Source organism: Gordonia sp. NPDC058843 (genome assembly GCF_042743165.1).
In the GTDB taxonomy this organism is placed as follows: Bacteria; Actinomycetota; Actinomycetes; order Mycobacteriales; family Mycobacteriaceae; genus Gordonia.
This window is the reverse complement of the sequence record NZ_JBHYNC010000008.1, coordinates 1-55,788: the sequence shown is the minus strand read 5'-3', so window position 1 is coordinate 55,788 and position 55,788 is coordinate 1. Positions and strand designations below refer to the sequence as shown.

Here is a 55,788-nt window from a genome sequence, read left to right as displayed (position 1 = left end):
TGCTCGAGGGTGAGCGCCATGCGCACCTCGCGGAGCTTGCGCGCGGGCGTGGTCTCGACCGCTGCCTGCCGGTCGGCCTCGGTCCGGGCCAGCACGAGGAGTTGATAGTTCTTGATGTACTGCTGGTCGAGCGTCGACGCACCCTGCTGGACCTCGCCCGACGACGAGTTCTTCAGCGCGGCACGGATGGTGCCCTTCCAGTCGACGCCGTCGTGCTCGAGGAACCGCCGGTCCTCGACCGAGATGATCGCCCGAATCATGTCGGGCGAGATGTCGTTGTAGCCGACCTGGTAGCGGTACTGGTCGAACAGCACCGCGATCGGCTTGCCGTCGACGTCGGTCATCGTGGTGACCTCCGGCAACGTGCCGCTGAGTAGTTCGGAGGACACGTTCTCGACAGCGGCCGCCGCTCGGTTGGAGACGACGCCGATTCCGCTGGCGACGGGGTAGAGCAGGCCGGCGACGAGAACTCCGGCCAGCAGGCTCGCCCACGCCAGCGACCACAGTTTCTTCGACATCACCCCGACAGGATACGTGCGTTCGTCTTCGGCATCGTCCTGCCTCGCCCGCGGGCGGCGTGGACAGGGAAACCTGCGGGTGATCGGGTGTCCCCATTTCTGGTGCCCCGCCGACCCGGACGCGCGCGACCGTCGCCGCCTCCGAACGGATGAGTTTGCACGGTTGTCCCACTTTGTTGCTTCCAGGGGTTGCGCCCCAAAGCACAGATCCCTAGATTGAGTGCAGAATGTGACTCACATAACAGTCCGCTGCAAATGTGGTTTGAGCAGCGGGTTGAGGCGTTCTCGCAGCTACGCAGATACGACAGGTAGGGGTGGCGGATGGCGACAGCGGTAGTTTCCAACGAAGAAGAGCGCTTGGCGTGGGTTGCTCAGGCGCGGTGCCGAGGGGGAGACCCCGATGACCTGTTCGTGCGGGGTGCGGCCCAGCGCAAGGCCGCAACGATCTGCCGTCACTGTCCGGTCCAGCTCGAATGCGGTGCCGATGCCCTCGACAACCGCGTCGAATTCGGTGTCTGGGGCGGGCTGACCGAACGGCAGCGGCGCGCCCTCCTCCGCCAGCATCCCGAGGTCACGTCCTGGTCGGCGTTCTTCGCCGCACAGGTTCGGCGCCACCGCGACGCGGTCTGAGCCCACGCGAATCCAACGAGCCGTGTCGAGTGAGGTTTCGACACGGCTCGTCGCATGCTCGACCAAGAGGCTGACGGCTCGTCACATGCTCGATGAGCGGGGGAGCGTAGCGGTCAGCCCCGGCCGGTGATCTGCTCGGCCACCGCGCGGAGCGCGGTCACGTCCGCCACCTCGAACGGCAGCGCCGGCACCCCGACGATCGGCACGCGCGGGTGCGATGCGGTGAACCGTTGCAGCAGATGCAGTTCGCGCTTGCCGGTGGCGGCCCGGTCGGCGTGGATCCGAAGGACGCCGCGAGCGAGGTCGTCGGTGACCGACTCGAGGGCGACCAGAGCGGCCTCTTCGTGGATCGACGTCAGGTTCGGGTGAGTTCGGTTGAGGATCAGGCCGGCCAGCGGCATCGACTCCTCCGACAGGCGATCGACGAAGAACGCGGCTTCCCGCAGGGCGTCGGCCTCGGCCGCGGCCACGACGGCGAACTGGGTACCCGGCTGCTTCAGCAGTGCGTAGGTCTTGGCGGCGCGGTCCTGGAACCCGCCGAACATCGAATCCAGTGATTGGACGAAGGTCGCGACGTCGCGGAGCATCTCGCCGCCGATGATCGTCGAGACGCCGCGCATGGCCAGGCTCATCGCGCCGGTCACCATGCGGCCGACCCCACGGCCACCGCCGACGAGCACCTTCATCAGACGACCGGAGAGGAACGAACCCAACCGTTGCGGCGCGTCGAGGAAGTCGAGTGCGTTCCGCGACGGCGGGGTGTCGACGACGATCAGATCCCAGTGATCCTGCTCGAGCAGCTTGCCGAGCTTCTCCATCGCCATGTACTCCTGCGTCCCGGAGAACGACGAGGCCACGGTCTGATAGAAGGAGTTCTCCATGATCGCCTCGGCGCGCTCAGGTGTGGAGTACTCGAGCACCATCTCGTCGAAGGTGCGTCGCATGTCGAGCATCATGGCGTCGAGCGTGCCCTTGCCGTCGATCGCGACCGGTTGCGGATCGTTGGTGAGTTCGGACATCCCGAGCGACTGGGCCAGGCGTTTGGCCGGATCGATCGTCAGCACGGCAACGGTCCGGCCCTGCTCCGCGGCATACATGGCCATCGCGGCGGCGGTGGTCGTCTTGCCGACTCCGCCTGCGCCACAACAGATGACGACACGGGTCGACGGGTCGGTCAGCACCGAGCCCATCTTGAGGTCGAGTGGCATCACGCACCCGCTTTCTGGAGGAGGTCGGCCAGCTCGTAGATGGAACCCAGGTCCACACCGTCGCCGAGCGACGGTAGTTCGAGTGTCGGCAACTCCACCTCGTCGAGCTGCGCCTTGGCGATCTGCTGGGCCTGCAACCGGGTCGCGTGCTCGATGGTCTCGGTGAGCAGGCCGGCCAGATCCCCCTCGGCCAGTGTGAGTCCGGCGGCGGTCAGGCCGTCCTCCACTCGACCCGCGTCGACCCATCCCTCGGCGATCTCGTCGATCGCGTCGGCGGGTAGGTGGGGCTCGCTCACGCGGTTGATGACGAGGCTGCCGAGGTTGAGGCCCTTCCCGCGCAACTCGTCGATCGCCTCGATGGTCTCCTGGATGGGCATCGCCTCCAGGAGCGTCACGAGGTGGATGATCGTCTCCTCCGAATGCAGGAGACGGACCACGCCCTCGCTCTGATTGCGGATCGGACCCGTCTTGGCGAGGTCGGCCATGGCCTGCGTGACGTCGAGGAAGTTCCCGATCCGGCCGGTCGGCGGTGCGTCCACGACCACCGCGTCGTACACGCGGTTGCCCTGCTTGTCCGTGTGGATGATGCGCTCTTTGATCTTGCCGGTGAGCAGCACGTCACGGAGGCCGGGGGCGACGGTCGTGACGAAGTCGATGGCGCCGATCCGCTTCATCGCGCGGCCGGCGAAGCCGAGGTTGTAGAACATGTCGAGGTACTCGAGCAGGGCGTGCTCGATGTCGATCGCCAGCGCGGACACCTCGCCGCCGCCCTCGGCGGTCGCGATGCGGGTGTCGGTCGGCGGCAATGGCGGGAGGTCGAAGACCTGCGCGATGCCCTGGCGTCCCTCGGTCTCGACGAGGAGGACCTTCTTGCCGTCGGCGGCGAGCGCGAGTGCCAGCGCCGCGGCGACGGTGGTCTTCCCGGTGCCGCCCTTCCCCGACACGAAGTGCAGGCGGGCGCGCGCGGCGGCCTCCGGCCACTCGTTCTCGCGCGCGACGGACGAACTGTCTGTCACAGCACTGCCGGAAGCGTTGTCTGTCACGCCGGAATCGAGCGACTCACCCGACCCGGATCGTGAGCCCTGTTCATTGGCCACCGCAACACCTTATCCATTGACCGTCGCCAGATAGGGTGAGTCCATGAGTGAAGTGACCGCGTGGGAATACGTGACCGTGCCTCTGTTGACGCACGCCACCAAGCAGATCCTCGATCAGTGGGGCGCCGACGGTTGGGAACTGGTGTCGGTTCTGCCCGGTCCGACGGGCGAACAGCACGTCGCGTACCTGAAGCGACCCAAGGGCTGACCATGGCGACGACGTGGTCAGATCGTCTCGCCGAGCTGGGCATCGAGCTCCCGTCCGTGGTGCCGCCGGTGGCGAGTTACACCCCGGCCGTGCGCACCGGCAGCCTTGTCTACACCTCCGGTCAGTTGCCCGTGGTCGGCGGCGAACTGTCGGTGCGCGGCAAGGTACACGACGGCGCCGAAGGCGTCGTTCGGCCGGAGGAGGCGACCGCGGCCGCCCGGGTGTGCGCACTCAACGCCCTCGCCGCGATCGACGCGCTGGTCGGTATCGACGCGATCGTTCGTGTGGTCAAGGTCGTCGGATTCGTGGCGTCCGCGCCGGGTTTCACCGGGCAGCCGAAGGTGATCAACGGTGCGTCGGACGTCCTCGGTGAAATCTTCGGTGAGGCCGGCGTGCACGCGCGCTCCGCGGTCGGTGTGGCCGAACTCCCGCTCGGTGCGCCGGTCGAGGTGGAACTGATCGTCGAAGTGGCCTGACGTCCGCTTTGGACGTCGCACTCCTCGTCGCAGCGGCCGCCGCGGCCGGTTGGGTCGACGCCGTGGTCGGGGGCGGTGGGCTCGTCCTGATCCCAGCGATGCTGATCGCCCAGCCGGGGCTGCCCATCGCGACGGCTCTGGGCACCAACAAGCTGGCCGCGGTCTTTGGGACCGCGTCGGCGGCGTGGCGCTACGTGCGCCACGTCCGGATCGATCTGCGCCGCCTCATCCCGGTCTTCGTTGCGGCTCTGGTCTTCTCGGCACTCGGTGCGATGGTGGCAGTTGTCCTGCCCACCGAGATCTTCACCCCGATCGTGCTGGTGATGCTGGTCGGTGTCGGACTGTTCGTCGCGCTCAATCCCGGCTTCGGGAGTGATACGTCGACGGGTCCACGCTCGCGCGTCTCGACGATCGCGGGTCTCGTGCTCGCCGGTGTCGTCGTGGCGTTCTACGACGGGGTGATGGGTCCCGGGACCGGGACGTTCCTAATCATCAGCCTGACCGCGCTGGTCGGGACGAGCTTTCTGGAGAGCTCGGCGATGGCCAAGGTCATCAACACCGGCACCAATCTCGGCGCCCTCACGGTGTTCGGCCTGCAGGGAAATGTGCTGTGGCTGTTGGGGCTCGGCCTTGCGGTCGCCAATATCGCCGGCGCCCAGATCGGCTCGCACATGGCGATCGGTCGCGGGAGTTCGTTTGTGCGGTGGGTACTGCTGGCCGTCGTCGTCGTGATGGTGGGCAAGCTCGGGTACGACCTGATCGCCGGGTGAGGACGACTGCGCACGGCCGAACACCGGTGTGAACCGGCTCGGCCGGACTATGCTCTTCACGTCGAACCCGCGGCGGGCGGGCCCGCGACGCGACTGTCGTAGAGGCGGTGCACCATCAGCGATTCGACATCTTCCGAGACCGCGGTTCCGTTGTCGGGTAAGCAGCGCGTCCTGGCCCTGCTGCTCGCGATGGCGATGTTCGTCCTCGTCGTGGACACCTCGTTCATGAATGTGTCGATCTCGGCTGTGGTCCGCGATCTGGACACCACTGTCAGTGGGGTGCAGTCGGCGATCGCCCTCGAGGCGTTGGTGTCCGCCGCGTTCATCTTGATCGGCGGCAAGGTCGGGGATCTGATCGGCCGGCGGCGGGCCTACGTGATCGGGTTGCTGGCGTACGCCGTCGGCGCGTCCGCCATGGCAGTCGCCCAAGGTCTCACGACGATCATCGTCTTCTGGGCGATCGTGGGCGGGGTGGGGGCGTCGCTCCTGCTGCCGGCCATGCAATCGCTGGTACACGGCAACTTCCAGGGTGACGACCAGAAGCGGGTGTACGCCCTCGTGGGCGCCGCGGCGGCGATTGCGGCCGCGGTCGGACCGCTCCTCGGTGGTTTCATCACCACGTACCTGTCATGGCGGCTGGCCTTCGTCGGCGAGGTCGTGATCATCGCAATCGTGCTGTGCGGTATGGGTTTGGTGCGCGACGTCGCGTACACGGGACCGCGCGGAGTGGACCCGATCGGCGCGCTGCTCTCCGTGCTGGGGATGGGCGGGATCGTCCTGGGGATTCTCGTCTGGCAGGAGGGCGGTGAGGCCGTCGGCATCCTGCTGGTCGTCGGCGCGGGGGGTCTGGGCGGACTGGCCTGGTGGTTGATCCGCAGGCGCCGCAACGGGCGGCCCACGCTCCTCGACCCGGATCTGTTCCGCTCGAAGCCCTTCCGTCTGGGAGTGACTCAGCAGCTGCTCCAGCAGATCGCGCTCGGCGGCATCATGATCTCGCTGCCGATCTACCTTCAGATGGTCCTCGAGTACAACGCCATGGAAGCCGGCCTGTCGCTGGCGCCCCTGTCGCTCAGCATGTTCGCGGTCGCGCTGGTGGCCGGCCGACGGGCCCACACCCGGCCCCCGTCGACGATCGTGCTCGGCGGTTTCGGGTTGCTCACGCTGGGGGTTGCCGTGCTCCTGCCGATCGTGCCGCGAGCCGACTTCGGCTGGGGGTTGATAGTGCCGCTCATCGTGGCCGGCGCCGGGCTCGGACTGCTCGTCTCGCAGCTGAACGACTACACCCTGGGGCCGGTGAGCGACGAGCGGGTGAGCGAGGCCGCCGGAACGAACTCCGCGGCCGGGTCATTCGGATTGTCCTTCGGACTCGCGAGTGCCGGTGCGATTCTCCTCGCCTCACTCGCCTTCGGGTTCGTCCGCGAGACAGAGTCCAGCGACGTCCTGGCGCCCTCGGAACAGCAACGTGTCGCGCAAGTGCTCGACGACGATGCGCAGGTGATGAGCAACACCCAGCTGACCGAGTTGCTGGCCGGTCAGCCCGCCGATGTACGCGACGAGATCATCGCGATCAACACCGAGGTCCGGCCGGTGGCGCTACAGGTGGCGCTGTTGGTCCCGCTGGCCGCGGGCGTGCTCGGCACGGTCAACTCGCTCCGGATGAGGAGCGGGCCGGGGCGCCGGCAATCATGAGCTCGCATCTCGCCCTGCAGCGCCGAACCATCGGCCTGCTCTGCATGGCCCAGATCCTCGGCGGCTTGTCGATGGGCGGGGCACTGGCGCTCGGTGCGATTCTCGGTGAGGAACTGTCGGGGACGGAATCACTGGCCGGGATGCCGACCACCGTGCTCACGCTCGGGGCCGCCGCCGCGGGTCTCCCGCTGGCGTCGCTGGCAGCCGGGCGCGGCCGTCGTCCAGCGCTGACAACTGGTCTTCTGATCGCCGGTGTCGGGGCCCTGGTCGTTGCCGGGGCCGTCGACCGCGGATGGTTCGCGTTGATGCTCATCGGTATGGCCGGGGTGGGGTCGGGCACCGCGGTGAGCCTGCAGGCACGTTTTGCGGCCACGGATCTGTCCTCGGCGGGCACGCGGGGTCGCGACCTGTCGCTCGTCGTGTGGACGACGATGGTCGGCGCGGTGATCGGGCCCGCGGTGGTCCCGCTCGGTGCGACGGTCGCGAGGTGGTTCGCGATGGCCGATCTGGCGGGGCCGTTCCTCGTCGGTGCCGCGGGGTGCTTCGGCGCGGCGGCCGTGCTGTTCGTCGGGCTGCGCCCCGATCCGCTCGTGGTGGCGATCGGCGAAGCGGGCGGGTCGCGCGCCAAGGTGTCTCTGGCGGAGGGGTTGTCGGCGATCGTGCATTCTCCGCCGGCCCGCGCGGCGATGGCCGCGGTGGTGTCGGCGCACGCGATCATGGTCGGCGTGATGGCGCTGACGCCCGTCCACATGCATCACGGGGGCGCCTCGGTGACCCTGGTCGGCCTGTCCATCAGCGCCCACATTGCCGGCATGTACGCCTTCGCGCCGGTGATGGGACTGCTCGCCGATCGAACCGGGCGGATCCCGGTGATCCTCGGCGGTCAGGCAGTACTCGCCGTCAGTTGCGTCGTCGGTTTCGTGTTCGTCGACTCGCAGACGGGCCTCGTGGTGGCATTGGTGCTGCTCGGTGTCGGGTGGTCGGCGTCGACGGTGGCGGCCTCCACACTCCTCACCGACAGTGTGGACACCGCGCGACGCGCTCCGGCACAGGGTGTTTCGGATACATCGATGAGTCTGGCGGGTGCGGCCGCGGGTGCGCTCGCCGGGCTGGTCGTCGGGGCCTTCGGCTATCCGACGCTGGTTCTGGGCGCCGCCGTGATCGCTGTGCTGACCGCGGTGTATGTGGTACTCGACGGTGTCCGCGACCGGCGTCGAAACGCGTTGGCCTAGTGTTCGACACACTGTCAGACGAGTAGAAGGGTCGTCGGATGCCGGCACCGCAACTCCTCGGACGCACCGGGACCGTGACGATGTCGATCCCCGGAGGCGAGGGCCTCGGCGAGATCGACCTGCCGTTCGGCGGTGGGACCGAGCGATTCCTCGCGCGTGCCACCGGACCGATCGTTCTCGACTCCGCTGTACTCGTCATCGCCGAGTGGCCGGGTCGGATCGTCGACGTCGAGCCGTGGGAGCCGGTCCCCGGGTCCACACATGGTGCGCCGAACCGCACCATGTGAACAACCGATCGCCGTGAGTCGCCGGATGCGGCAAGATCTGAGTCCGACATGACCACCCCGCTCGCTTCGCTCCCGGCGCCGCGACACGACCACCCCGCTCGCCGCGCACCCGGCGCCGCCAACACCAGGCCCGCTCGCTTCGCTCCCGGCGCTGCGACACCCGGCCCGCTCGCGTCGCTCCCGGCGCCGACGATCTCGAGGAGAACCCATGCTCGGCTACTACGTTCCCGAACCCGACGAGGCGATGTTGATCTCCGGCGCCAAGTCCGACACCGACGACGCGCCGTTCGTCGTGGTGGTCGGTCACGGCAAATGGGTCATGCCCTTCTTCCGCAAGGTCCGTTTCCTGTCGATGGCACTGCACGAGGCGACCATTCGCGAGGTCTGCGTGACCACCCAGGGCATCCAACTCAACGTGCGGGCGGTCATCGCCCACAAGGTCGGCAACGACGTGGTGTCGATCGTCAATGCCGGGCAGCGCTTCATCTCCGAGCAGGAGAACGAGATGAATCAGCTGACCGGACAGGTCTTCTCGGGCCATCTGCGGTCCATTGTGGGCTCGATGACGGTCGAGCAGATCATCCGTGAACGCGACACCCTGGCACGTCAGGTGCTCGACGCATCCAAGCGCGAGATGGGATCGATCGGTCTCGTGGTCGACTCGTTCCAGATCCAGTCGATCGACGACATGGACTCCGGGTACATCAACGCGCTGGCCGCTCCGAACATCGCCAAGGTGCAGCGGGAGGCGGCCGTCGAACGTGCTCGCGCCGACCAGGAATCGGCGAAGGCGCAGCAGGAGTCGCTGCGCAACCAGGCCGACTACGAGCGGGAGACGGCCATCAAGCGGGCCGCGATCAAGGCCGAGACCGACAAGGCCAATGCCGAAGCCGCGCAGGCCGGTCCACTCGCGCAGGCCAGGGTCAACCAGGAGGTCATCCGCGAACAGTCCCTGCTCGCCCAGGCTCAGGCCGAACTCCGTGAACAGGAACTGATCTCGGAGGTCGTGAAGCCGGCGGAGGCAGAGGCGCTGCGACGGCAGATCATCGCCGAGGCCGAGGCCAAAGCTGTCGAGATCCAGTCCGCGGCCGCCGCACAACACAACCGGATCGCCCTCGACCAGCAGCTCATCGAAGCCCTGCCCACGCTTGTCGCGGAGGTCGCCAAGGGCCTGAGCACCGCGAACCTCACCGTGTACAACGGCGCCGAGGGTGTCAACGAGATCATGACGGGTGTGATCACCCAGGGCGCCGCGCTGCTGCGCAGTCTGCAGGACCAGGTGGCACCGGCGGTAGTCGACGACACGTCCGATGAGTACTCCGTGAACGGCGCCCCCGTCAGCGGGAACTGAGGACCGAAGACCTTCTCCGATCACGGTCGGATGGTCGGGCTCCGCCCGGGCATTCGCATCGAGTCGATAAGGTCGGAGACCATGAGCTCATCGAACGACGCCGCACCCACGCACCCGGCTTACGGGGTGCTGCGAGAAGTGACTCCCTTCGCGTCGGTTCTGCTGTGCGACAACTCCGGGATGATGGAACTCGACGGCACGAACACCTACGTGCTGCGTGCCCCCGGTAGCCACGAATGCGTGGTCGTCGACCCGGGACCGCCGAAGTACAAACACCACGCCCGGCGCCTCGCCGAATTGCCCGGGGTCTCACTGGTCTTGGTGACGCACCGGCACTTCGACCACACCGGCGGAGTGTCGCGCCTGCACAAGCGCACCGGCGCCCCGGTGCGCGCTCGTCTGGCGAAGCACTGTCGACAGGGGGCGCCGCTCCGGGATCGCGAGGTGATCGAGGCGGCGGGTCTGCGGATCACGGTGCTGTACACCCCGGGACACACCGGGGACTCCGTCAGCTTCCTCGTCGAACACGACGGACAACGCGCTGTCCTGACCGGTGACACGATCCTCGGGAGTGGGACGACCGTGCTCGATCCCACCGACGGCGGATTACGCGACTACCTGAACTCGCTGAACCGTCTCATCGTCGAAGGCGAGGGGTCGTCGTTGCTGCCCGCGCACGGCCCGGACCATCCCGATCTGGGACCGGTGGCGCGGTACTACAAAGCGCATCGGGAGGAGCGGCTCGATCAGATCGTCGCCGCCCTCGACACGATGGGTGTGTCGGCCCGTGACGCGAAGCCGATGAAGGTGGTGCGCAGGGTGTACTCCGACGTCGACAAGAAGCTGTGGCCCGCCGCGCGGATGTCGGTGAAGGCCCAGTTGGAGTATCTGCGCGAGGCCTGACCACGACGAAGGCCGCCGGCTCTCGAAGCCGACGGCCTTCGTCGTGTCTGAGTGTCTAGCCCCTGAGGAGCGGGCGCGGTGACCATTCCCTGCTCCCTGAGGAGCGGGCGCGGTGACCTTTCCCTGCTCCCTGAGGAGCGGGCGCGGTGACCTTTCCCTGCTCCCTGAGGAGCGGGCGCGGTGACCTTTCCCTGCTCCCTGAGGAGCGAGCGCGGTGACCTTTCCCTGCTCCCTGAGGAGCGAGCGCAGCGAGCGTCTCGAAGGGTCAGCGCGCGCGACGCGCGAGACGCTCGGAGTCGGCGATGAGGACGCTCTTGCCCTCGAGGCGCAGCCATCCGCGCTGTGCGAAGTCGGCGAGGGCCTTGTTCACCGTCTCGCGCGAAGCTCCGACCAGCTGTGCGATCTCTTCCTGGGTCAGGTCGTGGGTGACGCGCAGGGCGCCGCCCTCCTGGGTCCCGAAGCGCTGGGCGAGCTGCAGGAGCTGCTTGGCGACACGACCGGGGACGTCGGTGAAGATCAGGTCGGCGAGGTTGTTGTTGGTGCGGCGCAGGCGACGTGCCAGAACGCGCAGCAGCTGCTCGGCGATCTCCGGACGGTCCTTGATCCATGCCTTCAGCGCGTCGCGGTCCATCGACACCGCGCGGACCTCGGTGACGGTCGTCGCGGACGAGGTACGGGGGCCGGGGTCGAAGATGGAGAGCTCGCCGAACATGTCGGACGGTCCCATGATCGTCAGCAGGTTCTCTCGTCCGTCGGGGGAACGGCGACCGACCTTCACCTTGCCGGACATGATGATGTAGAGCCGATCCCCGGGCTCGCCTTCGTGGAAGATCACGTGTCCGCGAGGGAAGTCGACGGGCTGAAGCTGCTTGGTCAGCGCCGCGACGGCGGAGGGCTCGACGCCCTGGAATATGCCCGCCCGCGCCAGTACTTCTTCCACCTAGGGAACCTTTCTCGAATCTTTGCTACAGCCACGTGTGAGATCGCGCCCTTGGCTACGCTACCCCGCGCCCAAGCATATGTGTTGGATGGGTCACTGGAGGCTCATTGCGTGTGTGTCCGGTCGTCGAGGTGTCGACGCGGAGACGATGACGGGTCGGCAGCGACCGGTCAGCTGGCCCGCTGCGGCGATTCGGCGTGGCCGGTCACGGCCGATTCGTGACGGGTGACGCGGCGGTCACGGAGTTCGTCGAGCGCCGCCGGCATTCCCTCGCGGGCGAGGGTCTGGACGTTCTGGGCGTCGGCCGAGTCGAGGAAGTCCTCGACCTCGTCGCGGGAGACCGCCGAGCGGTCGATCCGGGACTGGACCTTGTCCATGCCCATGGCGAAAAGCATGAGTACAGCCGGGAACAGCAGCGCCGCGAGACCGTGCATGGGACAAGTAAACACAATCGACCCCCCGGAATCCTCATCAGGAGGGCCGCCGTCACTGACTTGTTACCTGACCGTAGGTTGCGTGTGAGCAGCTGGCCGTCGCCGCACCCAGACCTTCACTCAGGGCGAACACTCCCGCCTGACCTGCGAGAATGCCGCCCTCGAGGAGGGTGCTGGTGTCGGCGCGGGGTGTTCGATGACCAGTCGGATCGGGCATCGCCGTGCGCATCGCTAACCTGAATCAGGTGAGCGCACGCAAGACTGCGACCGCGGGCCCGGCCGCGGTACGCAAGCAGGAGACCCATCTCGGATTGGTCCGGCGCGCGCGACGGATGAATCGGACCCTGAAGGTCGCGTTCCCGCACGTGTACTGCGAACTCGATTTCACCGATCCACTCGAGCTCTCGGTGGCGACGATCCTGTCGGCCCAGTGCACCGATGTCCGCGTGAACCAGACCACCCCGGCCCTGTTCGCCAAGTACCGGACGGCCGCGGACTACGCGGGTGCGGACCGGACCGAACTCGAGGAGATGATCCGTCCGACGGGCTTCTACCGCAACAAGGCGAATTCGCTCATCGGGCTCGGGCAGGCACTGGTCGAGCGGTTCGACGGGGAGGTGCCGGACAATCTCAAGGATCTGGTGTCGCTGCCCGGATTCGGACGCAAGACAGCGAACGTGGTGCTGGGCAATGCCTTCGGTGTGCCCGGCATCACCGTCGACACCCACTTCGGCCGCCTGGTCCGACGCTGGCAGTGGACCGAGGAGACGGACCCGGTGAAAGTCGAGCACGCGATCGGTGAACTCATCGAACGCCGCGAGTGGACGGATCTGTCGCACCGGGTCATCTTCCACGGCCGCCGGGTGTGCCATGCGCGCAAGCCGGCCTGCGGGGTGTGCATCCTCGCGAAGGACTGTCCGTCGGTGGGGACCGGGCCGATGGACAAGGTCGAGGCCGCGGCCCTGGTGAAGGGGCCGGAGACCGAGCATCTCCTCGAGTTGGCAGGATTCGCTGCTCCGTGAACGAGACACCGAACACCGTGAACGACACACCGAACACCGAGTCATCCCCGCGCGATTCGCGCTTCCCACCCGCCGCGCGGTGGACTGTCGTCTTCGTGATCGTGATGATCGCGCTGATCGTGGCGATCTGGCCGCGCGGCGACGACCCGGAGCCGATGTCGAGTGCGCCGCCATCGGCGAGTGGACTCCGGCCCATCGACGCGCCGGTGGACGAGGCGCGTGTGGCGGAGGCGCGAAGCGCCGCTGCGCTGCCCGATTGCCCGGTCACAGGTCTGGCGGAGTCGCCCGATTCCGTCCTCGCGGGCATCGTCGAGCCTTGTTTGAGTACGGGTGCGCCCTACGACCTCGGCGCGGCGACGGCGGGTCGGCCGCTCGTGATCAACGTGTGGGCGCAGTGGTGTGGTCCGTGTAAGACCGAGCTGCCCTACTTCCAGGAGTTCGCCGCTCGCGCAGGCGACCGGGTCACCGTGCTGGCCTTGCACGCCAAGGAGGGCGGAAGCAATCCGTTCTTCCCGCTGACGCTGCTCACCGAGATCGGAGTCAGTTTGCCGTCCGTGCTCGACCTCGACGGGAAGGTGGCCGCGGCCATCAACGCGCCCCGGGTCTTCCCGTCGACTGTCTTCCTACGACCCGACGGCACGGTCGCCGAGGTGTATCCCGGCGTTTTCGACAGTCCGGACGAGATCGCCGACTCGGTGTCGGAGCATCTGGGCGTCCGGATATGAGCGGGCGACCGCGTGCGGCTGTGGGGCCGCTGGTCCCGCGCGCGGAGATCCCGCCGTGGCTCAGGGCGCTGACCGACGACGTCACCGCTGTCACCAGGAGCGTCGACAATCGCGGGGGAGATCGCTCACGCTTGGCGTCGATGCTTCCGACGAAGTCGCGGTCGGCGGCGGTGTTGATCCTGTTCTCCGGCTCATGGGAGTCGGCCGATGACCATCCCGGCGGTCTGCCCGCCGACGCCGAGGTCCTGCTGACCGAGCGTGCGCCGACACTGCGTCAGCACAGCGGGCAGGTCGCCTTCCCCGGGGGCGCGGCCGATCCCGGCGACGACTTCCCGGTGGGGACAGCGCTGCGGGAGGCAGCAGAGGAGACGGGTCTCGACGCTTCCGGAGTGAGCATTCTCGCGACCCTCCCGAGTTTCCCGGTCGGGGTCTCGGGTTTCGACGTCGTGCCGGTGATCGGCTACTGGCACCGTCCGAGCGACGTGCGCGTCGTCGACGAGGGCGAGACCGCGCGGGTGGACCGGATCAATCTGCGCGAGCTGCTCGCCCCGGATAATCGGTTCCAGGTCCGCCGCAAGGCGGTGGGCATCGTCTACAAGGGGCCCGCGTTCTTCGTCGACCGCCTGCTCGTGTGGGGTTTCACGGGCGGGCTCGTCGCTGCCATCAGCGAGGTGTCCGGTTGGGACCGTCCGTGGGACAAGGGCGACGTGCGTTCGCTGGAGAAGATGATCGAGCTCGCCGGCAGCCGACAGGAATCGGGGTTCGCCGAACTGCCCCAGGATGAGCACGACGTGGTCGACGCCCGCAACGCCGAGTCCGGAGGCTCCCGATGACCGGCTCGACCTGGGTGGACGTCATCGTGATCGGCATCGCGCTGCTCGCTGCGGCCAGTGGGTATCGATCGGGTGCGGTCGCGTCGGCGCTGGCGTTCGTCGGTGTCGCACTCGGTGCCGTTGCCGGCCTGCTGCTCGCGCCTCGCCTGATCGAGCGGTTCGATGACCTGCAGGCGCGGGTGCTCGCCGGGATTCTGGTGCTGGTCGTGCTCGTCGTCGTCGGCGAGGTTGCCGGCATGGTTCTGGGACGTGCGGCTCGCGGTGGTATCCGGTCGCCCGGGCTGCGCGCCGTCGACAGCGGTGTCGGCTCGCTGCTACAGGTGGTCGCGGTGCTGCTGGCCGCTGGTCTGCTGGCGATCCCGCTGCGGGAGTCGGCCGATCCGACGATCGCCGGAGCCGTGCGCGATTCGAAGGTGCTCACCGGCGTCGACGCGCTGTCGCCGCAGTGGGTGGATGACATACCGGACGACTTCAAGGCGCTCCTGGACAGTTCTGGGCTCCCGAAGCTCCCGTTCGTCAGCACCCCGTCGACGAATGTCGACCCCCCCGATCAGGCGTTGGCGGAGCTTCCGGTGGTGACGCAGGCGCGCCCCAGCGTGGTGAAGATCGAGGGTGTGGCGCCGAGCTGCCGCCAGGCCCTCGAGGGGAGCGGGTTCGTCGTGTCGCCCGAGCGGGTCATGACCAATGCGCACGTGGTCGCGGGCACCGAGCGGTTGGAGGTCCAGACCTCGACGGGGGCGCAGCTCGCCGCGCGAGTCGTGCTCTTCGACAGCGAGAACGACATCGCCGTGCTCGATGTCCCGGGGCTTCGGGCGCCGGCCCTGAGGTTCGCCTCCCGCCCGGCCTCGACCGGGGACGACGCCATCGCCCTGGGCTTCCCCGAGGCCGGACCGTTCTATGTCAGCCCGCTGCGAGTGCGTGCGGTGTTCGCCCACACCGGAGACGACATCTATCGCACCGGTCAGGTCACCCGTGAGGTCTATGCCGTCCGGGGTCTGATCCGGCAGGGTAACTCGGGTGGGCCGCTGCTGAACTCGGACGGCGAGGTGCTCGGTGTGGTGTTCGGTGCCGCCGAGAACGCCGCCGACGAGACCGGTTTCGTGCTCACCGCCCGTCAGGTCCGCTCTGACTTCGACGAATCCGAGCGACGAAGCGAGCGGGTGAGTACGCAACGCTGCGTCCTCGCCTGACCTTTCGGGCCGATCGGCGCGTGCTGTCGGCGGTCGGTTCGGGCTCGTGGCGCAGGAACTCGACGATGTGCTCGGTCACCGCAGCCGGCTGTTCCTGATGGACGAAATGACCGCTGCCCTCGACCTGGCGGTACATCTGGTGCGCCGCCCACCGGTGGCTGTCGGCCATCGCGTCGTCGAGGATGTACGGGTCGTCGCGGCCGCGGAGGGCCAGCACCGGAAGATGCAGTCGCTGGTCCATGAGTTCCATGAAGCGCGCGCCGTCCGGCCGGAACTGGGAACGAAACGCCCAGCGCCGGTACTCGAGGCTGCAATGTGCGACGTTCGGGATCATCATGGCCGAGCGGTTGAGTTCGACGGTGTGCGCATAGTCGGGGTCGGCCCGCCAGGGCGCCGACGATCGTTCCCCGAAGTAGTCGGACACGAAGACCGCATCGTCACGGGTGACCTGGCGTTCGCCGAGGCGGGGGATCTGATTCCGCAGGAACAGCGGCAGGAATCGTGCCCGTTGTGCCTTGTCGCGCAACACCCGTCGACGCAGGGCGCGGGGGTGTGGTGACGCGATGACGACGATCCGGTCGACGACGCGCGGATGCAGCGTGGCGGTCGCCCAGCAGACCAGTCCGCCGTCGGAGTGACCGATGAGGCTGGCGCGCGTGTGGCCGAGCGCGCGGACGAGGCCGTTGGTGTCGCCGGCGAGGGTCCAGCCGTCGTAACCGCGCGGGGGTTTGTCGGTGTCGCCGTATCCGCGCAGGTCGACGGCGACGGCACGGAAGCCGGCGTCGGTGAGCGCGGTCAACTGGTGTCGCCAGCTCCACCAGAACTCGCCGAAACCGTGCAGCAGCAGTACCAGTGGCCGGTCGCCGGCGGGGACGCCTGCGGGCTGGACGGCGTGGAACCGGACTCCGTTGGCGCGGACGTCGAAGTGCTCCCAGTCGCCCGGGAGACGAACGCTCGAGGGGTCAGGCTCCGCGCTCACGGCTCACCCTTCGCGGGCGGGCGGGATTCTCGGGTGCGTCGGCTCGTGGGTCCCGCCCCGGTGCGGCAGGACGCTCGGCAACTCGTTGACGGATTCGATCGTCTTCTTGGGTCCGCGGACCCGTTTGAAGAAGAGGTAGCCGACGAAGGCGGCGATCAGGGTGACCGTCACCAGGATGAGGAACACGATCAGGAACGCCAGCCAGCGCCAGACCCACTCGTCGAGCAACTCGGCGAGGAAGAAAAAGAAGAAGAAGCTCGAGTACAGGGCCATCACGCCGGCGACGATCAGCAGCCCCGTGCCGGCGCCCGCCTTCTTCGCCTCGGTGACCAGTTCGGACTTGGCGAGTGCGACCTCGGATCGGAACAGGGTGGAGACACTGGCGGTCGCGTCTTTGACCAGGCTTCCGATCGTCGGCTCGCCGTTGTGACCGGCGTTGGCGTCGGAGAGCGGGATCGACGGGACGGAGTCCCGGCCCGCGTCGGGCAGGCCGTGCTCGTTGGGGCTCACAGAATCCTCCGTTGTTCGGCTGATGGCCATATGTTGCCATGCGGGCGCGGCGAAGGTGGCGAGCCACCCTGCGCAGAAGACGACCGGGGCCCGCCGACGCGACGTCAGCGGGCCCGGTGGCGACCTCGTGGAGCTGCGCTACGCCTTCTTGGCGCGGATGGCTTCGAAGACCGATGGGTCGACGAGGGTGGAGGTGTCGCCGAGTTCGCGTCCTTCGGCGACGTCTTTCAGCAGGCGTCGCATGATCTTGCCCGAGCGGGTCTTGGGCAGTTCGGGCACGACGTTGATCTCGCGGGGTTTGGCGATCGGGGAGATCTCGACCGACACCTGCTGACGCAGTTCGGCGATGAGCTGGTCGCCGGTGTTCTCCACGCCTTCGCGGAGGATGACGAAGGCGACGATGCCCTGGCCGGTGGTCTCGTCGGCGGCGCCGATGACCGCGGCTTCGGCGACACCGGAGTGACCGACGAGGGCCGACTCGACCTCGGCGGTGGAGATGCGGTGGCCGGAGACGTTCATGACGTCGTCGACGCGTCCGAGCACCCACAGGGCGTGGTCGGCGTCGTAGCGGGCGCCGTCACCGGCGAAGTACCAGCCCTGCTCGGCGAATCGTGACCAGTAGGTCTCGCGGAAGCGCTCGTCGTCGCCCCAGATGCCGCGCAGCATCGACGGCCACGGCTGGTCGAGCACGAGGTAACCCTGTTCGCCTGCGCCGACGGGATTGCCCTGGTCGTCGACGATGTTGGCGCTGATCCCGGGCAGCGGTGTCATCGCCGATCCGGGCTTGGTCGCGGTCACCCCGGGCAGCGGCGAGATCATGATGGCGCCGGTCTCGGTCTGCCACCAGGTGTCGACGATCGGTGCGGAGTTGCCGCCGATGACCTCGCGGTACCACTTCCAGGCCTCGGGGTTGATCGGTTCGCCGACACTACCGAGCAGCCGGATGCTGGACAGGTCGTGGGCGTCGGGGATCTCGCGTCCCCACTTCATGAAGGTGCGGATCAGGGTCGGCGCGATGTAGTAGATGGTCACGCCGTACTTCTGGATGATCTCGAAGTGGCGGTGCTCGTTGGGGGAGTTGGGGGTTCCCTCGTAGACGACCTCGGTGGCGCCGTTGGACAGCGGGCCGTAGACGAGGTAGGAGTGGCCGGTCACCCAGCCGATGTCGGCGCCACACCAGAAGACGTCACGGCCCTCTTTGTGGTCGAACACGTAGTGGAACGAGTAGCTGACCTGGGTGAGGTAGCCGCCCGAGGAGTGCACGATGCCCTTGGGTTTGCCGGTGGTGCCCGAGGTGTAGAGCAGGAACAGCGGGTGTTCGGCGTCGAACGCCTCGGCCTGGTGTGTGTCGGACTGCTCGTCGACGGTGTCTTCCCACCACACGTCTCGGCCTTCGACCCAGTTCAGGTCGGGGTCGTGGTTGGTGCGACGCACGACGAGGACCTTCTCGACCGACTTCGCGGCGTCCTCGCCGGTTCCGAGCGCCTCGTCGACCTGGGCCTTCAGCGGTGCCGGCTGGCCGCGGCGGTACTGGCCGTCGGTGGTGATGACCAGCTTGGCCTCGGCGTCGTCGACGCGCGAGCGCAGCGCACCGGAGGAGAAGCCGGCGAAGACCACCGAGTGGGTGAGTCCGAGTCGGGCGCAGGCGAGCATCGAGATCAGGGCCTCGGGCACCATCGGCATGTAGATGGCGACGCGGTCACCGGGGACGAGTCCGATGGCGGAGAAGTAGTTGGCAGCCTTGCTGACCTCGGCAAGCAACTGACTGTAGGTGAGGTCTCGGGTGTCGCCGGGTTCCCCGACCCAGTGGATGGCCACCCGGTCGCCCTTGCCCGCGGCGACGTGGCGGTCCACGCAGTTGACCGCCACGTTGAGTTTCCCGCCGACGAACCACTTCGCGAACGGAGCATCCGACCAGTCGAGGGTGGTGGTGAAGTCGGTGGCCCACTCCAGCCGCCGGGCCTGCTCGGCCCAGAAGTCGAGGCGATCGGAATCGGCACGGTCATACAGCTCGGCGGTGCCGTTGGCCTGGGCGGCGAACTCGTCGGAGGGTGGAAATGCCTGGACGGTGGAGGACATCGGTGACTGGGGCCTTTCGCTGTCGACGGCGGTCAACCCAACAGTAGGGTGACCCCGCGTCCGAACGGGGAATCAGTGTGAGCGTAGTCACGTCACAGTCAGGGCTGGAACAGTCTCGTATGCGAACGCGGCCGATACGCGATGAACGGCGGGTGAGCGACGACGAACGGTCCGGGGCTCCTCCGGAGTGGGCCGCCTCGACCGCCCGCGCTTTTCAGTCAGTCAACTTACAAAGGCGGACGAACAATGCGCGCCTCGGATATACCCGAAACGGCGACTAACAATGGACCGCCGGCATTAACCGAGGAGCGAACCGCGCATCCCGCCGGGCCCGCGTCACCGTTCGGCGGGAACCGAGGGTGTCGTGGATGGGGCGCCGCCGACGCAACTATCGTCGGTTCGTGACCACCGATCCGCTGTTGCCCCTGCTGGAGTTGCCCGGCGTTGCCGCCGCCGCCGACCGTGCGCGTGATGCGCTGTCCGCGGTCCACCGGCACCCCGCCAACCTGCGAGGATGGGACAAGACCGCCACCGAGGCCTCCTGGCGGGCGGGCCGGTCATCGGCCGCGATCGACGGCGGAAGTGTCGAACTCCGACGTGACGGCGATTTCGACGACCCGATCCTCGCCGGTGCGATGCGGGTGTCGCAGGCTCTCGACGGCGACTCCCTGGTCACGCTCACGTCGGTGATCCGCCGGGCGCCCGCGCAGGCCCTGGCGCGTCTGCACACCCTCGCCGCCGCCGACCTCGTCGACGACCCCGAGCAACTCGGGCGGCCACGAGGTGGGACGGATGTGGGCGAGCGTCTCAACTTGTTGGGGCAGTTGACAACCGGCGCGACCTCGGTTCCGGCGCCCGTACTCGTCGCGGTGGTACACGGCGAGCTGTTGGCGATGGATGCCTTCCCCACCGCCAACGGCGTCATCGCCCGTGCTGCGTCCCGACTCGTCAGCGCCGCGACCGGACTCGACCCGCACTGCCTCGGCGTGCCGGAAGTGACCTGGTTCAAGCGGGCCGGCGAGTACCGCACATTGGCGACGAACTTCGGGGCGGGTACCGAGTCGGGGCTGCGGGACTGGATCGTCTTCTGCTGCGACGCCCTGGAAGCCGGTGCAGCCGAGGCGAAGTCGATCGCGGATGCGGCCCGCGCGGGATAGTTCCGCGGTCCGCTCACCTGGCCTGGACAGCACTGCGGGCGGCCACCGGCGTCGTAAACGACGCGGTTGCCGCCCGCGTAGCACGGACTCAAGTTACCAAGCGTGCTTGGTGGGCTGTGGTTACCGCCTCGGCGATTGACCAACGAGTCGGGATTGCGGACCGTCCACGTGCTGCCAGCTGTGGGCCATTCCTCCCGGGCCTGGCGCCTCACAAGAGGAAGGCAGTGGCGCATCGAGTGGTGGCGGTCGGTCGTCCTGACTGTGATGTCGCAGGCGCACAACACTTTTGCCATATGCGGCGTGCTCCGCGTGGGTGCTTGCCGCCCGTGCTGGGAAGTGCTCGGCGTGGGGGTCCGTTCCTTCTCTTCCGGATCGAACTTGGCCTTCCGAGTTTCCGTAACCACTGTTCTACACCGTGATGCCGATCACATCAAGCGTTGCGCGTCGGAATGTCGAACGACTTGCCGATCACGTTCTGATGCCTTGGTGCGCAACAGATTCAATCGAACAGCCGGCGGGGCCGGGGATGATCGTGCCGGATCCGGGTCGCAGGCGCGTTCCGGGAAACGTTGCAATGACGTTGCGCGATTTGTGCGACGAAATCGCGTTTCTCGGATAACGAACCGGATGGTCCTGGTATTCGCGATCTTTGTTACCGTGGAGTAGAACGGACATTCGCGAATGGGATTGTTGTGCTTGCAAAGAATCCAAATCCGTGTGTATAGTCATCGGTACCCGGTTCTGATACCGGTGCGTTTCAGCCCGACCCCCCGGGGCTGAAACGTGACGACCCCGGCCTCCTCCCCCCCTGGCCGGGGTTGTCCTTTGTCTGGGGTCTTTTCTACCTCCCGGACCCGTTGGTTGCGGATGGTTGTCCACAGCCCCGGGCGGCATCCCCAAGCGGCCGGAATCGAGCCCGTCGCCGGTTCCGATCTACCGCATGATCGGCGGCATGCCCGATGAACTCCTGGTTCTCGTAGAACCCGATCTCCACGACGACGTCGCACGTTGCGCCGCCGCGGCAGGCTACCTCGTGCAGGTCGCACCCGCGGACGACTGCCGCCGCGAATGGATGACGGCCCGGGCCGTGGTCGCGGACCCGGCCGCGATCGCCGTCCTGTCCCGGGTTCGTCCGCCTCGTCGGGCCGGTTTCGTACTGGTGAGCGCAGCCGAACCGGGCGCGAACACCTGGCGCATGGCCATGGACCTGGGTGCTGAGGACGCGTCGACGTTGCCGGTCGACGAGGGACGCCTCGTCCGGGCTCTGACCGAGTGCCGGGTACCTCGACGGCGACCCGCCGGCGTCGTCGCAGTTCTCGGGGCCCACGGCGGTGCCGGGGCATCGACGCTCGCCGCGGCGGTGGCACTGACGTCGGCCGGCGCCGACTCGCCCACGCTCCTGCTCGACCTCGACGACATGGGGGCGGGCGCCGACCTCATGCTCGGTATCGAGCGCCGCCGAGGGTTGCGCTGGCAGGATCTCTCGCTCGACGGCGGTGTCGTCGGCGGTACGGCCCTGCACCAGGCACTGCCGAGCGCGGGCGACGGTCTCGCGGTCCTGACCTCCCAGCGCCTGCCGGCCGCGGGGTTGAGTGTCGAGGCGGTCACCGCGGTCATCGACGCCGGGCACACCCACGGCGATCTCGTCGTGCTCGACCTGCCCCGATCCGACGCCCCGGTGGTACGCGCGGCGATCGCATCCACCGATGTCGTCGTGGTGGTGACCACTCCCACCGTCGGTGGCTGCGCGGCTGCCCGACGCATTGTCGACCGCGTTGTCGGCGATGAGGTGGCCGTCGAACTCGCGGTGCGCGGCCCGTCGCCAGGAGGGTTGCGGCCGCAGCAGGTCGCCGATGCGATCGGACTTCCCTTGCTCGCCGCGTACCGACCGGAACCCCGCCTCGCGGCGCGACTGGAGGGTGGTCCGCTGCGGTTACGACCCCGTAGTCCGCTCGGACGCGCGGCGCGAACAGTGCACGACAGGGTCACCGAGCGTCGGCGGCTCGCGTCGTGACCCCAGAGCGAACCGGCGGGCAGGCCGACGAGGCGCTGCTGGATCGGGTCCGCTCGCGTCTGGCGGCCGACGCGTCGGACCCGAGCCCAGCCGTCATCGCCGACGCGATCCGCGCGGAGTCAGGGGGAGTGCTCGGCGACACCGACCTCCTCGCCGCGCTGCGATTTCTGCAGACCGAGCTCACCGGAGCGGGCAAACTCGAACAATTACTCGCCGAGCCCGACATCGCCGACATTCTGGTGGCGGGACCCGACGAGGTGTGGGTCGACCGCGGTTCCGGACTCGAGCGGACGACGATCCGCTTTCCGGACGAGGCGTCGGTCCGGCGACTCGCGGGCCGGCTCGCCCTCGGCGCCGGACGCCGCCTCGACGATGCCCAGCCCTGGGTCGACGGGCAGTTGTCGAACGTCGGGCGCCGCGGTTACACCGTGCGGTTGCACGCGATCATCCCGCCGCTCGCCGCTGACGGCACATGTATCTCGCTGCGGGTCCTGCGTTCGGCGTCAAAGGACCTGCCGAGCCTCATCGACAGCGGTGCGATCCCGTCCGAAGTGGTGCCGGTCATCGGTGACATCCTTCGCAAACGCCTCGCCTTCCTGGTGATCGGTGGTACCGGCTCGGGGAAGACGACCCTGCTCAACGCGCTGATCGGCGCCATGGATCCGCGCGAGCGGGTCGTCTGCGTCGAGGACGCCCTCGAGCTCGCCCCGCGACATCCGCAGGTGGTGCGGTTGGTCGCGCGTGCGTCGAATGTCGAAGGTGTGGGCGAGGTTCCGGTGCGGACCCTGGTCCGGCAGGCACTTCGGATGAGGCCCGACCGGATCATCGTCGGTGAGGTCCGCGGCAGCGAGGTCATCGACCTGCTCACTGCGCTGAACACCGGACACGACGGCAGTGCCGGCACGGTTCACGCGAACTCGACTTCGGAGGTGCCGGCGCGGATGGAGGCCCTCGCCGCACTCGGGGGTATGGCACGCGATGCTCTGCACAGTCAGCTCGGCGCCGCGCTGCAGGTGGTGCTCGGCGTGGCGCGCAACGCGGGCGGGATTCGAGGGCTCGCGGAGATCGGGGTCGTCCGCCGGAACGACACCGGACGGGTGGCGATAGCGCCGATCTGGTTGCGGGGCAACGGGTTCACCGGTGAGCGCGCGCAGTTCGACGCGCTCGTCGCCGGTCGTGGACCCGTGGTGGGGGACTGTCGGTGATGTCGACGGCGGCCGGTGTCGCGCTGGTTCTGGGCGCCGCGGGGGTCGCACTGCCGATGTGCGCTCCGCTGCGGGCGGCGAATCGGCTCGCGGCTGTGTCCGGACGCGCGCGACCCGATCGATCGCAGACACCGGCACTGCTGATCCCGGTGATGGTGCCGTTCGGTGCGCTCCTGGCCGGTGGTGTGCCGGCCGCTGTCGCAGCGGCGATCGTGGTGGCGGTCGTGCTGTGGGTCCGACGGCGACGGCGGGTCGAGAAGCGTGACGATCGCCGGCTGGAAGAACTGCTCCTCGCGCTGTCGCTGATGATCGCCGAGTTGTCGGTGGGTGCGCCGCCGGTGCGGGCTTGCGAGGTCGCCGTGGCCGAGCTGCGTCGTCGTGGGCCACCTGACGGGGGCGCCGGATCGGAGATCGCGGACGGGCTGGAGGCGATGGCCTGCCGCGCCGCGCTGGGCGGTTCGGTGATCGACTCGACGACGCTGGACGGCCCGACGGGCGGGGTGATGGGCGAGGCGTCGTGGCGTCGGATCGGGGTGGCCTGGCAGATCGCCGACGACCGCGGACTGCCGATGGTCGACCTTCTCGGCGCGGTGCGCGCGGACCTCCGGGCTCGGCGGGGGTTCGCCGAACGAACCAGGGCCGGGCTGTCGGGGCCACGCGCGACGGCAGTGGTCCTGGCCGGCCTGCCGCTACTGGGAATCGCACTGGGGCAGGCGACCGGCGCGAGACCGCTCGAGGTCCTCCTCGGCGGAGGGGTCGGCGGGATTCTGCTGATGGTCGGCTGTGGTCTGGTGGCGGCGGGGATCGGCTGGTCCGAGCGGATCACCGGCAAGGTGCTGGCCCGTTGACGTCCGACGGACTGATGGTTGTGGTGTGGTCGGCGATGCTGCTCGCCGCGGCGCTGTGGGTCTGGCCCGCGCCTCGGTGGCTTCTGTACCGCGTGACCGATCCGCCACCTCCCCCCGATCGGACACCCCGGTGGCTGGGTGCCGGACCCGGCCACGACGACCCGTTCGCGGTCGCCTCCGCCTTCGATCTGTTCGCGGTGTGTCTGCGCGCCGGATTGCCGGTGGGTACCGCGGCTGCGGTGGTCGCCGAACGCGCACCGGCATCGATGGCGCCTCACCTCGCACGGGTCGCCGACCTGCTGCAGCTCGGTGCCGATCCGGACGCGGCCTGGTCGGCCCTGATCGACGAACCGAGCGACACGACGTCCGACGAGCACCTCGACGCCCTTGCCGCGATGGCGCGCCGTTCGGCGCGGGCAGGTTCGTCTCTCGCGAGTGGACTCGCCGAACTGGCCGAGGATGTCCGGCGGCGGGCGCACGACGACGCCCTCGCCGCTGCCGAGCGGGCCGGTGTCGCGATCAGCGGGCCACTCGGACTCTGCTTCTTGCCTGCGTTCGTCTGTCTCGGGATCGTCCCGGTCGTCATGGGCCTCGCCTCGACGGTTCTGGGTTCGATCTGAGGAGATTGTCGGTGCGACGACGCACAATGTCCGCATGGGCGATTCAGGACAACGACACCACGCGATCGACTACATCGAACTCACCGTCACCGACTCGGCCGCGGCACAGGCGTTCTACGCCTCCGCGTTCGGTTGGAAGTTCAACGACTACGGGCCCGCCTACGCGGGGATCGTGAATCCGGGCGGGCCGGACCTGCCGGAGGTAGGTGGCCTCGCGACCAGCGAGACCGCCGCCGTCCGTGGTGGCCCGCTGGTGTTGCTCTACTCCGACGACCTGGACGCCACAGTGGAACAGGTGCGCGCCGCGGGTGGCGAGATCGTCAACGGGCCCTACGTCTTTCCCGGTGGTCGTCGCTTCCACTTCACCGACCCGAGCGGAAACGAACTCGGGGTGTGGTCCACCTCGTAACCGCTGCCGTCCGGCCAGGGGCATCCCCGATGCTCACCGGTCTCGAAAACTCGACGGATCCGAATGGGGACGCGCTGCGTCCAAGTACCTGCAACACAGTTCCCGCGGACCCATCGAATCTCAGGAGAGACCATGTCACGCATCAGTTTCCGGACACACCACGACGCACCTGCCGCCCCGTCGCACAACCCAGGCGCCATGATCGACCGCCTCGGAGCACACGTGACCCGTCTGATGACCGACGAGGAAGGGATGTCGACCGCCGAGTACGCGATCGGGACCATCGCCGCGGCCGCGTTCGGTGCGATTCTCTACACCGTCGTCACCGGTGACAACATCGTGAGTGCGTTGACGGGCATCATCGGGAAGGCGTTGAACACCTCGGTCGGCTGATGAGGCGCCGACATGCATTGAGACGCTTGGTCACCGACGACTCGGGGATGGTGACCGTCGAGGCTGCATATGCGATCGCGGCAATCGTCGTCACGGTGCTGATCGCCGTCGGCGCGATCGCCGCGGTGACCACGCAGATACGATGCACCGACGCGGCACGCGAGGTGGCGCGCTTGTCCGCAGCGGGTGATGTCTCGGGGCGTGAGGTCGCCCAGCGTTTGGTCGGAGACGAAGCGCGGGTGTCGATCTCGGCGTCAGAGGACCATGTCGTCGTCGAGGTCCGGTCAGGTGTCGCGATGCTGCCGGGCCTGACGATGTCAGCACGAGCTGTCGCGGCAAAGGAACCGTCGGGTGCGGATCAGGTGGTGTTCGCGCCGGGGGTCGGGCCGTGAGGCCCGGTGGGCGGCTGATCGCCGACGACGACGGCCACGCAACGGTGCTGGGTGCATTCGTGATCGCGGCGTTGGCCGCTGTCCTGGTGATGGTGATCTACGTCGGGGGAGCGGTACTCGCTCGCCATCGTGCACAGTCGGCGGCCGACCTGTCCGCGTTGGCCGCGGCGATCGATCATGTTGCCGGCGAGACCGATCCGTGTGTTGCGGCGCAGGATCTGACCCGCCGGCAAGGCATCGGAGCGGAACTCGTCGGGTGCGGTGTCGACGGAGACGACGTGCTGGTGACGGTTCGGGTACCGGTCGAACTCGGGGGTTTCGGAACGCGCGGTGCCACCGCTCGCGCGCGCGCCGGACCCGTTGGGTGAGTCGGTGCCCGTGCCCGGACTGCGAGCACAGGCGGAGAGCTCATCCGCGGCCGTCTGCGTCCACCGAGATTCGCTTCGGGTACACGCGGATGGACTGCATGGGCGCAAACCACAATTGGTGGAAGTGCACGTCGGCATCGCCGCGGTAGGCGAGTTCGAGGGAGTCGGTACCGGTGTTCAACGGGATCCACGACCGGGCGGCCCGGACGAACGAGGACCAGTGGATGAGCTCGCCCTCGGTGAGGAAACCACCTGCTGCTGCCCAGGTTTCGCCGGATTGGGCATCGGAGGATGCCAGGTAGACCTCGCCGAGCGACGCGGTGATCCGTGGTCCGACCATCGCGGTCTGGAGGTACCACTGCGCCGTCGTGACGACGTCGGTGAAACCTCCGGAACGAGCCGCGCACCAGGCGTAGTGGAGGTCGAGGGCGTCGAGTGCCTCGTCCTCGGAGAAGAAGACGTCGCGTTCGCCGATGGAGGACGGCAGCTTGTCGGTGTTCTGCGTCGGCCGGGCAAGCAAGAAGAAGGCACGTGCGGGTCGGGTGACCTGACGATGGATGTGGGTCCCCCGGTCGGATGCCTCGTCATGCATGGGCCAAGTATTCCCGACGGAGAAGATCCAGGACGGCGACTGCGCCATTCTTGTCCAACGGATCGTTACCGTTGCCGCATTTGGGACTCTGAACGCAGGAGGGGCAGCCAGTCTCGCAGCCGCAACTGGCAACAGCGTCACGGGTGGCCTCGATCCAGGTCAGGAATGCCGAGTGCCCGCGTTCGGCGAAACCGGCACCACCCATGTATCCGTCGTAGACGAAGACCGTCGGCAACCCCGTGTCGGGATGGAGATCGGTGGAGAGTCCGCCGATGTCCCACCTGTCGCAGGTCGCGACCAGCGGAAGGAGGCCGATGGCCGCGTGCTCGGCGGCGTGTAGCGAGCCGGGGAGCCGGGTCTCGTCGATGCCGGCGTCGGCGAGTGATTCCGGGGTGAGCGTGTACATCACGGCGCGGGTGTTCAGCGTCTGTTCGGGCATGTCGAGTTCGACGGAGTCGAGCACCTCGCCGCTGCGCAACGTGCGCAGGTACCCGACGACCTGGTGCGTGACGTCGACGTCGACGAACGCGACGGTCAGCGGGCCGAACCGTTGGCTCGCGAGGGTCTCGGTGATGCTGATGTCGGTCGTCTCGCGCGCTGACGTCGTCCAATCCGGATCCTCCGGATGCGCCAGTGCGAGACCGTCGTCGAGGTCGAGTTCGTCGACCAGATAGGTTTCGCCCTGGTGGATGTGGACGGCGCCGGGGTGCACCGTGGACATGGCGCGACCGGTGTCGACGGTACCGAGCAACTGGGAGGTCGTGGTGTCGACGATGAGGACCTGCCCGCCGATGCCGCCGCGTATGTCGACGTCGGCGTGGGGCTCGGTCCCGGCGGTGACATACCAACCGGACTTGCGTTTGCGGAGCAGGCCCTCGGCGGCCAGGGTCTGCGCCACGTCGCCGGCGTTCCATGCATCGATCTCGGTGTCCGACAGTGGCTTCTCGAGTGCCGCGCACAGAAGATGCGGACCGAGGATGTACGGATTGGCGGGGTCGGTGACCGTGGCCTCGACGGGTTTGCCGAGGAGCGACTCGGGATGATGGACGAGGTAGGTGTCGAGCGGATCGTCGCGCGCGACGAGCACGACCAGCGAATCGCCGGACTCGCGCTGGCGTCCCGCCCGGCCGGCCTGCTGCCAGAACGACGCGACGGTGCCGGGGTAGCCGCTGACGATCACGGCGTCGAGTCCGCTGATGTCCACGCCGAGTTCGAGGGCATTGGTGGTGGCCACCCCGAGCAGATCCCCCTCGGAGATGGCCTTCTCGAGTCGTCGTCGATCGTCGGCGAGATAGCCTGCCCGATAGGCCCCGATCCGGGACTCCAGCTCGGGAGCGCTCTGTGACAACAGGTGTCGTGCGCTGAGCGCCGTGAGCTCGACACCCCGCCGGCTGCGGGCGAAACACAACGTGCGGGCGCCTTCGACCACGAAATCGGCCAGCAGGCGGGCGGATTCGGCACCAGCCGAACGCCGGACAGGTGCGCCGTTCTCGCCGGTGACCACCGGCAGGAAGTCGGGTTCCCAGAGGGCGACGGTCCGTTCTCCGCGGGGGGATCCGTCGTCGGTCACCGCGACGGCCGGCTCACCGATCAATCGGCCCAGCGCCTCCGCCGGCTCGGCGACCGTCGCACTTGCACCGATGACGACCGGATCGGCGCCGGCGGCCCGCGCGATGCGCAGCAATCGCCGCATCACCAGCGCGGTGTGGGACCCGAACACACCACGGTAGTGGTGACATTCGTCGACGACGATGAACTTCAGATGCCGGAAGAACTGCCGCCAACGGTGATGGTGGGACAGGATGCCGATGTGCAACATGTCGGGGTTGGTGAAGATCCAGCGGGAATGGGCGCGCGCCCACTGCCGGATCTCGGGGTCGGTGTCGCCGTCGTAGGCACATGGTTGCAGATGCCCGAACTCCGGTCGCCCGGCGATGATCGACGACACCGCCCGGATCTGGTCGGCTCCGAGTGCTTTCGTCGGCGCGAGGTATAGAGCGGTTGCATTCTTTTCGTTCAGCAAAGCAGTCAGAATGGGCACTTGATACGCCATCGATTTACCGGATGCGGTGCCCGTGCAAATAGCGACATGATTACCGCGGAATGCGGCGTCGGCCGCGCGTGCCTGGTGAGTCCAGACTTTATCTATGCCGTTGTCGGCATATGCGTCGATCAGCGGTTGCGGCACCCACTCCGGCCAGGAGTCGAAAGATGCTGAGCGCGACGGGATTACCGACAGGTGAGTGAGGGGGGAGGGGTCGGCGTCGGAACCTGCGAGGGTTCGGGCCAGCAGGCCTGTCCCGAATGTGGAGTACTGCATTTTCTGGTGAGAACTCTTCGAAATAGTGTCGAAGCGACGGGTCTCCTGACCTGCCACGATGTTACCGGTTGGTGTCGTCGGTCTGAAGTTTGACGAGGTTTTGACTCACTTTGGTTCGTGTGACTATCGCTGGTGGTCCGAACATGATTGACTGGTTCCGGCCGCAGCTTTCGCGACCCACCTCCCGGTGGGCGACAAGCGTGTTGCAGCCGTGGTACTGAGGTTAGTTTGGCGGATCGATGCAGATCTTCGCGGGGCTCTTTGAGGTATGGCGGTCGACCGGCCACGACACGATGACCCATCGTGTCGCGACAGTTGATATGTAAAGGATTGCAAGAATGGCACAGGGAACTGTGAAGTGGTTCAACGCGGAAAAGGGCTTCGGCTTCATCGCGCCTGATGAGGGTTCCGACGACGTGTTCGTCCACTATTCCGAGATCCAGGGCGCTGGTTTCCGCACCCTCGAGGAGAACCAGCGGGTTGAGTTCGAGGTCGGTCAGGGCACCAAGGGCCCGCAGGCCACCGGCGTCCGCGCCGTCTGAGAACCACCCGCGTGACTGCGCAACGCAGTCGGGGCAAACCACCGCTCCCGTTTCGATCAGTCGAAGCGGGAGCGGTTTGTTGTCCGCTGTCCTTCTCTCCTCCGCCTTGCCGGACACCGAACGCTCCATCGGAACCAGCCACCTATTTCCGAGACGCACCACTAGTCTCGACTCGTGGGCCAGTTGTCGTTTTTCTCTGCGGAGACCGAACAGCCCGCGTACGCCGACCTCGAGGGGCTGCTCGCGGCGCACGGACAGACCGTGCGCGCCGAAACCGGTACGCGGGTCTCGATCGTGGTCGCCGACCGCTGGCGGGCCGAGCAGATCGCCGTCGAGATGCGTGCGGCCGGGCTCGACGCCGAAGCGACGTCGTCCGACGAGGGCACACCTCTGGCACGGACCGCCTCCTGTCACGAGCTGGATCCGCTGCACAAGGCGTGGTCTGCCGGAGCGGTCAAGGCAATGCCCTCCGGCTGGGTTCCGAGCTACCGGGCCCTGCGTCTGTGGGTGATCGCCGCCGGTCACTCCGATGCCGGTCGTTACCAGCTCGGACTGGACCCCCACGCCCCGGAAACGCACCCGGCGCTTGCGACCGCGTTGATGCGGGTCGGGATCGCGCCTACCCTCGTCGGTACGCGCGGACAGTCCCCGGCACTGAGGATCGCCGGCCATCGACGCCTCTCGCGTTTGCACGAGTACGTCGGAGTTCCGCCTTGCGCCGAGGCCGTCGCGGACTGGCCTCCGGTGGACGAGCATTAGCAATCCCACATTCAGGCCTCTGAACTGCCGAAACAGGTCGTAGAGGCGCCGAATCGCCCATCCGGCCTGGTTCGGTATGGAATTCAGATGTGCAAACGGCGCTATACATAAGGTACAAACCCATCGAACACACCTGAACTGACACGCAGGAACGTTCTCCACCCAGTCAACCAAAGGACGCCCCGGTGGCAGAGACCAGCACCGCATCCCGCTCGAGCAGGGGTACGCGACGCCTCGTGATCGTCGAGTCCCCGACCAAGGCCCGCAAGATCGCCGGGTACCTCGGGGCGAACTATGTGGTGGAGTCCTCCCGCGGGCACATCCGCGACCTTCCGCGCGGTGCCGCAGACGTGCCGGCCAAGTACAAGGGTCAGCCCTGGGCCCGTCTCGGGGTCAATGTCGACGAGAACTTCGAGCCGCTGTACGTGGTGTCCCCCGACAAGAAGTCGACCGTCAGTGAACTCAAGTCCCTGATGAAGGACGTCGACGAGCTCTACCTCGCCACCGACGGTGACCGCGAGGGGGAGGCCATCGCCTGGCACCTCCTCGAGACGCTCAAGCCGAAGATCCCGGTCAAGCGCATGGTGTTCCACGAGATCACCGAGCCGGCCATCCGGGCGGCCGCCGAGAACCCGCGTGACCTCGACATCGACCTCGTCGACGCGCAGGAGACCCGACGCATCCTCGATCGCCTGTACGGCTACGAGGTGTCGCCGGTGCTGTGGAAGAAGGTCATGCCCAAGCTGTCGGCGGGCCGTGTGCAGTCGGTGGCGACGCGCATCATCGTCGAGCGCGAACGCGAGCGCATGGCATTCGTGTCGGCCGAGTACTGGGACATCTCGGCGATGATGGATGCGAGCGCGGAGAGCACGGACAACTCCAACCCGCAGACCTTCAAGGCGCGGTTGGTCAACGTCGACGAGGCGCGAGTCGCCACGGGACGCGACTTCGAGTCGACGGGTGCCCTGAAGAAGTCCGACGGTGTGATCGTGCTCGACGCCGATCGTGCCGAGAGCCTGGCCGCGGGTCTGCGGGGTGCGGCGATGACCGTCACCTCGGTCGAGGAGAAGCCCTACACCCGCCGTCCGTACGCCCCCTTCATGACCTCGACGCTGCAGCAGGAGGCCGGCCGCAAACTGCGGTTCACCTCTGACCGCACGATGCGGATCGCGCAGCGGTTGTACGAGAACGGTTTCATCACCTACATGCGTACCGACTCGACGAGCCTGAGCGAGTCGGCGATCAACGCCGCCCGTGCCCAGGCCCGTGAGCTGTACGGCGACAATTTCGTCCACCCGACACCGCGGCAGTACACACGCAAGGTCAAGAACGCGCAGGAGGCGCACGAGGCGATCCGTCCCGCCGGGGAGACCTTCCGCACCCCCGGCCAGGTCGCCGGCCAGCTCGAGGCCGACGAGTTCCGCCTCTACGAGCTGATCTGGCAGCGCACCGTCGCCTCGCAGATGGCCGACGCCAAGGGCACCACGCTGAGCCTGCGGATCGCTGGTACGGCGAGCACCGGCGAGCGCGCGACTTTCGCGGCGTCGGGCCGCACCATCACCTTCCCCGGTTTCCTGTCCGCATACGTCGAGACCGTCGACGACCAGACCGGTGGACAGGCCGACGACGCCGAGAACCGTCTCCCGCAGCTGACCGAAGGCCAGTCGCTGACGGCGACCGACCTGACCGCCGACGGCCACTCGACCAACCCGCCCGCGCGCTTCACCGAGGCATCGCTGGTCAAGGTTCTCGAAGAACTCGGAATCGGCCGGCCGTCGACCTATGCCTCGATCATCGGCACCATCCAGGACCGCGGTTACGTGGTGAAGAAGGGCAACGCCCTGGTGCCGTCGTGGATCGCGTTCGCGGTGGTCGGCTTGCTCGAGGCCTACTTCCAGAGCCTCGTCGACTACGACTTCACGGCCACCCTCGAGGACGACCTCGATCAGATCGCGAACGGCAACGAGAACCGGACGAAGTGGTTGACGGAGTTCTACTTCGGGGACAACCATTCCGGCGCAGACGGTGAGACTCGTTCCGCCCATTCGGCGATCGCGCAGCACGGCGGCCTGAAAAAGCTGGTCGGCGTCAATCTCGAGGAGATCGACGCCCGGCAGGTCAACTCGATCCGGTTGTTCAACGACGACGAAGGTCGACCGATCTATGTGCGGGTCGGCCGATTCGGGCCGTACCTGGAGCGTAATGTCGCCACGTCGCCGGACGCGGAGCCGGACCTACAGCGTGCCAACCTGCCTGCCGACATCACCCCGGACGAGCTGACGCTCGCCGTAGCCGAAAAGCTCTTCGCGACACCGCAAGAGGGTCGTTCCCTGGGTACCGACCCGGCGTCTGGTCACGAGATCGTCGCCAAGGAAGGCCGTTTCGGTCCGTACGTGACCGAGATCCTGCCGTCGGACGACGATGACGACGACGGGGACACACCGGCAACCATTCCCGCGGGTCCGACGCCGCGTGATGGCGGATCCGGCGGTGGCGCAGGAGGTTCCGACTCCGCCGACGATGATGTGGTGCCACTCGACGCGCCCGGCGGTGGTACGGCCACGAAGACGAAACCGGCGGCGAAGAAGACCGCCAAGAAGGCAGCGAAGAAGGCCGGTCCCAAGCCGCGCACGGGCTCGCTGTTCAAGACGATGGACATCTCGACGGTCACCCTCGAGGACGCCCTGAAACTGCTGTCGTTGCCGCGCGTCGTCGGCGTCGACCCGGAGTCGGGCGACGAGATCACCGCGCAGAACGGCCGTTACGGCCCGTATCTGAAGAAGGGGTCGGACTCTCGGTCGCTCGGTACCGAGGAGCAGCTCTTCGAGATCACTCTCGACGAGGCGCTCAAGATCTACTCGGAGCCCAAGCGTCGCGGTCGGCAGGCCGCTGCGCCGCCACTGCGTGAGCTCGGGAAGGACGACGAGGTCAGCGGCAAGCCGATGGTCATCAAGGACGGACGCTTCGGGCCGTACGTGACCGACGGCGAGACCAACGCCAGCCTGCGGAAGGGCGACGAGGTCGCCTCCATCACGCCGGAGCGCGCGATGGAGCTGCTCGCCGATCGTCGGGCGCGCGGTCCGGCTAAGAAGGCCGCGAAGAAGACTGCCAAGAAGGCTCCCGCCAAGAAGACGGCAGCCAAGAAGACGGCAGCGAAGAAGACCACCGCGAAGAAGACCACCGCGAAGAAGACGACAGCCAAGAAGACCACTGCGAAGAAGACAGCTGCCAAGAAGGCGGCTCCGGACGCGGAGTAGGAGCAAGGCACCGCCCCGATCGCTGGTCCCTCGTCCGACGGTGCAGTGGGTGGGGAGTGGCGCTCAGTCCTTCCGGTCCGGTTCGAGATGTGGGCGGGCGAGCAGCGTCTCGATCCCGCGACCACGGAGTTCGACGCCCTCGCCGATCTCCCAGTGCTCGGCTTCTTCGTGGGACGCCAGGAACACCGCACGCGCCGAGCCGAGTACGCGTGTGGGCTCGTCCTTGGCGAGCTCGGTGAGGCGGGCGGCTTCGTTGACCGGGTCGCCGATGACGGTGTACTCGAGGCGCTGTTCGGCACCGATGTGGCCGGCGATGGCCTTGCCGGCCGACACCCCGATGCCGATGTCGGTGTCGCCGAGGGTTTCGTAGAGTTCGGCCCGCAGCTCGCGCGCGGACGCGAGAGCACGGCCGGCGAAGTCGTCGAGGTCGAGCGGTGCCCCGAAGATCGCGAGCGCCGCGTCGCCCTGGAACTTGTTGACGAACCCGCCGTGGCGTCCGACGACGCCGACGACGACACGGAAGAACTCGTTGAGCAGCTCGACGATCTCGCGCGGTGGCCGGTTGACGGCCAGGCGCGTCGAGCCCACGATGTCGACGAACAGGACGCCGACGTAGCGTTCCTCACCGCCGAGTTCGGTGCCCGTCTCGATCGCTCGGCGCGCGACGTCTTCGCCGACGTAGCGGCCGAACAGATTGCGTAGCTGCTGACGTTCGCGCAGATCGGCGACCATGTCGTTGAAGCCGGCCTGCAGGAGGCCGAGGTCGCTGCCGTCGTAGATCTTGACGGCGACGTTGAGGTCATTCTCGCTGACCTTGGCCTGCGCGCGTCGCAGCTGCTTGATGGGGTCGTTGATGGCTGCCACGACGCGGACGATGGCGATCACACTGAACGCGAGCGCGGAGATGGCCATCCACAGGATCGGCCGTTCCAGGCCGGTGGAGTCGGCCTCGATGATCCCGAGCCGGTGGAGCACGATCATCCCGATGATCACCAGCATCGGCGCCACCACGCTGATGACCCAGAACGCGGTGATCCGCGTGGTGACACTCGGTGCGATGGCGTTGTCTGGGTTGTTGGCCATCGCCGCGACCGTGATGGGTCGCATGACCTTCTCCGCCTGCATGTAGCTCAGCGCGCACGTCACCATCGCGCCGATCGTGCTGGCGATCGCCACGATGAAGGCGTTCTTCGACGACACGGTCAGATTGACCAGCGTGAACAGCGCGCCGCCGACCACCCACAGCGCAGCATTGACCCCGGTGAGCAGCATCGGCAGGGCGAGGGCGCGGCGTCGTGCGGCTTCGTTGTCGAGTCGAGTGCGTCGTCGATGCCAGATCAGCACCGGCAGCGACAACTGGATGCTGGCGAAGCCGCCGATGACCATCGCGATCAGCAGATAGGCCGCGAAGATGACCTGATTCAGGGCGGTGATCTCGTCGAGGCTGATCGAATCCTGGATCGGCATGCCGAAGCGGAGGAACGCAAAGGTGAACAAAGCGCCGACGAGGTTCGCCCGGAGCATGTCCAGCGCGAGAATCGGCCACGGCGTATGAATCAGCCATCGGGCCAGATGCAGGCCCTTTGACCACCGCGACCGTTGTTGAACCACGGAGACTACGGTAGCTGGCTGCTTGCAATCGTTAAACACGGTTCCGCGTCTCAGGCGTGTCCGAACTGCGGATTAGGGTGTTGCTGTGACAAATGTCTTCGATCGGCTGACCGGGCAAGAGGCCATCGCCGACGATCTGCGGGCGGCCGCACGGGCGGCGCGTGTACTCGCGGCGAGGCTCGACTCGGGGACCTCGAACAACCTGTTCCTGCCCGACGACGAGATCCCGGCCGTGGACGCGGGGTGGACGCGGGCATCGATGACCCACTCGTGGTTGTTCACCGGACCGCCGGGTAGCGGTCGTTCGGTGGCCGCGCAGTGCTTCGCCGCGGCTCTCCAGTGTCAATCGCCCGACGCCGCGAACATCGGCTGCGGCGAGTGTCGCGCCTGCGTCACCGTGATGGCCAAGACTCACGCCGACGTCCGTCATGTGGTGCCGGAGGGGCTGAGTCTCGCGGTGGGCGCCATGCGCGACATCGTCCAGGCAGCCGCTCGCCGGCCGGGGACCGGACGCTGGCAGATCGTCATCGTCGAGGATGCCGACCGGCTCACCGAGCAGGCCGCGAACGCTCTCCTGAAGGTCGTCGAGGAGCCGCCGTCGCGGACGGTGTTCCTGCTGTGCGCGCCGTCGGTGGATCCGGAGGACATCTCGGTGACCCTGAGGTCGCGCTGCCGGCACGTCGCACTTGTCACGCCGACGACCGCCGACATCGAGCGAGTCCTCGTCGAGCGCGACGGCCTCGACCCGGAGCAGGCGCGGTGGGCGGCGTCGGTGTGCGGCGGCCACATCGGTCGTGCGCGCCGGCTCGCGACGGACCCGGAGGCCCGAAGACAACGCGAGAACGCGCTCGGGCTGGCTCGTGCCGCTGCCCGGGATTCGACCGCGTACGCCGCCGCCGAAGAACTCGTGCGGTCGGCCGACGAGGCCGCGAAGGCGATCAGTGCCGAACTCGACGTCGCCGAGACCGAGGAGATGAAGACCGCACTCGGCGCGGGCGGTACCGGCAAGGGCACCGCACGCATGCCGCGCGGTAGCGCCGGTGCGCTCAAGGAGCTGGAGAAGCGACAGAAGTCGCGGGCCACCCGGGTCGGACGCGACGTCCTCGATCGTGCTCTGGTCGACCTCGCCGCGCTGTTCCGTGACGCGCTCGTGGTCGCGGTGGGAGCTCAGGTCACCGCGATGCATCCGGACAGGGCCGACGACCTCGCCAACCCGCTCGCGGGCTATGCCAGGCCCGAGCAGCTGCTGCAGTGCGTCGAGGCGGTGCTCGCGTGCCGGGAGGCCCTCGACATGAACGTGAAGCCGAAGTTCGCCGTCGACGACATGGTCGCGCGGATCGGGCTCGCACTCGCGCGGCCGGTCAGAACGTAGGAAGTCTGTCCTATTGGTAACTCGTGTGTTACCAATAGGAGGTGGACGATTTCGAGGCGATTGCCGACCCGGTGCGTCGAGCGCTGATCGAGCGGCTCGCTCGCGGGCCGGCGCGCGTCGTCGATCTTGCCGCCGACCACCCGATCAGTCGACCGGCGATCTCGCGGCACCTGCGCGTCCTGGGCGAATCGGGCGTGACGACGGCCATCGACCACGGGCGGGAGCGGCACTACGAACTCGCACCCGGCGCGCTTGCCTCGGTTCGGGCGTGGCTCGACGCTGTGGGCTCCGAAGTCGTGGGCACGGACGCCGTGGACTCCGAAGTCGTCGAGCCGAGATTCGACAGTCGGCATCTCGATGCGCTCGACCTCGAGGTACGACGCACCGTACGCGAACGCGGCCAACCCGATGCCCACACCGAATCTCTCGATTCCACTCCTGCACAGACTGATTCGATCAGACGACGACACAAGGAGACAGGATGACCGCCGACGTCACGGCCACCGGCCGTCGCGAGATCCGGGCAGGTGTGCCGCACCTGATACTCGAGCGCAGGTTCGCCGCGCCGGTCGACGCCGTATGGGCCGCGATCACCGAACCATCCCGGTTGGAACGCTGGATAGGAACATGGACGGGCGATCCCGCCGACGGAGTCGTCGATTTTCGGATGACGGCCGAAGGCGAGGATGTGGAGCCCGAGCGGTTCTCGATCCTGGAGTGCGATCCGCCGCGCCGGCTCGTCGTCGAGTCGAAGTCGCCCGGGACCGACGGGACCGACGACGTGTGGCGGCTGGAACTGGATCTCGCCGAGACCGATGGGACGACCACTCTGACCTTCGCGCAGGGGCTGCCGCGGCCGGATTCGGCCGAGAACGTCGGTCCCGGGTGGGAGTACTACCTGGACCGGTTGGCTGTCGCCGAGGCCGGTCGCAGCGTCGTCGAGGTCGACTGGGACGCCTACTACCCGGCCCTCGCGTCCTCGTACGAGGCCATGTTCCGGGACTGATCGGATCTCGCCCGGACTCGATCTCCGAAGGTGGCGCGGGTCGCGACCTATCATGAGGTCACGGTCGCGAGCGCGAACGCCGACGATGAGCGAGGAGCAGGCGATGTCGGACTTCATCCGCAAGATCAAGGAAGATGCCAAGGCCGTCTCGGCCGCCATCGATCAGGAACTGACGGTGCTCGAAGGTGTCCCGGGTTACGACCCCCTCGCCGACAACAAGGATGCCGAAGCGTCCGACGAGGCCGCTGAGGACTCGGAACAGGTCGAGGGCGAGGCCCGGTAGGGATCTGAGAGACAAACGGCCGCCGGATGGAAGTCCATCCGGCGGCCGTTCTGGTTCACGCGGGTGGGCTCGTGTCCGAGCTCACAGCGGAGTGTTCACTTCTGGACGAACGCCAACAGCGCCTCGTTCACCTCGGCGGCATGGGTCCAGAGCAGGCCATGGGGGGCGTCGGGGACCTCGACGTAGTCGGCATCCGGGACAGCCTGGTGGAAGCGGCGTCCGGTGGCGTCGATCGGCAGGATGTTGTCGGCGGTGCCGTGCAGGATCAGCGTCGGCTTACCCGAGTCGCGAACTGCGGCAACGTCTTCGCGGAAGTCTTCGATCCAGGTGGGGACGACCGCGTAGGCGGCGACCGGCGCACTGCCGACGGCGGTGTTCCAGTTCGCGTCGACGACCTCCTGGGTGATGCGGCTGCCGAGGTTGTCGTCGAGGTTGTAGAAGTCCTTGTAGAACTGCGTGTACCAGGCGTACCGATTGTCCTTGGCGGCCGCGGCGATGCCGTCGAAGACGGAACGGTCGACGCCTTCGGGGTTGTCGTCGGTCTTGACCAGGAACGGCTCGAGCGACGCCAGGAACGCGAACTTCGCGATGCGGTCCGTCCCGTGGTTCTTGGCGTAGCGGGCGAGTTCGCCGGTGCCCATGGAGAATCCGACGAGAATGACGTCGCGGAGGTCGAGCGTCTCCAGGACGCTGTTGAGGTCCGCGGCGAAGGTGTCGTAGTGGTAGCCGGTGCCGACCTTGCTGGACTTGCCGAATCCGCGACGGTCGTAGGTGATCACCCGGTAGCCGGCGTCGATGAGTTCGCGTGCCTGGAGCTCCCAGCTGTTGCCGTCGAGTGGGTAGCCGTGGATCAGTACGACGGCCTGACCGGTTCCGTGGTCCTCGTAGTACAGCTCGATGTCGGTGGAGTTCTCGGTGCCGACGGTGATGTAGCCCATGTGCGATCACTTCTCTCTGATGAGGCGACCCGATCGGGATCGGTATCGGTTACGGCGCTCGGGAGAACGATCGTTCTCGCCGGTGATTGCTACAGTAGAGAACGATCGTTCCCCGCGCAACCCCTACGCGAGGTCGAGTCGATGAGGAGATGGCGATGACCGACGCACCGGACCCGCGGGACCAGGTGGTCCGTGCCGCCGACCAGTTGTTCAACGCGCATGGTGTCCATGCCGTCGGAATGGACAAGGTCCGAGACGCCGCTGGGGTGTCGCTGAAGAAGATCTACTCGATGTTCCCGTCGAAGGAAGCGCTGATCCTCGCAGTGCTCGACGCCCGGACCGAACAGTGGAACGCAGGGATCGCCGCGTGCGCGGACGGACTGTCGACGCCGCGGGAGAAGCTGCTCGCCGTATTCGACTTCCTCCTGGAGTGGTTCGGCACCGACGAATTCCGCGGATGCGCGTTCATCAACACCTTCGGCGAACTCGGGGCCGAGATGCCGTCGGTCGCCGCGGCGGTCCGTGCTCAGAAGGCCGACTTCCAGCGGTATGTCGCCGGGCTGGTCGCGGAATTGGGGGCACCCGACAGCCTCGGCGCACAACTCTCCATCCTCGCCGAAGGCGCTCAGACCACGGCCGCCATCGCGGGTTCCGTTCGGGCCGCCGACGATGCGCGTGCCGCCGCCGAGGTCTTGATCGATCAAGCGCTCAGATGATGTGACACCTGGGCAGGCCGCGAGCCCCCGTCGACTGTGCGTCGTTCCTCGTCGACTGTGCGTCAAATCCCGTTGACTGTGCGTCGTTCGTCAGTGCGAGATCGCACGCGGTCGTTCATGACCGCCAGCCCGAGGGGAAAATCGCTCGCGCCGGACCGTGATCGGTGCGACCCTGCGACGGTGATCGACTCAGACGCCTCCATCACCGACACCTTCATCGCGAACGGCTTCATCAAGATCGAGCGTCCGGATCTGCGACTCGCGGCCGACCGTGCGCGCACCGGCCTGTGGGCGCAACTGGGACTACCTGCGGCGGATCCCGAGAGCTGGAGCGAACCGGTGCGCTGGGCGTCGGACATGGTGGGCGCGGGACCGTTCGCGGCGCTTGCGAACAGCCCGGAGCTGGCCGAGACGCTCGATGCGATCTGCGGTGTCGGCGGCTGGACGCCGCGGGGAGCCTTGGGCAACATCCCGGTCCGGTTTCCGTTGCCGCCCACCGTCGACGACCGTGGCTGGCACATTGACGCCAACACGCCGAATGACGACGGATCGTGGGTGGTGAGCCGACGGTCCCACACCGTGCTGGTGCTGACCCTGCTCTCCGAGGTCGGACCGGCCGACGCGCCGACCCGCATCCGGGTGGGGTCGCATCACGACGCCGTGCACGTGCTCGATGACCGAGGGCAGAGCCCATTCGACGTCGGTCCGCCCCTCGAGGAGGCGAGTCGGAACCGTCCCATCGCTTATGCGACCGGAAGTCCCGGCGATGTCTATGTCGTCCATCCGTTCACCGTGCATGCGGCCGACGAACATCGAGGTGTGACTCCGCGGTTCATGGCTCAGGGCCCGGTGATGCTCACGTCGCCGCTGTCGCGGGACTCGGCCGCACCGCTCGCGTGCGTGTTCGGCTGAAGTGTTGACCCGAATGACAAACTAGGCGATGGAGTCCGACGACTCGCTGCCGGAACCGTCACTTTCGGAGCGGTCACCCGATTCGACGTCGTCAGAATCAGAACTCTGATCGCCGGGTGGATCGCTGGACTCCGAGTCGCCGGAGTCCCCGGGTTCGCTGACGTCACTCTCGGCGCCCGAAACTGATCCGGTGTCGTCTCCGCGCTCCGTCGGTGTGTCCGTGTCGCTGCGGGCTTCGGTGTCCGGCAGGGTCTCTCGATCCACTTGCCGTGGTTCCGCGGAGTCACGAGCTGTCTCGGCATCGGTTTCCGCGTCGGACGTGGTGTCCCCGCTGCCGGTGTCGCGAGTGTCGGTGTTCGGCTCGATGGGCCGGCCGCGCGGCGGTTCGGCGTTGACCGGCTCGCCGCGGGTGTCGTCGTCGGATCGTGGCGTTTCGACGGGCCGTTCGGTTCTCGGGGGAACTTCGCCTCGGCCGAGCGACCTCAGGAGCGCCGACACGAGCGGAATGGTCTCCAGCCACGCCCGAATGCTACACGGCCCCCGCGGATCCGACACCAGGACGATGACCGGCCCGTCAGGATTCGGCGGGCCGGCCAGCTCGGTCCCGCCCTCGGGTACGCCCGAGCCGCCGGAGCTCTGGGCATCGCCGGTGTAGACGACGAACGGGCTGTTCGCGTCCAGTCCGGCGATGACGGTCATCACCGCCAGGTTCTGTTGCACCGCACGTTCTTTGGTGTCGTCGTCGAACTCCGTCGACAGCACGGCCCGAGTGCGAGGACCGCTGGCGATGATGGGGCCGACCGACTGCGGGTAGTCGATGACCAGCGTCCTGGCCGTACCGGTGAAAGGGACGTTGTGCGTTGCAGGGGAGGCGGGATCGCCGTTTGCCGGCGCGGCGAGGAACGGTGCCCGGCCGACGACATCGGGCGACGGCGGGATCGGCTCGTGCCGTTCGATACTCGACTGAGCTGCCACCTGGACGGTGTGGGGCGCGGCGAGTGCCTGGACCAGGGTGGTCACGTTGATCGACGCCACCGCGGTAGGGATCACTGTGCACACCGACACCGCGCCGAGGGTGAGGGAGGCAGTGAATCTCGAGGGTCGTCGAAGACGACCGACGCCGTCGTTGCCGACCGCGCAGTGTGTGCCGCGCCGATGTGATGCCACCCCTGGGCCCCCTCTTTGTCGATCAGATAGTAGACGACGCACGGGTGGCTTGGTGTCGTCTGAATGACGCAAATCGGGACATCTGTTCGATCGACCGGCGGTGCGCCGTTCGTCGGGTGTTCCGCGGCCGTCGTGGGACGGTGCCGAGGCCGAAATGGAGCCGCCCAGGGGAATCGAACCCCTGACCTATTCATTACGAGTGAATTGCTCTACCGACTGAGCTAGGGCGGCGTGCTACGCGAGGCAGCGCAGACGAGTCTAGCGAGGGTCGGGGAACGAACAAAACCCGGGTCGTCGAAGCACTCGGGCCTCGGGTCAGCCCGGGAAGTCGGAACCACACACGATCGGCACCGTGCGTTGCGGGTCGAGCGCGTTGCGGACCAGCGCCCCGACGGTCGGGGAGTAGGCCATCCCGACATGCCCGATCCGCGAGGTCGGGCACACGTCCTGGACCAGCGTGTTGGTGATGTTGGGGCCGGGTGGCATCAGCGTCACCGGGTATGGGGTCGAGATCTCGTCGAATCGCGTCGCCAGGTTGACGTACGAGATCGAGGGGTGCCTGGGACCCCAGTAGCTCTGACCCGGAGCTCGCGCGGGAAGACGGTCGGTGATCGATCCGACACGTGAGTAGCCGCGATTCGACGCCGACAGGCCGACGATGGTGCCGACCTGCACGGCCCGGCCGGGCAGCTGGGTGACGAGCTGGGCGATCGCCCCGCCCTGGCTGTGACCCACGAGATCGACCTTCGATGCGCCGGTGGCGGTCAGGACCCGCCCGACGAAGGCCGAGACTGCACGGGCGGACTGCTCCTTGTTGCCCAGGCCACCCGTATCGCCGCTCCAACTGGTTCGACCGTACGTGAGGCTGAAGACGCAATAGCCGGCGTTCGCGAGCGTCGGGGCCAAGTACGCCCAGTTCGCACTCTGGTTCATCGCGGTGGCGTGCAGCAACACCACGGGATTGCGGTCGTCGCGGCAGTCGAAGCGGTTGGCGCCGGCGGGTGACTCTGACGCCGGGCTGAGGTACCGGGTGGCGATGGCGGTCGCGGCATCGGTGGTGACCGGGAACGGAGCGGCGTGGGCGGTGCCCGAGGCGAGGCTCAGGGTCATTGCCGCCACCGCGGTCAGCGCCGACGTGGCTCCAGCTCGGATGCGGTTCATGGGGAGAATTGTCGCCGAGTAGAGGGCGCTGCACGCCGTTTCGGCGTCTACTCGACATCCCGCCGACGGAATTCGACGCCACGCGGCGACAGTTCGTAACCGACGACGAGGCTGTCGGTCAGTCCGAGCTTCTTGAGCTTCGTGATGTCTTGCTTCAATCCCGTTCTGTCCCGGCCGAGTTCGGCAGCGAGATCGGTGGACACCACACCCGGACGACGCGCAACGAGGTCGAGTAATTCGCGCGTCCACGGTCCGCGCTTGGACCGCGCGTCCATCCGGTCGAGGCGTGTCCGTATCTCGGCCACATCGTCGTCGGACAGGTCGTCATCGGCGCGCAGGGCGATCCGCGGGTCCTCGCCGATGCACTGCAGGCCGATGCGGTAGGTCGGGTTGTGAACGTTGACGCAGAGGGCGGCCCGGACTTCGTCGGCGTCGTCGTATCCCGCACGACGCGCTTCGTCGAGCGTGATCTGTTCGGGGTCGACGCGCTGCATGGACGTCACCTCGATCACGTGCGTCAACGCGATGAAGCTCGAGCCCGGATGTATACGTGGATCGCCCCACCGCCGGAACGCGAGATCGACCGTTCCGTCGGCGATCCCGCGAGCGACTGCGGCCGTGAGAAGCACACTCGCGACCCTAGCCACGTCGCCCTCGACGTGCACGAATGACGGTCTACGACTCGCGTGTCACCTCTGTGGACGACAGCTGAGACGTCGCTGAGAGCTGTTGTAGGGTGACCCGAGGTCAGCGACGGCACTGCCGACGTATTCGGGGGACCCCCTGCGTCGTGTCGTCGTCTGCCACAACTTGACGACGACATGATCACCGGCCGGGGGGAGGGATCTTTGGTGCCGCCGCGCGTTCCCGCTCTGTGGTTTGCCGACGTCCCGCCGTGGCCCGCCGTCGAATCGACCCCCGCCGCCGATCTGGCCGCTCACCTGGCCCGACACCGTTCCGTAGGCCCAGCTCAGGTCCCTCCGCAGTCCGCTGCTGTTGCGGTTCTCGAACGCCCGGTCCCGGCGATCGGGCGGTCGGAACGGCCGATCGTCGAAGTGTCGGAAGCCGTGACGCCACGTCCCTCTTCTGAGCTCGACGCGTTCCTGGCCGAGGCCGAGAAGTTGGTGCGGGCCAAGCGGAAGGGCCGATCGAGCACACGGGGAGAGAAGCGTCCGCGAGTCGGATCACCACTACGAATCGCAGGTGCGGCAGCAGTCATTCTTGTGATTGTGGCCACAGTTCTCGGTGTCGTCCTGGCTCGCGGCGACGGACCCGAGTCGACGACGGCGTCGACGCCGAGCACGGACGTGACGTCCGCGGGGCAGACGCCGGCCACGTCGGCGGTTGCACGGGAGCCAGCATGTACGCAGCGGCCGGTCGGATCGGGGACGACCGTGTCCGACGGAGACGACGCCGGCAATCAGGAGTCGGGTGCCGGAGCGATCCGTGCCTTCAACCACGCCTATTACGCCCTGCGGTCGGCGAGGGCGGCACGCGCTGTCGCAGCGCCGGGAGCAGTGGCCTCCGAGTACGTGATGCAGCAGTACATCAACCAGCGACCGCTGGGGACCAAGCACTGCCTGACCGTCTCCGACCGCGGACCCGGCGAGTACTCGGTGGTGCTCACCGAGCTGCAGCCCGACGCGGCACCCATCACCTACCGCCAGGTCATTCGTACGACGACCACCGGCGGCAAGTCCTACATCCAATCCATCCGGTCCGTCGAATGAGTTCCCGCCCAGCCTGTTCGGGCGCCTAGAGAGGTAGAAGCGAAATGAGTCATGGTCGGGGTCGGCATCGGAAGCGTCGGGTGCCGAGTGGTCCGTTGTTGTCGGTGACGTCGGCGGTTGTCGCGGTGTCGATCACTGCGGGTGCCGGTGCGGCGTTTGCGGTGCCGGAGCAGGGGGGAACCAGTCCGGGCGATACCGCTCCGGGTCAGGGTGGCACAAGTCCTGGTGATGTGTCCCCGGGTGGTGGTGGCGGTGCTGAGGCGACTGTCGAGCCGGTGGTGGTTCCCGGTCCGGGTAGCATTCCTGGTCCGCCGGTGGAGGCGCCGTATCAGGCGTACACCGCGCCGGGGTCGTATTCGTATGACGAGCCCTACACCCCGCTGATCAACAATCGGGTGGCACCGCGGGTTGCGCCGCCGGTTCGGCCGATCGCGCCGCCGCCGGAGAAGATCCGTGTGGGCAACTTCGTCACCGACATCCCTGAGGGCATGTCGAAGCGTGATGTGAACTCGATCAATGCGTGGTCGGCTTATGGCGAGGCGAAGATCGCGCAGGGTCTGATCTCTGCCGGTGTTCCCGAGGACGAGGCGACTCGTCGTGCTGCTGCGACGATCATCGGTGTGATGGCCGGCGGTACCGCCGGTGCTGTCGCGCTTGGTATTCCGTCGGCGGTTGTGGGCGCAGGGGTTGGCGCGATTACTGGTGTCGTAATTGGATCTTTACCCGTGCCTCCTTTCCTCGGAACTCAGGGTCTCGCGGGCGCGGCGATCGGTGCGGGAGTCGGTGCGGCGGGCGCGGGCGCGGCGGGTGCTGCGCTAGGTGCTGTAGCCGGGGGAACTATAGGCGGGCTTCTGGCTTACTCGCTTGGTGCCGGTGACCCTGGTGCGAATCCGGATGAGCCGTGGCGTCAGAACGGACCACGCCATGCACTGCCCGAGGCTGATGGGCCGAATCAATTCGAATTCCATTTGACATCAGAGCAGGCGCGACGCTCGGGTCTACCTGCTGTCGACTATGTGGTCAATCACCGTGGCGACGTAGACGCGAAGGTTGGGACCTCCACCTTCGGCTGGTCAGGTGTTCAAGCCCGATCGCCCTACGCCGTATTAGGTCCACACGTCGAGAAATCGGTCCGTGATTGGACGCGAGGACAGGCAGAGAGTTTGAGGACCGCGATTCCGGGCAGCGACATCGCCTGGCCCTCGGAAGATGCCGGCGCAGATGCAGCCGAACGCTAACGAGAGTGAGTTGAGTTTTGATGCCAAAACGACTGGTGGTTGTGCTGGCCACGATTGCCGCCGTGCTCACCGGATTGATCACTGGATCGGGTGAAGGCGCCGCAGCACCCGAACTGCAGAGAATCTCGATCAATGGTGACCGATTTGCGACAGTGGGAAATCACTCATTCTGCAATGGCGAACTCCGCGTTAGTCTCACTGCGGCTCCGAGGAAACCCGGCTTCGTCCGGGTCGGGCTTACATCGTATGGGTTTAGCGGGCAGGGTCCGAGCTGGAAGCGTAATCCGGTGTGCAAACTGTTGATCGGCGCGGTGCACACCAGCGCGATCGGTTACGCGCAATGGAGCTTCTTCAACGCGGATTTCGGTCCGAAACGTGGGCAGAAGGTGGTTCGCGACATCAGGACGGGATCCGGTGTGGTCGAACTTCAGTTGTCGTCGTACGCACGCAACAATCCGATCCGTCTACGGCAATCACTCGGTCTGTCGTATTACATGCTGGTGCCATAGCTCCGCCGTTGGGTCTCGTGATCTGACCTGGTACCAGGACCGTACCGCTCAATTGGAGCAGCGGCGCCAACTGTGTAGCCGCCTTCCCCTATTGCGAGGATGACACGTATGAAGAGAGCAGTTCTGTGCTCGGGGGCCATTGTCCTCGCACTTGCCAGCGCCTTGTCGGACGTAGGACAGGCGTCTGCTGCGCCGATGCGGAACTTCAGTACAAACGGCACGACATTCGGTACGTTCGGTAACCATTCCTTCTGTCGCGGTGCCATTACATACAGTGTCGACGCCGTGGCTAAGAAACGTGGCGTTGTCAAGGTCACCGCGACTTCACACGGGTTCTCGGGCCAGGGTCCGTCATGGAACCGGAATCCGCACTGTCGCATTCTGTTTCGCTCGGCCGTCACGAGCGTTCAAGGACTCGATGTAGAGAAGTGGACGGCTGGTTCCTTTGGGCCGAAACCGGGGCAGAAGCAGACGTGGCACGTTGTGACCGGCTCCGGCCCTGCCTGGATGGGCATCACTACATATGCCGTCAACAGCCCCGTTCGCATCCTGCAGTCTCCTGCGGGTCCATCCTTCTTCATGATGGTGCCTTAAATGCCGACCCCTCGCACCCTAGGATCTGAAATGAAAAAACTCGTTGTATTGTTCACCGCGTTTGCTTTGGCGGCAGTCGCCGGCCTCATCGGAGGCGGTCAGGCCGCGGCCGCGCCTTTGCAACAGTGGCGAACCACTGGCGACACGTTTGAGACCTTCGGCGATCATTCGTTCTGTCGAGGCGCTGTGACGCTGCATATCGACGCGCCCCCGAAGAAGCGTGGAGTGGTACGCGTGACTGCTACTTCGCGTGGGTTCACGGGTAACGGCCCCACCTGGAACCGGACACCCCGTTGTCGCGTACTCTTCCTCACCGCTTATACAAGCATTCGTGGGCTCAGTCTCGAGAAGTGGACTACCGGTTCGTTCGGCAGAAAGGCCGGAGAGAAGAAGGTTTGGGAAGTGCCTACGGGTTCTGGTATCGCTTCGATCTATGTCTCCACCTACTCCGCCAACAGCCCTGTTCGACTGCATCAGGGTCTCGGAGCTGGCGGCTATTACCTGGTTCCGTGAGAGCAGATATGAAGCGGCTCGCGAGCCGACTAGGAGGTCGTGAGTGAAAAAGCTCATCATGACGGCGGTTGCGCTGACCATCGTCGCTATGGCGAGTATTATTGGCGCGGGCCAGGCGACTGCCGCGCCGATCCCGAACATTGCGCTCTATGGCAACAATCTGGGGACAATGGGAGACCACTCCCTCTGCCGCGGAACCTTGAACGTCACTGTCAAAACGCCGCAGAACAAGCCGGGTGTCGTGCGGGTGACTGCGCGGTCCAACGGATTTGGTGGTGACGGCACCAGCTGGAAACGGAATCCGAACTGCCGCTTGCTGTTTCAGACGACTTATACGAGCCTCCGGGGTTACGCCCTACACAAGTGGGTGCCCGCGACGTTCGGCCCCCGCCCCGGATTGAAGAAGGTATGGGATGTCCCGACCGGGTCGGGGCCGGCGACCATCGGGATCACGACCTACGCCATCAACAACCCAGTTCGGACACCGACCGGTGGACTCGTCGGGTTTCACATGCTCGTTCCCTAACTCCATATGACCAACCCGACCACACCACGCGACAGCGACCCGCAGGCCTGGGCCGAGCGGGCCGTCGTCGTGTGTGGGACAGCGGGAGGCGTTGGCACGTCGGTTGTTTCGGCCCTACTCGCGGAGCATCGGGCGGCGTCGACGCTCGGGCTTCTCTCGTGGTGGGTGGACGCGTCGGGGAACGACTGCGACATCGAGCTGCGGCTCCGCGGATCGGGTAACCCCGAACTGTTGCGCACGGCGTCGGGCACGGGTCTGTGGCTTCCGCCCGAGGAGGCGACGGTGACCGACGCTGTCGTCGAGACGTGGCGGCAGGGTGCGGTGCCCGTCGTCGACGCCGGCGCGCATCCGCTCACGTTGCTGCCGGAACTCGCCGAAGACGACCTCCCGAACCTCACTCCGGTACTCGTCATCGCGGCGCGACCCGACCTACTGAACCGCGCCCGGGTCGTCTTCACCGAATGGGACCGGGCAGGGGTGCTGGAGAAGACGATCGTCGTCATCTCCGCGCAACTACCGGCCACCCATCAGGACGGCCTCGCCGACATGCTGGTCAATGTGGTGTCCGGTTCGGTCGGCGGTGTTATCGGCCTCGACTACGACCCCGTGATCGGCGCCGGCACCGCCCTCGACCAGGACGCGCGCCGCGGTTGCCTACCTGCGACGCACGAGGCCATCGCGACACTCGCCGCAGCGACCACAAACAGGCGCTGACCGCCCCCTTTCGCAATCCCGAGGAAGCGGGCAGCATGGGGCGGTATGACCGGGTCCACTCGCACACCGCTCACCACCGCCGAGGCCGCCGAGATGGTGGCCGACCCCTGGCGTGTCATCGCCGACAGACTCGCAGCCGCCTACAACACCGGGTCGATGGTGCGAGGTGGTGAGTTCGTCGCCAAGATCATCGATGCCGCCGAGGAAGCGAATCATCACCCGGACATCGATCTTCGGTACGGGACAGTGCATCTCGTGCTCACCACACACAGTGCACACCAGTTGACCGAAGCCGATGTGGCGCTTGCGAACCGGATCACCGGCATCGCCGCCGACCTCGGCCTCGAACCGGTGTCCGCGCCGGTGACCCAGTTCAACCTGGCCATCGACGCCCTCGACATCCCAGCCATCAGGCCGTTCTGGAAAGCGGTCCTGGGCTATGGAGACGCCGCCGAGCGCGAGCCCGTCGACCTCGTCGATCCCGCCGGCCGCCTACCCAGCGTCTGGTTCCAGCAGATGGACGAACCGCGCCCGCAACGCAGCCGCATGCACGTCGACCTGTGGATCCCGACCGACGAGTTGCACGAGCGTCTGCAGGCCGCGATCACCGCCGGCGGTCAGCTCCTCACGGACCAGTACGCCCCGGCCTTCTGGGTGCTCGCCGATGCCGAGGGCAACGAGGTGTGCCTGTGCACCTGGCAGGACCAGAACTACTGAGCCGAGCGAGCCGTCAGGAACCGATCGACCTCGACTCGACTGCCAGACTTCGATCGAGGTCTGCCAGACTTCGATCGAGGTCTGCCGGTCGGAGCTGAGCGACTAGAAGCAGTGCCCCTCGGCGCGGGCCACGTCGGCGACAGCGGCCGCAACGGCCGGGGCGACCCGGTCGTCGAGCGGGCTGGGGACGATGCGGTCGGCGCGCAGGTCGTCGGCGGCGACCGAGAAAATAGCCTCGGCCGCAGCGATTTTCATGCCTTCACTGATGCGGCGCGCGCCGGCGTCGAGGGCGCCCTTGAAGACACCGGGGAACGCGAGCACGTTGTTGATCTGGTTCGGAAAATCGCTGCGGCCGGTCGCGACGATCGCGGCGTACTTGGCAGCGGCCTCCGGATGGATCTCCGGATCGGGGTTCGAGAGGGCGAAGACGATCGAGTCGTCGTTCATCGAGGCGATGAGCTCTTCGGGGATCAGACCCGCGGAGACGCCGATGAACACGTCGGCACCGGCGAGTGCCTCGACCGCGCCGCCGGTCAGTCCACGCGGATTGGTGCGCGACGCCAATTCGGTCTTCGACTCGTTCAGTCCGTCACGCCCCTCGGACACGATGCCCTTGGAGTCAAGCACGACGACGTCGGAGATTCCCACTGCCAGAAGGATGTTCGCGCACGCGACGCCCGCGGCGCCGGCGCCCGAGATCACGACCTTCAGGCCGGCGAGGTCGCGGCCGAGGTGGGTCGTCGCACCCTTGAGGGCGGCGAGGACGACGATTGCGGTGCCGTGCTGGTCGTCGTGCATGACCGGGCAGTCGAGGGCCTCGATGACACGACGCTCGATCTCGAAGCAACGAGGCGCGGAGATGTCCTCGAGGTTCACCGCGCCGAAGCTCGGACGCAGCCGGATGAGGGTTTCGACGATCTCGTCGGGATCCTGGGTGTCGAGGACGATCGGGATAGAGTTCAGTCCGGCGAAGCTGCGGAACAGCGCCGACTTGCCCTCCATGACGGGCAGCGAGGCGCGGGGACCGATGTCGCCGAGACCCAGCACCGCTGACCCGTCGCTCACCACGGCCACCAGACGATCGGTCCAGGTGTATTTGTTCACCAGCGTGGCGTCGGTGTCGATCGCACGCGACACCTGGGCGACGCCCGGGGTGTAGGCGATCGACAGGTCGCGCTGCGTGTCGATGGGTGCGCGCAGCTCCACCGAGAGCTTGCCGCCGACGTGCGCCAAGAAGATCTCTTCGTCGGTGATGGGGTGATCGGCGATCGTGGGTTCGGTGTAGGGGGTCTCGCCCATACGTGTGTCCTCCGTGCTCGTCACGGGTCCTCCTGGAATGCCGCGAAATATGCGGGTTGCATCGTCTCGCCGGCCACGCTGCCCGCGAGCTAGAAGTGATCCGCATCGACGCGAGCGGGTGGGCTCAGCGGACGCGGGCCGGGCGCGTGTGAGCGAGGTGACGCTCGTTACGGCCGGATTAAGTGTCTCACCGTCTGAGATCGGAACGGAAGGTGGGTCGGCCCAGGTGAAACGCTCAATGATCGTTGGTAAGGTACAACTTGTGTCTATGTCGCATGCGTCCGGCGAATCCGCTGCTGAGCGGGTATATGCCGAGGTCAAAGAGCGAATTCTCACAAACGAGATCGCCGGCGGTGAGCTGATCAGCGAGGGTGAGATCGCCGCGAGGTGCTCGGTGAGCCGCACTCCGGTACGGGAGGCTTTCCTCCGTCTGGAGACGGAAGGGTGGATGCGTCTCTACCCGAAGCGGGGGGCGCTGGTGGTTCCGATCGGTGACCGGGAGACGCGCGACGTCATCGACGCACGCCTGCTCCTCGAGCGTCACGCGGTGAGGTCGGTCGTGGCGCGTCCCGGTGCGGTGGCCGACCTCGTGGGCCGACTGCGCGACAATCTCGACGCGCATCGTCGTGCCGACCCCGCTGACGTCCAGCAGTTCTCGCGGATCGACGCCGAGTTCCATCAGCTGATCGCCGCGGCCGGCGACAATCCGTTGCTGTCGGACTTCTACTCGACGTTGGGGGAGCGACATCGCCGGATGACGACGGCTTCGGTTCACCGGGACGCGAACGTCGCGGCACGGATCCTCGACGACCACTGCGCGCTACTCGGCGCCGTCGAGGCCGCCGACGCCGAGCGTTTCGGTGAGTTGCTCGCCGGGCATCTCGCAGCGGTGCACGACCTTCCAGGTCGCGATCTGCCGGGAGCGTCCGCATGACCGCCGACCGCTCGCGCTTCGGGTGGCCCGCCGTCGCGCTGGCCGTGTTCGCCACCGCCTGGGGAGGCAACGAGTTCACGCCGCTGCTCGTCATGTACCGGCAGATCACCGACATGTCGCCGGTGGTCGTCGATGCCCTGCTGTTCGCCTACGTCCTGGGCATCGTGCCCGCCCTGCTGATCGGCGGTCCGTTGTCGGACCGGTTGGGTCGGCGACCGCTCATGCTGCCCGCTCCGCTGTTCGCGGCCGTCGGTTCGGGGTTACTGGCCGCGGGCTCGGAGTCCGTCGCGCTCCTCACTGCCGGTCGAGTGTGCAGCGGCATCGCGCTGGGTCTGTCGATGGCCGTCGGCGGTAGCTGGATCAAGGAACTGTCCGACCGCGACGGAGCCCGTGCCGGTACCGGCGCGGGTCGGGCGGCCATGAGTCTGACCGCCGGTTTCGGCGTCGGCGCAGGTGTCGCCGGGGTGTTGGCGCAGTGGGGCCCCTGGCCGCATGTGCTCCCGTACCTGGTCAACATCGTGGTCGCGGTGATCGCGGCGAATCTTGTTGTGCTGGTTCCGGAAACGCGTCCCAGGCAGGCTTCGCCGGGTCGCCTGCGTGACGATCTGCGCATCCCGTCCGCGACTCATCGTCGTTTCGTGTTCGTCGTGGTCCCGCTCGCGCCCTGGGTCTTCGGTGCCGCGGCGTCGGGTTATGCGATCGTCCCCGCCCTCATGTCCGGGCGTACCGCGGGGGCGCCGATCGCCTTTGCCGGCCTGTGCTGTGTTCTCGGCCTGTCCGCCGGTTTCGGCATCCAGTCGTTGGGTCGGCGGATCGACCGGCCGGGAAGTCTCCGCGGAGTCGTCGTCGCCCTGGTGGTGCTCGTGGCCGGGATGGTTCTCGCAGCGGTGGCCGCCCACGTGCTGACCGTCTGGGTCGCGCTCTTGGCGTCGACACTGCTCGGCTGTGGCTATGGCATGGCGATGATCGCCGGTCTTCTCGAGGTGCAGCGCATCGCCGGGCCCGACGACCTCGCCGGCCTCACGGCGGTCTACTACGGCGTGACCTATTTGGGCTTCGCCGTGCCTGCGGTGCTGGCCTGGATCTCGGAGACGTGGGCGGCGATCACGTATCCGGTGATGTTCGGGTTCGGCGCCGTGGCCGCCGTGGTGTCGCTGGCGGTGACCCTCGTCGGGCATCGACGCCACGGGCCGGAACTCACGCACGACCCGCACGCCCCGCTCGCGTCGACCGCAGACACCGGAGCCGTCCGGGCACGGTGACACGGCGGCTCTGCCCGACCACCCGGTAACCTGCTGGGAGTTTGGTCAGGCACCGCAGGCAGTGGCCGCGGGTGCGACGGGGAGTGTGCAGCGGGTGAGTGTGGAAAGGCGCGGGCGATGATGCTTGGGGCATGGGTCGTCGTGGTGACGGCGCTCGTGCTGATCCTGCCGGGTGCGCTTGTCGGCAGGCGGATGAACCTTCCGTGGCCGGTCGCCCTCGCTGCCGGCCCGCCCATCACTTTTGCCCTGGTCTCGATTCTGACGGTGCTGTACTCGATCGTCGGCTTCGAATGGAATGCGGTGTCGGCGCTGGTGGGCCTGGTCTTCGCGGTCGGCGGCGCCTGGATCTATTCGGCTCTGCTGCTCACGCGCTGGGGTAGACGTCTGGCGCCAACGCCTGAGGACACCGGCGAACCCCGCGTCGGCCGCACTGCGATGGTTAGGGCCGCAGCTGGACTCGGGCTCGGCGGCATCGTCATCGCCGTCACCTGTATCCGACCGATCGTCAACACCGCCTTCGCGGGTCTCGGCAACATCTCGCAGGTGTGGGACTCGTTGTGGCACGCGAGTTCTCTGCGCTGGATACACGAGACCGGAATCGGTTCGGCCATGCGCATGGGCGAGCTGATGAACTACGACACCCAGGGCTTCAACTACTACCCGAACACCTGGCACGCGCTGGGGGCTCTGCTGTTTCCCCTGACCGGCGCCGACCCGGTGGAGCTCTACAACACGTATTCGCCTGCGGTACTGGCAATCACCGTGCCGCTCGGCGTCGCATCGCTGGCGTACTGGTTCGCGCGGCACCGCTACGATGTCGACTCGGCCGCATTGATCGCGGGCACCGCGGGAGCGCTGAGCGCGCTGTTCCCGTCGCTGCCGTACGTCGAGATCCAGCTGACCTCCGTGCCCAACGCCGTGGGCGTGAGCCTGGCGCCGGTGGCCGCCGTACTCGTGATGAGCGTCGTGTCGGACAGGTCGCGCGTGCTGCCGGCCGCGCTGGCAGTCGCCGGTGTGACCGCCACCCACCCTTCCGGCCTCATCGTCATCGGCGTGATCGTCGGCCTCTGGTGGCTGTGCGAGGGTCTGTGGCGTCCGGTTGCCGGCCGCCTGCGTGATCTCGCGGCCCTCGCGGTCACGGCCGTGTTGACGCTGATCCTCATCGCCCCGGTGGTGCTGGGCACCATCCGGGTCGCCGACACCAATGAACTCCCGTTCTTCGACTTCCGCGAGGACACGATCGGCGTCCTCGACGGATTGGTCAAGGGTGCGTTCAACGGCACCATCCCGCTCGAACTCGACCACTTCCCGGTCTGGCCGCTGATCGCCGTCACCCTGTTCGGTCTGATCGCGCTGATCTGGTTGCGCTGCTGGGCCGGCCTCGTCGCCTGGTTCGTGTTCGCCCTGGTCACCGCCAACGCCATGGTGTCGCTGGGTCCGCTGTCGAACCCACTCGGCGTGATCGGCGGCTACTTCTACAACTCGCCCCATCGCCTGACGTTCGTCGTCGCGATCATCTCGGCGGCCGCGGCGGGTGCCGCGGTCGGTGCTCTCGCGCTGGGTGTGGCAGGCCTCGTCCGACGCCGTTCGGGATCGGACCAGACCGACGGTCAGGAACCGAGCGAGGCGACGCCCGGGAAGGCGCGCTGGGTGGTGGCCGCGACGTACGTGGTGCTGCTGGCGCTGATCGGCGGCGCCGCAGTCGTCCGTTATCCGCCGAACGCGCAGATCGCGTCGAAGGAGCGGGGCGGCAAGTACGTCGGACCCGACGACCTCGCCGCCTACGCTTGGCTGGCCGCGCAACCCGACGCCCAGGACGTACTCGTCCTGAACAACCTCGACCAGGGCACCGGTTGGCTGTACCCGGTCACCGGCGTCACACCGATGTTCCCGTTCTATCGCGCCAACGAGTTCTCCGAGCGGCAGCGCGACCTGTTCTGGGGCGTGTCGGAGATCGGCGCCGACCCGGCGATCGATCAGATCGTGCGAGACATGAACGTGCACTACGTGATCGACTCGCCCCCGAGCTATTGGGAGTTCCAGCGCGGCATGCCCGACCCGGCGCGCGGACATCAGGGCGACCCGTTCCTGTCGCTGCGGCAGAACGGTGCACCCGGATTGACCGAGGTGTTCCGCCGCGGCGACGCGGTGATCTACCGCGTGAACGACCTGGTCTACCCGCCGCCCGCCCCCTGATCCGAGAGAACTGCATAGCCTCAGGGAGCGGAAAGAACACTCGTGAGTGTCCGAAATCCATGCTCCCTGAGGTGCGAGGAGCGCAAGCGACCACCGTTGTGCTCCCTGAGGTGCGAGGAGCACAAGCGACCACCGTTCTGCTCCCTGAGGTGCGAGGAGCGCAAGCGACGAGCCACGAAGGGTCTAGCAACCTATTTCACCAAGACCCTTCGAGGCTCGCTTCGCTCGCACCTCAGGGAGCAAGAGGTCGCGCCTCGCACCTCAGGGAGCAAGTGGTCGCGCCTCGCACCTCAGGAGCAAGAGGTCGCGCCTCGCACCTCAGGGAGCAAGAGGTCGCGCCTCGCACCTCAGTATCTGCGGCCTGGCGGCTGTCGTGGACCACGAAAGAACACTCGTGAGTGTCCGAAATCCATGCTCCCTGAGGTGCGAGCGA

The 55,788-nt window shown here is 67.3% G+C and carries 57 protein-coding genes and 1 tRNA gene (1 of these 58 only partly in view); 41 read left to right on the top strand and 17 right to left on the bottom strand.

All coding sequences use genetic code 11. The annotated features are described in order from the left end of the window. Positions 1-518: the 5' end (the start) of a penicillin-binding protein gene (locus tag ACFW3F_RS08205; protein WP_388056092.1), read on the bottom strand. Its footprint begins 1,930 nt before the window's first position; only the first 518 of its 2,448 coding nucleotides appear in the window; it begins with the start codon at positions 516-518; the stop codon falls past the left edge of the window. Positions 519-839: 321 nt separating this feature from the next. On the opposite strand from ACFW3F_RS08205, the gene ACFW3F_RS08200 reads away from it, so the two are divergent. Then, positions 840-1,148: a WhiB family transcriptional regulator gene (locus ACFW3F_RS08200; protein WP_388056090.1), complete on the top strand. Its 309-nt coding sequence runs from the start codon at positions 840-842 to the stop codon at positions 1,146-1,148. Between the two features lie 113 nt (positions 1,149-1,261). On the opposite strand, the gene ACFW3F_RS08195 is transcribed toward ACFW3F_RS08200, so the two are convergent. Together ACFW3F_RS08195 and ACFW3F_RS08190 are read right to left on the bottom strand one after the other, a co-directional pair. Beyond that, a complete protein-coding gene (locus ACFW3F_RS08195) occupies positions 1,262-2,356 on the bottom strand; it encodes an ArsA family ATPase (protein WP_388056088.1) in 1,095 nt (364 codons plus the stop codon). Beyond that, positions 2,356-3,453 (bottom strand): ArsA family ATPase, encoded by a 1,098-nt coding sequence (locus tag ACFW3F_RS08190; protein WP_388056086.1) that lies wholly within the window; start codon positions 3,451-3,453, stop codon positions 2,356-2,358. The genes ACFW3F_RS08195 and ACFW3F_RS08190 overlap by 1 nt, the downstream gene beginning before the upstream one ends. 43 nt (positions 3,454-3,496) lie before the next feature. On the opposite strand from ACFW3F_RS08190, the gene ACFW3F_RS08185 reads away from it, so the two are divergent. The 8 genes from ACFW3F_RS08185 (at position 3,497) to ACFW3F_RS08150 (ending at position 10,369) form a co-directional block, all read left to right on the top strand. Next, positions 3,497-3,661, top strand: a complete 165-nt coding sequence (locus ACFW3F_RS08185) for a DUF4177 domain-containing protein (RefSeq protein ID WP_004022081.1) — start codon at positions 3,497-3,499, stop codon at positions 3,659-3,661. A 2-nt stretch (positions 3,662-3,663) separates the two neighbouring features. Then, positions 3,664-4,137 (top strand): RidA family protein, encoded by a 474-nt coding sequence (locus ACFW3F_RS08180; RefSeq protein WP_388056084.1) that lies wholly within the window; start codon positions 3,664-3,666, stop codon positions 4,135-4,137. A gap of 8 nt (positions 4,138-4,145) precedes the next feature. Next, complete coding sequence (locus tag ACFW3F_RS08175; protein ID WP_388056082.1) at positions 4,146-4,907, top strand: TSUP family transporter; 762 nt, start codon at positions 4,146-4,148, stop codon at positions 4,905-4,907. Positions 4,908-5,096: 189 nt separating this feature from the next. Further along, on the top strand, positions 5,097-6,596 hold the full coding sequence (locus tag ACFW3F_RS08170) for an MFS transporter (protein ID WP_388056328.1): 1,500 nt from the start codon (positions 5,097-5,099) through the stop codon (positions 6,594-6,596). Continuing rightward, positions 6,593-7,828 carry an MFS transporter gene (locus ACFW3F_RS08165; RefSeq protein WP_388056080.1) on the top strand — a complete coding sequence of 412 codons (1,236 nt, stop codon included), beginning with the start codon at positions 6,593-6,595 and terminating at the stop codon, positions 7,826-7,828. The genes ACFW3F_RS08170 and ACFW3F_RS08165 overlap by 4 nt, the downstream gene beginning before the upstream one ends. Before the next feature lie 38 nt (positions 7,829-7,866). Next, positions 7,867-8,115 (top strand): hypothetical protein, encoded by a 249-nt coding sequence (locus ACFW3F_RS08160; RefSeq protein ID WP_388056078.1) that lies wholly within the window; start codon positions 7,867-7,869, stop codon positions 8,113-8,115. Positions 8,116-8,323: 208 nt separating this feature from the next. Continuing rightward, positions 8,324-9,466, top strand: a complete 1,143-nt coding sequence (locus tag ACFW3F_RS08155) for a flotillin family protein (RefSeq protein ID WP_388056076.1) — start codon at positions 8,324-8,326, stop codon at positions 9,464-9,466. 81 nt (positions 9,467-9,547) lie between these two features. Next, the gene (locus ACFW3F_RS08150; RefSeq protein WP_388056074.1) at positions 9,548-10,369 is read left to right on the top strand and encodes an MBL fold metallo-hydrolase; all 822 of its coding nucleotides are present in this window, start codon (positions 9,548-9,550) and stop codon (positions 10,367-10,369) included. A gap of 265 nt (positions 10,370-10,634) precedes the next feature. Here ACFW3F_RS08150 and ACFW3F_RS08145 read toward each other — a convergent pair whose 3' ends face one another. Next, positions 10,635-11,309 carry a Crp/Fnr family transcriptional regulator gene (locus tag ACFW3F_RS08145; protein WP_004022089.1) on the bottom strand — a complete coding sequence of 225 codons (675 nt, stop codon included), beginning with the start codon at positions 11,307-11,309 and terminating at the stop codon, positions 10,635-10,637. A gap of 170 nt (positions 11,310-11,479) precedes the next feature. Further along, the gene (locus ACFW3F_RS08140; RefSeq protein WP_388056072.1) at positions 11,480-11,743 is read right to left on the bottom strand and encodes a hypothetical protein; all 264 of its coding nucleotides are present in this window, start codon (positions 11,741-11,743) and stop codon (positions 11,480-11,482) included. 332 nt (positions 11,744-12,075) lie between these two features. Here ACFW3F_RS08140 and nth point away from each other — a divergent pair, with 332 nt between their 5' ends. The 4 genes from nth to ACFW3F_RS08120 all read left to right on the top strand — a co-directional run bounded on the left by nth (position 12,076) and on the right by ACFW3F_RS08120 (position 15,513). Next, complete coding sequence (gene nth / locus ACFW3F_RS08135; protein ID WP_388056326.1) at positions 12,076-12,765, top strand: endonuclease III; 690 nt, start codon at positions 12,076-12,078, stop codon at positions 12,763-12,765. 104 nt (positions 12,766-12,869) lie between these two features. Continuing rightward, on the top strand, positions 12,870-13,490 hold the full coding sequence (locus ACFW3F_RS08130; RefSeq protein WP_388056324.1) for a TlpA family protein disulfide reductase: 621 nt from the start codon (positions 12,870-12,872) through the stop codon (positions 13,488-13,490). After that, a complete protein-coding gene (locus ACFW3F_RS08125; RefSeq protein WP_388056070.1) occupies positions 13,487-14,323 on the top strand; it encodes an NUDIX hydrolase in 837 nt (278 codons plus the stop codon). Before ACFW3F_RS08130 ends, ACFW3F_RS08125 begins: the two co-directional genes overlap by 4 nt. Beyond that, the gene (locus tag ACFW3F_RS08120; protein WP_388056068.1) at positions 14,320-15,513 is read left to right on the top strand and encodes a MarP family serine protease; all 1,194 of its coding nucleotides are present in this window, start codon (positions 14,320-14,322) and stop codon (positions 15,511-15,513) included. The genes ACFW3F_RS08125 and ACFW3F_RS08120 overlap by 4 nt, the downstream gene beginning before the upstream one ends. Here ACFW3F_RS08120 and ACFW3F_RS08115 read toward each other — a convergent pair. From ACFW3F_RS08115 to acs, 3 genes are all read right to left on the bottom strand, one after another. Continuing rightward, positions 15,428-16,492, bottom strand: coding sequence for an alpha/beta fold hydrolase (locus ACFW3F_RS08115; RefSeq protein WP_388056066.1), 1,065 nt, complete (start codon positions 16,490-16,492; stop codon positions 15,428-15,430). The two genes, ACFW3F_RS08120 and ACFW3F_RS08115, sit on opposite strands and share 86 nt — an antisense overlap. A 3-nt stretch (positions 16,493-16,495) precedes the next feature. Further along, entirely contained in the window at positions 16,496-17,002 is a 507-nt protein-coding gene (locus tag ACFW3F_RS08110; RefSeq protein ID WP_388056064.1) for a phage holin family protein, read from the bottom strand. Between the two features lie 138 nt (positions 17,003-17,140). Further along, positions 17,141-19,081 carry an acetate--CoA ligase gene (gene acs, locus ACFW3F_RS08105; RefSeq protein ID WP_388056062.1) on the bottom strand — a complete coding sequence of 647 codons (1,941 nt, stop codon included), beginning with the start codon at positions 19,079-19,081 and terminating at the stop codon, positions 17,141-17,143. A gap of 401 nt (positions 19,082-19,482) precedes the next feature. On the opposite strand from acs, the gene ACFW3F_RS08100 reads away from it, so the two are divergent. From ACFW3F_RS08100 to ACFW3F_RS08060, 9 genes are all read left to right on the top strand, one after another. Next, positions 19,483-20,238 (top strand): oxidoreductase, encoded by a 756-nt coding sequence (locus ACFW3F_RS08100; RefSeq protein ID WP_388056060.1) that lies wholly within the window; start codon positions 19,483-19,485, stop codon positions 20,236-20,238. Positions 20,239-21,190: 952 nt separating this feature from the next. Then, positions 21,191-22,252: a septum site-determining protein Ssd gene (gene ssd / locus ACFW3F_RS08095; protein WP_388056323.1), complete on the top strand. Its 1,062-nt coding sequence runs from the start codon at positions 21,191-21,193 to the stop codon at positions 22,250-22,252. Next, a complete protein-coding gene (locus ACFW3F_RS08090; protein ID WP_388056058.1) occupies positions 22,249-23,457 on the top strand; it encodes a TadA family conjugal transfer-associated ATPase in 1,209 nt (402 codons plus the stop codon). The genes ssd and ACFW3F_RS08090 overlap by 4 nt, the downstream gene beginning before the upstream one ends. Continuing rightward, positions 23,457-24,305, top strand: coding sequence for a type II secretion system F family protein (locus ACFW3F_RS08085; protein WP_388056321.1), 849 nt, complete (start codon positions 23,457-23,459; stop codon positions 24,303-24,305). The genes ACFW3F_RS08090 and ACFW3F_RS08085 overlap by 1 nt, the downstream gene beginning before the upstream one ends. A 14-nt stretch (positions 24,306-24,319) precedes the next feature. Continuing rightward, complete coding sequence (locus ACFW3F_RS08080) at positions 24,320-24,925, top strand: type II secretion system F family protein (protein WP_388056319.1); 606 nt, start codon at positions 24,320-24,322, stop codon at positions 24,923-24,925. Positions 24,926-24,959: 34 nt separating this feature from the next. Further along, the gene (locus tag ACFW3F_RS08075; protein ID WP_388056056.1) at positions 24,960-25,334 is read left to right on the top strand and encodes a VOC family protein; all 375 of its coding nucleotides are present in this window, start codon (positions 24,960-24,962) and stop codon (positions 25,332-25,334) included. 198 nt (positions 25,335-25,532) lie between these two features. Next, a complete protein-coding gene (locus tag ACFW3F_RS08070) occupies positions 25,533-25,727 on the top strand; it encodes a DUF4244 domain-containing protein (RefSeq protein WP_388056317.1) in 195 nt (64 codons plus the stop codon). Further along, positions 25,727-26,119, top strand: coding sequence for a TadE family type IV pilus minor pilin (locus ACFW3F_RS08065; protein WP_388056054.1), 393 nt, complete (start codon positions 25,727-25,729; stop codon positions 26,117-26,119). The genes ACFW3F_RS08070 and ACFW3F_RS08065 overlap by 1 nt, the downstream gene beginning before the upstream one ends. Continuing rightward, complete coding sequence (locus ACFW3F_RS08060) at positions 26,116-26,487, top strand: Rv3654c family TadE-like protein (protein WP_388056052.1); 372 nt, start codon at positions 26,116-26,118, stop codon at positions 26,485-26,487. Before ACFW3F_RS08065 ends, ACFW3F_RS08060 begins: the two co-directional genes overlap by 4 nt. Before the next feature lie 40 nt (positions 26,488-26,527). Here ACFW3F_RS08060 and ACFW3F_RS08055 read toward each other — a convergent pair whose 3' ends face one another. Together ACFW3F_RS08055 and ACFW3F_RS08050 are read right to left on the bottom strand one after the other, a co-directional pair. Continuing rightward, the gene (locus ACFW3F_RS08055) at positions 26,528-27,079 is read right to left on the bottom strand and encodes a hypothetical protein (protein WP_388056050.1); all 552 of its coding nucleotides are present in this window, start codon (positions 27,077-27,079) and stop codon (positions 26,528-26,530) included. Next, positions 27,072-29,399 (bottom strand): DEAD/DEAH box helicase, encoded by a 2,328-nt coding sequence (locus ACFW3F_RS08050; protein ID WP_388056048.1) that lies wholly within the window; start codon positions 29,397-29,399, stop codon positions 27,072-27,074. The genes ACFW3F_RS08055 and ACFW3F_RS08050 overlap by 8 nt, the downstream gene beginning before the upstream one ends. A gap of 338 nt (positions 29,400-29,737) precedes the next feature. Between ACFW3F_RS08050 and ACFW3F_RS08045 the strand changes: the two genes are divergently transcribed. From ACFW3F_RS08045 to topA, 3 genes are all read left to right on the top strand, one after another. Next, on the top strand, positions 29,738-29,941 hold the full coding sequence (locus ACFW3F_RS08045) for a cold-shock protein (RefSeq protein ID WP_006359048.1): 204 nt from the start codon (positions 29,738-29,740) through the stop codon (positions 29,939-29,941). Positions 29,942-30,115: 174 nt separating this feature from the next. After that, entirely contained in the window at positions 30,116-30,700 is a 585-nt protein-coding gene (locus ACFW3F_RS08040) for a hypothetical protein (protein ID WP_388056046.1), read from the top strand. 185 nt (positions 30,701-30,885) lie between these two features. Further along, positions 30,886-33,957 carry a type I DNA topoisomerase gene (topA, locus tag ACFW3F_RS08035; protein WP_388056044.1) on the top strand — a complete coding sequence of 1,024 codons (3,072 nt, stop codon included), beginning with the start codon at positions 30,886-30,888 and terminating at the stop codon, positions 33,955-33,957. 63 nt (positions 33,958-34,020) lie between these two features. Here topA and ACFW3F_RS08030 read toward each other — a convergent pair whose 3' ends face one another. Further along, on the bottom strand, positions 34,021-35,481 hold the full coding sequence (locus ACFW3F_RS08030; RefSeq protein WP_388056315.1) for an adenylate/guanylate cyclase domain-containing protein: 1,461 nt from the start codon (positions 35,479-35,481) through the stop codon (positions 34,021-34,023). A gap of 172 nt (positions 35,482-35,653) precedes the next feature. Between ACFW3F_RS08030 and ACFW3F_RS08025 the strand changes: the two genes are divergently transcribed. The 4 genes from ACFW3F_RS08025 (at position 35,654) to ACFW3F_RS08010 (ending at position 38,229) form a co-directional block, all read left to right on the top strand. Further along, entirely contained in the window at positions 35,654-36,940 is a 1,287-nt protein-coding gene (locus tag ACFW3F_RS08025) for a DNA polymerase III subunit delta' (RefSeq protein WP_388056042.1), read from the top strand. A gap of 41 nt (positions 36,941-36,981) precedes the next feature. Continuing rightward, entirely contained in the window at positions 36,982-37,425 is a 444-nt protein-coding gene (locus ACFW3F_RS08020; RefSeq protein WP_388056040.1) for an ArsR/SmtB family transcription factor, read from the top strand. Then, on the top strand, positions 37,422-37,946 hold the full coding sequence (locus ACFW3F_RS08015; protein WP_388056038.1) for an SRPBCC family protein: 525 nt from the start codon (positions 37,422-37,424) through the stop codon (positions 37,944-37,946). The genes ACFW3F_RS08020 and ACFW3F_RS08015 overlap by 4 nt, the downstream gene beginning before the upstream one ends. A gap of 103 nt (positions 37,947-38,049) precedes the next feature. Next, positions 38,050-38,229 carry a hypothetical protein gene (locus tag ACFW3F_RS08010; RefSeq protein WP_388056036.1) on the top strand — a complete coding sequence of 60 codons (180 nt, stop codon included), beginning with the start codon at positions 38,050-38,052 and terminating at the stop codon, positions 38,227-38,229. A gap of 95 nt (positions 38,230-38,324) precedes the next feature. On the opposite strand, the gene ACFW3F_RS08005 is transcribed toward ACFW3F_RS08010, so the two are convergent. After that, complete coding sequence (locus ACFW3F_RS08005) at positions 38,325-39,167, bottom strand: alpha/beta fold hydrolase (protein WP_388056034.1); 843 nt, start codon at positions 39,165-39,167, stop codon at positions 38,325-38,327. A 155-nt stretch (positions 39,168-39,322) separates the two neighbouring features. Here ACFW3F_RS08005 and ACFW3F_RS08000 point away from each other — a divergent pair, with 155 nt between their 5' ends. Both ACFW3F_RS08000 and ACFW3F_RS07995 read left to right on the top strand, forming a co-directional pair. Continuing rightward, positions 39,323-39,883: a TetR/AcrR family transcriptional regulator gene (locus tag ACFW3F_RS08000; protein ID WP_388056032.1), complete on the top strand. Its 561-nt coding sequence runs from the start codon at positions 39,323-39,325 to the stop codon at positions 39,881-39,883. Positions 39,884-40,000: 117 nt separating this feature from the next. Continuing rightward, positions 40,001-40,795: a phytanoyl-CoA dioxygenase family protein gene (locus ACFW3F_RS07995; protein WP_388056030.1), complete on the top strand. Its 795-nt coding sequence runs from the start codon at positions 40,001-40,003 to the stop codon at positions 40,793-40,795. A gap of 21 nt (positions 40,796-40,816) precedes the next feature. Here the strand turns inward: ACFW3F_RS07995 and ACFW3F_RS07990 are convergent, their stop codons facing one another. The 4 genes from ACFW3F_RS07990 to ACFW3F_RS07975 form a co-directional block, all read right to left on the bottom strand. Further along, positions 40,817-41,860 carry a hypothetical protein gene (locus ACFW3F_RS07990; RefSeq protein ID WP_388056028.1) on the bottom strand — a complete coding sequence of 348 codons (1,044 nt, stop codon included), beginning with the start codon at positions 41,858-41,860 and terminating at the stop codon, positions 40,817-40,819. A 257-nt stretch (positions 41,861-42,117) separates the two neighbouring features. Next, a tRNA-Thr gene (locus ACFW3F_RS07985) sits at positions 42,118-42,193 on the bottom strand. 84 nt (positions 42,194-42,277) lie between these two features. Then, positions 42,278-43,123, bottom strand: coding sequence for an esterase/lipase family protein (locus ACFW3F_RS07980; protein ID WP_388056026.1), 846 nt, complete (start codon positions 43,121-43,123; stop codon positions 42,278-42,280). A gap of 47 nt (positions 43,124-43,170) precedes the next feature. Next, on the bottom strand, positions 43,171-43,752 hold the full coding sequence (locus ACFW3F_RS07975; RefSeq protein ID WP_388056024.1) for a hypothetical protein: 582 nt from the start codon (positions 43,750-43,752) through the stop codon (positions 43,171-43,173). A gap of 600 nt (positions 43,753-44,352) precedes the next feature. Between ACFW3F_RS07975 and ACFW3F_RS07970 the strand changes: the two genes are divergently transcribed. The 7 genes from ACFW3F_RS07970 (at position 44,353) to ACFW3F_RS07940 (ending at position 49,664) form a co-directional block, all read left to right on the top strand. After that, a complete protein-coding gene (locus tag ACFW3F_RS07970) occupies positions 44,353-44,853 on the top strand; it encodes a hypothetical protein (RefSeq protein ID WP_388056022.1) in 501 nt (166 codons plus the stop codon). Between the two features lie 44 nt (positions 44,854-44,897). Beyond that, the gene (locus ACFW3F_RS07965) at positions 44,898-46,091 is read left to right on the top strand and encodes a hypothetical protein (protein ID WP_388056020.1); all 1,194 of its coding nucleotides are present in this window, start codon (positions 44,898-44,900) and stop codon (positions 46,089-46,091) included. Between the two features lie 20 nt (positions 46,092-46,111). Next, positions 46,112-46,600, top strand: a complete 489-nt coding sequence (locus tag ACFW3F_RS07960) for an enoyl-CoA hydratase (RefSeq protein WP_388056018.1) — start codon at positions 46,112-46,114, stop codon at positions 46,598-46,600. A gap of 624 nt (positions 46,601-47,224) precedes the next feature. Next, entirely contained in the window at positions 47,225-47,707 is a 483-nt protein-coding gene (locus ACFW3F_RS07955; protein WP_388056016.1) for an enoyl-CoA hydratase, read from the top strand. A gap of 58 nt (positions 47,708-47,765) precedes the next feature. Further along, entirely contained in the window at positions 47,766-48,233 is a 468-nt protein-coding gene (locus ACFW3F_RS07950) for an enoyl-CoA hydratase (protein ID WP_388056313.1), read from the top strand. Positions 48,234-48,239: 6 nt separating this feature from the next. Beyond that, a complete protein-coding gene (locus ACFW3F_RS07945; protein ID WP_388056014.1) occupies positions 48,240-48,947 on the top strand; it encodes a hypothetical protein in 708 nt (235 codons plus the stop codon). 45 nt (positions 48,948-48,992) lie between these two features. Beyond that, entirely contained in the window at positions 48,993-49,664 is a 672-nt protein-coding gene (locus tag ACFW3F_RS07940; protein ID WP_388056012.1) for a VOC family protein, read from the top strand. A gap of 102 nt (positions 49,665-49,766) precedes the next feature. On the opposite strand, the gene ACFW3F_RS07935 is transcribed toward ACFW3F_RS07940, so the two are convergent. Further along, positions 49,767-50,963, bottom strand: coding sequence for an NADP-dependent malic enzyme (locus ACFW3F_RS07935; protein WP_388056311.1), 1,197 nt, complete (start codon positions 50,961-50,963; stop codon positions 49,767-49,769). 268 nt (positions 50,964-51,231) lie between these two features. On the opposite strand from ACFW3F_RS07935, the gene ACFW3F_RS07930 reads away from it, so the two are divergent. The 3 genes from ACFW3F_RS07930 (at position 51,232) to ACFW3F_RS07920 (ending at position 55,355) form a co-directional block, all read left to right on the top strand. After that, positions 51,232-51,897 (top strand): GntR family transcriptional regulator, encoded by a 666-nt coding sequence (locus ACFW3F_RS07930; RefSeq protein WP_388056010.1) that lies wholly within the window; start codon positions 51,232-51,234, stop codon positions 51,895-51,897. After that, positions 51,894-53,159: an MFS transporter gene (locus tag ACFW3F_RS07925; protein ID WP_388056008.1), complete on the top strand. Its 1,266-nt coding sequence runs from the start codon at positions 51,894-51,896 to the stop codon at positions 53,157-53,159. Before ACFW3F_RS07930 ends, ACFW3F_RS07925 begins: the two co-directional genes overlap by 4 nt. Before the next feature lie 117 nt (positions 53,160-53,276). After that, entirely contained in the window at positions 53,277-55,355 is a 2,079-nt protein-coding gene (locus ACFW3F_RS07920) for a DUF6541 family protein (protein WP_388056006.1), read from the top strand. Positions 55,356-55,788: the final 433 nt, after the last annotated feature.

Excerpts from the sequence above, each read along its gene's own strand:
- ACFW3F_RS08160 (WP_388056078.1), top strand. The coding sequence starts at position 7,867 with ATGCCGGCACCGCAACTCCTCGGACGCACCGGGACCGTGACGATGTCG.
- ACFW3F_RS08065 (WP_388056054.1), top strand. The coding sequence starts at position 25,727 with ATGAGGCGCCGACATGCATTGAGACGCTTGGTCACCGACGACTCGGGG.
- ACFW3F_RS07935 (WP_388056311.1), bottom strand. The coding sequence starts at position 50,963 with ATGGGCGAGACCCCCTACACCGAACCCACGATCGCCGATCACCCCATC.
- ACFW3F_RS08130 (WP_388056324.1), top strand. The coding sequence starts at position 12,870 with ATGATCGCGCTGATCGTGGCGATCTGGCCGCGCGGCGACGACCCGGAG.
- ACFW3F_RS08005 (WP_388056034.1), bottom strand. The coding sequence starts at position 39,167 with ATGGGCTACATCACCGTCGGCACCGAGAACTCCACCGACATCGAGCTG.
- ACFW3F_RS07950 (WP_388056313.1), top strand. The coding sequence starts at position 47,766 with ATGACGGCGGTTGCGCTGACCATCGTCGCTATGGCGAGTATTATTGGC.
- ACFW3F_RS08195 (WP_388056088.1), bottom strand. The coding sequence starts at position 2,356 with ATGCCACTCGACCTCAAGATGGGCTCGGTGCTGACCGACCCGTCGACC.
- ACFW3F_RS07945 (WP_388056014.1), top strand. The coding sequence starts at position 48,240 with ATGACCAACCCGACCACACCACGCGACAGCGACCCGCAGGCCTGGGCC.
- ACFW3F_RS08200 (WP_388056090.1), top strand. The coding sequence starts at position 840 with ATGGCGACAGCGGTAGTTTCCAACGAAGAAGAGCGCTTGGCGTGGGTT.
- ACFW3F_RS08010 (WP_388056036.1), top strand. The coding sequence starts at position 38,050 with ATGTCGGACTTCATCCGCAAGATCAAGGAAGATGCCAAGGCCGTCTCG.
- acs (WP_388056062.1), bottom strand. The coding sequence starts at position 19,081 with ATGTCCTCCACCGTCCAGGCATTTCCACCCTCCGACGAGTTCGCCGCC.
- ACFW3F_RS08150 (WP_388056074.1), top strand. The coding sequence starts at position 9,548 with ATGAGCTCATCGAACGACGCCGCACCCACGCACCCGGCTTACGGGGTG.
- ACFW3F_RS07955 (WP_388056016.1), top strand. The coding sequence starts at position 47,225 with ATGAAAAAACTCGTTGTATTGTTCACCGCGTTTGCTTTGGCGGCAGTC.
- ACFW3F_RS08015 (WP_388056038.1), top strand. The coding sequence starts at position 37,422 with ATGACCGCCGACGTCACGGCCACCGGCCGTCGCGAGATCCGGGCAGGT.
- ACFW3F_RS08030 (WP_388056315.1), bottom strand. The coding sequence starts at position 35,481 with ATGCTCCGGGCGAACCTCGTCGGCGCTTTGTTCACCTTTGCGTTCCTC.
- ACFW3F_RS07930 (WP_388056010.1), top strand. The coding sequence starts at position 51,232 with ATGTCGCATGCGTCCGGCGAATCCGCTGCTGAGCGGGTATATGCCGAG.
- ACFW3F_RS08185 (WP_004022081.1), top strand. The coding sequence starts at position 3,497 with ATGAGTGAAGTGACCGCGTGGGAATACGTGACCGTGCCTCTGTTGACG.
- ACFW3F_RS08055 (WP_388056050.1), bottom strand. The coding sequence starts at position 27,079 with ATGCATGACGAGGCATCCGACCGGGGGACCCACATCCATCGTCAGGTC.
- ACFW3F_RS07960 (WP_388056018.1), top strand. The coding sequence starts at position 46,112 with ATGCCAAAACGACTGGTGGTTGTGCTGGCCACGATTGCCGCCGTGCTC.
- ACFW3F_RS08155 (WP_388056076.1), top strand. The coding sequence starts at position 8,324 with ATGCTCGGCTACTACGTTCCCGAACCCGACGAGGCGATGTTGATCTCC.
- ACFW3F_RS08140 (WP_388056072.1), bottom strand. The coding sequence starts at position 11,743 with ATGCACGGTCTCGCGGCGCTGCTGTTCCCGGCTGTACTCATGCTTTTC.
- ACFW3F_RS08070 (WP_388056317.1), top strand. The coding sequence starts at position 25,533 with ATGATCGACCGCCTCGGAGCACACGTGACCCGTCTGATGACCGACGAG.
- ssd (WP_388056323.1), top strand. The coding sequence starts at position 21,191 with ATGCCCGATGAACTCCTGGTTCTCGTAGAACCCGATCTCCACGACGAC.
- ACFW3F_RS07940 (WP_388056012.1), top strand. The coding sequence starts at position 48,993 with ATGACCGGGTCCACTCGCACACCGCTCACCACCGCCGAGGCCGCCGAG.
- ACFW3F_RS08075 (WP_388056056.1), top strand. The coding sequence starts at position 24,960 with ATGGGCGATTCAGGACAACGACACCACGCGATCGACTACATCGAACTC.
- nth (WP_388056326.1), top strand. The coding sequence starts at position 12,076 with ATGAATCGGACCCTGAAGGTCGCGTTCCCGCACGTGTACTGCGAACTC.
- ACFW3F_RS08170 (WP_388056328.1), top strand. The coding sequence starts at position 5,097 with ATGGCGATGTTCGTCCTCGTCGTGGACACCTCGTTCATGAATGTGTCG.
- ACFW3F_RS07980 (WP_388056026.1), bottom strand. The coding sequence starts at position 43,123 with ATGAACCGCATCCGAGCTGGAGCCACGTCGGCGCTGACCGCGGTGGCG.
- ACFW3F_RS08165 (WP_388056080.1), top strand. The coding sequence starts at position 6,593 with ATGAGCTCGCATCTCGCCCTGCAGCGCCGAACCATCGGCCTGCTCTGC.
- ACFW3F_RS07995 (WP_388056030.1), top strand. The coding sequence starts at position 40,001 with ATGACCGCCAGCCCGAGGGGAAAATCGCTCGCGCCGGACCGTGATCGG.
- ACFW3F_RS08120 (WP_388056068.1), top strand. The coding sequence starts at position 14,320 with ATGACCGGCTCGACCTGGGTGGACGTCATCGTGATCGGCATCGCGCTG.
- ACFW3F_RS08045 (WP_006359048.1), top strand. The coding sequence starts at position 29,738 with ATGGCACAGGGAACTGTGAAGTGGTTCAACGCGGAAAAGGGCTTCGGC.
- ACFW3F_RS08050 (WP_388056048.1), bottom strand. The coding sequence starts at position 29,399 with ATGCAGTACTCCACATTCGGGACAGGCCTGCTGGCCCGAACCCTCGCA.
- ACFW3F_RS08000 (WP_388056032.1), top strand. The coding sequence starts at position 39,323 with ATGACCGACGCACCGGACCCGCGGGACCAGGTGGTCCGTGCCGCCGAC.
- ACFW3F_RS07925 (WP_388056008.1), top strand. The coding sequence starts at position 51,894 with ATGACCGCCGACCGCTCGCGCTTCGGGTGGCCCGCCGTCGCGCTGGCC.
- ACFW3F_RS08085 (WP_388056321.1), top strand. The coding sequence starts at position 23,457 with ATGTCGACGGCGGCCGGTGTCGCGCTGGTTCTGGGCGCCGCGGGGGTC.
- ACFW3F_RS08125 (WP_388056070.1), top strand. The coding sequence starts at position 13,487 with ATGAGCGGGCGACCGCGTGCGGCTGTGGGGCCGCTGGTCCCGCGCGCG.
- ACFW3F_RS07965 (WP_388056020.1), top strand. The coding sequence starts at position 44,898 with ATGAGTCATGGTCGGGGTCGGCATCGGAAGCGTCGGGTGCCGAGTGGT.
- ACFW3F_RS07920 (WP_388056006.1), top strand. The coding sequence starts at position 53,277 with ATGATGCTTGGGGCATGGGTCGTCGTGGTGACGGCGCTCGTGCTGATC.
- ACFW3F_RS08080 (WP_388056319.1), top strand. The coding sequence starts at position 24,320 with ATGGTTGTGGTGTGGTCGGCGATGCTGCTCGCCGCGGCGCTGTGGGTC.
- ACFW3F_RS08180 (WP_388056084.1), top strand. The coding sequence starts at position 3,664 with ATGGCGACGACGTGGTCAGATCGTCTCGCCGAGCTGGGCATCGAGCTC.